We start from the raw sequence: 57671 nt of genomic DNA, 5'->3' as shown, positions 1-57671 counted from the left end.
CTGCCATAATGGCAGCATGCGGTGCATAGTTTCCAGCAGCAATCATCGCAAGACCGAATGTGTAAGCCGCTTTGTTAATTGGGCCCCCCATATCAATCGCCATCATACCTGCCAAAATAATGCCCATTAAGACAAGGTTTCCAGTACCTAAAGTTTCAAGCCAGTGAGTTAATCCATCCATCACCATTTTTACCGGTGTGTTAACAATGTAATGCATGATGATGCCTGTGAAGAAAATACCAAACAATGGATACAGCAGAACCGGTTTAATCCCGTCGAGTGACTGCGGTACGAATGTGAATACTTTTTTAAGTAGCACAACGACATAACCTGCAAGGAAACCGGCAATTAGTCCGCCTAAGAATCCTGCACCTGCTGCCGACGCCATAAATCCACCGACCATACCTGGCGCAAAACCTGGACGATCTGCAATACTCATTGCAATAAATCCGGCTAAAACAGCAACGATTAAGGCAAGCGCATTATCTCCGCCAATTCCTTTTAATACAGCTGCAAATGAATTAAATGAAGGGTCCTTAGGATCTGCTGAGTTAATTCCCCAGAAAAATGAAATTGCAACAAGGATACCGCCCCCGACAACAAATGGAAGCATGTTGCTTACACCACTCATTAAGTGCTTGTAGAAACCACTTCTACCTTTGCCAGATGACTCATTTTCGTCTTTTGAAGAACTGCCGCCTGAGCCTTTATAAATCGGCGCATCTTGATTGACTGCTTTTTCAATTAATTCCTGAGGACGGCGGATTCCAGCTGTCACAGGTACTTCAATGACATGTTTGCCTTTAAAGCGTTCCATTTCAACTTGCTTGTCCGCTGCCACAATGATGGCTGGTGCTTCTTCGATTTCTTTTGCCGTAAGGGCGTGTTTAATACCGCCAGAGCCGTTTGTTTCGACTTTAATGTCAACGCCCATTTCTTTTGCTTTTTCTTTCAAAGCATCTGCTGCCATAAATGTATGCGCAATACCTGTCGGGCAAGCTGTTACCGCTAAAATCTTAGCTGGTTTACCTGATACAGCCGGCTCTTCTTGAACTTCCTCTTCTTCTTCTTCATCGTCCTTGTCATGCGTATTGATGATATCGATGATTTCATCTTCAGTAGCCGCTTCAAGAAGCTGCTTTCGGATTTCTTCACGCATGAGAAGTGTTGATAAACGAGAAAGTGCTTCTAAGTGCGTGTTGTTTGCGCCTTCAGTTGCTGCAATCATAAAGACAAGATGACTCGGCTGCGCGTCTAGTGATTCATAATCTACACCAGCTGTCGAGCGGCCAAATGCAATGGCAGGCTCTTTTACACTTGCTGTTTTAGCGTGAGGGATAGCAATTCCTTCGCCAATACCAGTAGAGCTCTGTTTTTCACGGTTGATCACTGCTTCTTTGTAGCCCTCTTTATCATTTAGCTTGCCTGCTGTATCTAAAACAGTGACTAGTTCTTCAATGACTGCTTCTTTCTGCTGGCTGTCTAATTGAAGCTTAATTGTCTGCTTTGTGAGTAGTTCTGTAATTTTCATGATGACTCCTCCTTTAAATGCGTGTGACTTTTACTTGTGGTAATAGTGTGTCGACAAGCTCTTTTGTTCCAAGCTCCTCAGAAAATGCTGTAGCGCTGCCTGATGTGACGCCAAGCTTAAATGATTCTTCAATCGAAAGGCCTTTCGAAACGCCGGCTAAAAATCCTGCAACGACTGAATCCCCTGCACCAACTGAATTAACAAGCGTACCCTTTGGAACATTGGACTGATAAACCCCTTCCTTACTGAATAAGAGAGCTCCATCTCCAGCCATTGATACGATGACATGCTCAGCACCTTGTTCTAACAGCTTCTTCCCATAAGGAATGGCTTCTTCCGCAGATGAGATGCTCGTCTCAAACATTTCACCTAGCTCATGATGGTTTGGCTTCATTAAGAACGGTTTCAAGCCTGCTGCTTTTTTTAGTGCTTCCCCGGAAATATCAAGGACAACTCTGACACCTTGCTTTTCGCACACCTCAGCAATACGTTCATACGTGTTATGAGGCAATGAAGAAGGAATACTACCAGCTAAGACAACGACATCTCCTTCAGTCAATGAAGAAAATTGAGACAGAAACGACTCAAATTGCGTTTCAGTAATAGATGGGCCGAGTCCGTTGATTTCGGTTTCTTCACCTGTTTTTAGTTTCACATTAATTCGTGTATCTTCTGACACCTCGTGAAAGGCTGTTTGTAATTGTTCGTTTTGTAAAAAGTCTTGAATATACTTTCCTGTAAATCCGCCTATAAATCCAAGCGCTTTTGATTCAACACCGTGACGTTTTAAAAGCCTTGAGACATTGATCCCTTTTCCACCTGGATATTTTTTGTCATAGGTTGAACGATTCAAACCGCCGACTGCGAAATCCTCCACGTGTACGATGTAATCAACTGATGGGTTTAAAGTAACTGTATAAATCATGTTTTCACTACCTTTATAACCGTTTTTTCATGGTAATTATCGAATGAATCCTCTTTTGCGTCGTTTGTGATAATGGTGGCTTCCTGTAAACTAGCAAAGGCTGAAAACGATATTTCGCCAAACTTAGAGGCATCTGATAAGATATAGGTTTTTTTCGCCTGCTTCATGGCTCTTTTTTTCATGAGCGCTTCCTCTGGATCAGGTGTTGTAAACCCCGCCTCGGGATGAATGCCGTTCGTCCCAACAAAGCTTTTGTCAAAACGGTAATTTTCCATCGCTGTCAAAGCTGCGGCTCCCACCATGGCTCCTGTTCGATGTTTCACTGATCCGCCTATCAGGTAAAAAGAAATGCCTTTTCTCATGAGTGCTTCAATGTGCATAACACCGTTTGTCACCACAACAATATCTTGATCGGGATCGATATATTCAATCATTTGCTGTGTGGTCGTACCAGCATCTAAATAAATACAATCGCCTTGTTTTAAAAGTGAAGCAGCTGCCTCTGCAACCAATGACTTTTCTTGAAGGTTTTTGGCAGATTTCTCAAATACATCTGGTTCAAGACGGATACTTGATATCTTGGCTGCTCCCCCATGGACTCTTTTAAGAAATCCTTTTTCTTCAAGGGCTGATAAATCTCTTCTAATTGTAGATTCAGAAGCATCCGTCATAATCGTTAAGTCCTGTATTTTGATGACATCATTTTCTTCTAAACAGTCGATAATGAGTTGATGTCTTTCCGGTGTCAACATGAAAACACCCCCTTTTGAAAACGTATTCATTTTGCGCGCACCTTTATTGTAATCGCTTTTTTCAACATTATCAATACAAAACAATCAAATACATTCAATAACTATCAAAATCTTTCACCATGGTCATCTTACCTTTATATGTACCATTTGTAAACTGAAAAATATGTGACATTAAGATGAAAGTCATGATCTTAGCATTTCTATCATTTTTCATTTCATTCAATGGAACTAAAAAAAGCTTTTATGCGATGTGCATAAAAGCTTTTGATGGTGGATTACAGGCGAATTCACACTGTTTGTATGCTTTTGTTCTTCTCCAAATTATTCATATCTAAGAGAATCAATAGGATCTAGTCTTGCTGCTTTATTCGCAGGAATTAACCCAAAAACAATCCCAATAAGCATACTAAACAGCACACCGCCACAGATGACTTGCCAAGATACTAAGGACGGCCAGCCGGCAACTAGTGATACTAGCGCGGCGCCACCTAAGCCAAGTGCGATCCCCATCAACCCGCCGATCAATGTTAAGACGACAGATTCAATTAAAAATTGAACGAGTATTTGAGCCCTTGTTGCTCCAATCGCCTTTCGGATACCGATTTCCCTTGTCCTCTCTGTCACAGAAACAAGCATGATATTCATCACACCGATACCGCCGACAAGCAAAGAAATCCCAGCTATTGAGCCAATGATTGTTGTCATAACAGATGTGATTTGACCAATGCCTTCTGCGATTTCTTCCATATTGATCATTTCATAAGCATCTTCTGTATGATGATTTTCATTTAATAATGCAGCCGCATTCTTTCCTACTTCCTTCATTTGATCAGCATGTGCGACTTGAATTGACAACTTATCATATTCATTGATCCCAAATGTGGAGGTTAGCATAGCAAACGGGACATATATTTCATTCATATCGAATGAAAACATCCCTTTCTGTTTTGCTAAAACACCGATGACTTCAACAGGCTGTCCGTTCATCCAAATCATTTCGCCCAATGCCTTCTGTCCATTAAATAATTCTTTTTGTAAGCCTTCAGAGATGAGAGCGGCTCTTCTGCCGCTTCTAAAGTCAACATCTCTTAAATTCTGTCCTTCTGCTATTTGTAATGAATGGACATTCGTATACCCTTCATTTATACCGTTAACTGTCGCATCCACTGTCGTATCTTGAAATCTCAGCTGCATTCCTTGTGCAGTCGAAGAGGCGACCTGATTCACCCCGTTGATTGTCTTAATGCTTTTTATGTCTTCCTCAGTAAATGTGGCGTCGAATAAAGCGTTTGGATTTGCATTTAACTCTTCGTCAGAAGGCGTATATGTCATATCAATGGTATTGTTTGGACCTGAAATCGACCCTTTTAACATTTGCTCGCCGCCTTGACCGATAGCCACGACCGCAATGACCGATCCAACACCAATAATAATCCCAAGCATCGTTAAAATAGAACGTAATTTATGAGCTAAAACAGAATTCATCGCTATTTTGATATTTTCAAAGAGTTTCATTCATAGCGTCCCCTTGTGTCAATCTATCTTGAACGAGCCGTCCATCTCTTACAACGACCGTCCGATTTGTATACGCAGCCATTTCTTCTTCATGGGTGACAAGCACAATCGTTGTCCCCTCCTCATTCAGCTTAGTAAACTGTTCCATGATTGAGAAGCTTGTTTTTGAGTCAAGAGCGCCTGTTGGTTCATCTGCTAAGATAAGCTGCGGCTTATTGACAATTGCACGAGCAATTGCCACCCTTTGCTTTTGCCCTCCCGACAACTCACTTGGCATATGTTTCATTCGGTCTGCCAAACCAACCTTTTCAAGTGCCATTTCTGCGCGTTCTTTTCTTTCCTTTTGACTGATACCAGCGTAAATCATCGGAAGCTCAACATTACGCCTCGCATTTAACCTCGGCAGCAGGTGAAATTGCTGAAAGACAAATCCAATGAATTGATTTCGAATCACTGCAAGCACTTGATCCTTTGCAGCTGACAGCTCTCTTCCTTGAAAATGATATTGTCCTGTGGTTGGTCGGTCTAAACAGCCAATGATATTCATTAACGTCGATTTTCCAGAGCCGGACGGGCCCATAATGGACATATACTCGCCTTTTTCAATGACAAGATCGATCTCACTTAATACATCAAATGTTTCTTGGGCGACCTCATAGCTTTTTATCACGTTTGAAAGCTGAATCATTCAGCATTCACTTCCATTCCGTCATACATGTCATCTGATGGATGAGCAATGATTTGATCCTCTGCCTTGACACCTTTTGTCACTTCAAGGTCATTACCTGACGTTTCCCCTAGCACCACTTTTACTTTTTTAAGTACATTCTTTTTGACAACATAAACGTATTGTCCATCATCCTCTTTTTTTACAGCTGATTCAGGAATCGTTTGGGCTTGACGCTTATCTGTTTCAATTTCCATGACCATTTTAAAACCAGGTTTCGCTTCAGGTTTTTTTCCCTTTATTTCGATTTCAACAGGATATTGTACCGTTTGATCACCCGCAGTTGTTTCGGATGCTGCCTGAGCAGGTACAGCCCCCACTTTTTTCACGACCCCTTGCCAGCTCTTTCCTCGAATGACATCAGATGTAACCTTTACTTTTTGTTTCTTTTTCACTTTTATGGCGTCATACTCAGAAATCAATCCTCGCACAATCATTTTTTTCTCATTGCCAATATGAATGATCGGCTGTCTTTCTTCCGGCTTTCCTGCCCCTTCTTCTTGCTCAATGGAAATCACTGTACCGTCAATTTTACTATGTACGGTTAAATCTTCTATTTGTGCTTTTACTTTTTCTTGGCTGATCTCTGCTTGTTTTTGTTCTAATTCAGCCGCTTTCAGCTCTAATTCGAGCTGGTCTCGCTCGTTTTTAGGATGGGCGACTGAGTCGCCTGCTTGTTTTTCATCTAATTCGCTCAGTCTATTTTGTAATTGTTCGCGTTTTAGCGTACTTGATTCAGCCGCAAGAGCTTGCTGCTGCTCCTCAAGCTCCAGCTCCCTATTTTCATATGTAAGAAGCGGCGTTCCAGCCTTTACCTTTTCTCCTTCTTTCACAGAAATCCCCTTCAAGTGTCCTTTTTCCTCTTCTGCATAAATGAACTGCTCTTCAGAGAATGAAAGTGTCCCTGGCGTCATTACCGTAGTGGTGATTTCTTTTTGCGTGGGTTTTACTGTTTTAATAGCTGCTGTCGAAGCAGGCTTTGATTGATTTTTCGCAATGTTAAAGCCAATAAATAGACCGATGACAATAATAAAAATGGATCCGATGATGATTTTCTTTCTCATAAAGACATTCTACCCCCAGCTTACTGATATGTTGATTGCGGTTCCTACATATTGAAGAATGAAAGAAATGACATAAAAGACTCCTATCATGATCCAAGATATTCTTGGAGATATATGACCGACTTTGATCAATAAAAAGCCTGTTAAAACAAGATTCCAGATCACAAAGAGATCAATATTAGCAAACACACCGTGCCATGGACCAGAAGTTTGAATGAGTGCATTTAATGAGGTGATTGTGATGTTTTTTGGCACATGGAACAGGATGACGGACAGATGAGAAATAATCGTACCAATGATCGTAACTGGTGTAATAAACAGGACCGCTGAAAACAGCTGCTGAAACGATGCATCACCCTTTGCTAAAAATACGATGAACTTATATATAGCAGCATTAATCACAAGCCCGAGAATTAGACCAATTAGCGTCACCACATAAACGACCGATACCGGCAAGCTTATATCTGCCCACATTCCTTCATTCACTAGCTCTGACAAATAAGTCACAATCACTGTTAAAAGAAGCACACAGGATAAAGGCCACCAAACCACCGGGTTTTCCCATACTCTTTTCAGGTGCTCTGAAGGTCTTGTGCTCACTCCAATGATCGTGGGCTTTTGCATATTTTCTTTCATCAAATGTCTCCTCTCTATGTCATGCAAGTATGCAAACGCACATGTTCTCTCTTGTTCTTTCTATTTTATCAAAAGATTGCCAATAAGTGATGGATGATTTGATTTTCTTATTTTCATTGAGGAAAAAATTTATCTATTATTCTATTATCACGAATGACATCCTCCAAATGACACCATGACCAGACCATATTCATATCAAAAAATAGAGGTTTTACTGACCTAAAAACATTTTATCAAAAAACCACATGTCTTTCGGAATAAATATCCTTTTCCTTTGAATTCGGATGGTCTTAGTTAGACACAACAATTTTTTGTTAAAATAATCCTAGTAATTTCGACAAATCCCGGCTTTATAGGACTATGATTGGTTTCTTTTATAGAACAAATGAGCCTTTAGTATCAATACTTTCATATTAAAAAATGAAAAATATAAGGTTTTTACTTGATCAAAAGTTATTTTTTCATATAATGTAAAATAGAGGTAGGTTAAATGATAGTGGAAATGGAGTCAAGTGAATGTTAAGAGAAAAATTGAAAACACAATTGATTTTACTTTATGAAAAGGAACAAGAAGCATGGCAATACTTTCGAAAGGAAAGAGAACTAATTTATCATGAGCTCAAATTACTTGATATGAAAGAAAGCAGACCCTCTAATGACAAAATATACTACGCTGCTAGATGCGTAGATATTATTAAAGAGAAAAAGGGAAGCATTGTGAGTACAAAAGAATTAAAAGAACAGCTTCAAGCCCAGACAGATTTCAATGTGAGACGAATTAGCGAATTGTATGATCTGATCCAGCAGCTCGACCCTCACATTTCTAAAGCACGAAGGGGATGTTTTATTTACGAAGATCACACCCAAATACCTCTACAATCTTTTCACACATAAAAAATTGGTTACAGCCGCTGGCCATAACCAAATCCTCTAATATCTATTATCCACCGCTTACAGGAGGAATGAATGCAACAGTGTCCCCGCTACGCACTTCAGCGTTTTCCCTCGTATATAGTTCGTTGACTGCAACCATCACGTTTTGTGCAGCATCAACACCATATACCTCCTGTAATTCTAATTTAATCTCATCAACCGTTGTTTGATCTTTTTGAATGATGATTTGTTGTTTACCGGCCTTCTCAGCAAGGCCGGCGAACAATAATACACTAATCAAGCTGATCACCTTCTTTCTTTGCAAGTTGAAGATCGCTAGGTTTCCCCTCTGGATATGAAACCGTTTCAAGCTGATCACCTATCCAGGCTTCCCCGTCTTCCCAATATTCTTTTTTCCAAATTGGAACGATTTCCTTAATTCGCTCAATGGCATATTCGTTCGCTTCGTATGCAGCCTTCCTATGAGGAGATGAAACGGCTATCACAACAGCAATATCCGTTATATCAAGTGTCCCGATCCGGTGCACAATGGCTGCTTCAGTTTCAGGCCACCGTTTCTTGATTTCTTGTCCAATTTGACTTAGCATGCTTTCAGCCATTGGTATGTATGCTTCATAAGTTAAACGCAATGTTTTTTTGCCGTTTGTCCACTCTCTGACCGTCCCGATAAACGTCGTAATGGCCCCTGCCTTTCGCCTTGTCACATGCTGAATCAATTCGTTTACATCAATCGGCGTTTTTGTTATTTTAAAAAATTCACTCAAGCAGAGACGCCTCCCTTCAATAAGTTAAAACCAAATGTGACTGCGCCCTTTTCAAAGGCTGAAAACACTGGAAACGAGTAATTTTCGATTAATTGAAACTCTTGAGAAAAATAAATAGCTGCTTGTATATTGGAAAGAGTTGAAAGATCAATGAGCTCCTCTTCATTCTTTACACAAACGATTTTACGATAAGGTGCCTGTTTATACCCTTCTATCAGGACAGCGTCTAATGGAAGATGCTGACACATGTTGAGCAACTGCTCTAACGTGATGTGCTGCATTGAAAAGTGAAATTCACCCTCTCCTTCCACGCCAGCGGCAAATGCACCTGCCCCGACATATCGATCGGTGTCTTTTTCTTTCAAAAGACGATCTGGTTTACCGCCATGTCCATGGTGTTTAAAGCAGCCTAGCTTCAGCCCGTCTAGTACAGCCAGCTGACAGAGCTTTTCAATCAACATAGTCTTGCCACTGTTTTGATAACCGACCACCTGTAATATGCTTAATGTGTCATCCAGCATGGGGAACCCTCTCCTTCGTGCTGAAACAGCAGAACATGGACCTGATCACCGGCCTTAAAACCTCTTGTTCCTCCGGGCAGCACGATGAAACAGTTAGCATCTGCAATAGAGGTCACGGCACTTGATTTATCAAGACCTGTTGGGGTCACACTGAGCTGACTGCCCGTGAATTGTAGTGCCGCTCTGACAAATCGAGTGAACGGATTGGCTTTTGGAAAATCGTGTGTCAGCTTCGCCTCAGCAAAAGCAGGAAACGGCTGCTTCTTCAAAGACCATTTATAGATCATCGGTTTCACAAATAATTCAAAGCCAACAAAACAGGCAGCGGGATTTCCTGACAGCCCAAACAGCAGTTGACCATTTGGCATTGCAGCAACCGTCGTCACACTTCCGGGTCTCATGGCCACTTTATTAAACAGCACCTCAGCTCCCAGCTTTTCATAAATCGCAGGGAGAAAGTCAAAATCACCTACTGACACACCGCCTGTTGTGATTAAGAAATCTACCTTGCTTAAGGCTGCTTTGACTGCATGATAGCTTTTGTCAAAATCATCAGACACACCGCCTAAATCAAGCGGCTCTCCCCCGGCCTCAAGTATCTGGGCATAAACCATACTAAGATTACTGTTTCTAATCTTACCGTCCACCATCGCATCACTCACTTGAAGAAGCTCTGTACCTGTTGAGATGATGCCGATCACTGGCTTTTTGACAACTGGCACTACACCATATCCAAATGTCGCCAATAGGGCCGTAACGCCCGGAGTTACTTTGGTTCCTTTTTTGACCATCACATTTCCTTCAAGTACTTCTTCTCCTTGACGAGAAATATTGTCCCCTTTTTTCAGCGGTCTTTTAAGTGACATGTATGATTTGCCGTCTTTTTCGAAGGTCTTAGTCAGCTCAAGCATGATGACGACATTTGCTCCATCCGGGATTTTTGCTCCTGTCATGATACGGATGGCTTGAAAGGGACCGATGGTTTTTGCTGAGACCATTCCTGCACCAATATGGTCAATGACCTCAAATTCAACCGGATGCTCGCTTGACGCTTCTTTTGTATCTTCTGCCCGAAGTGCAAAACCATCATACGGGGAACGATCAAATGCAGGAACATCATGATCTGCTAAAATATCTTCTGCAATGAACCTTTCAAGACTATTTTTTAAAGGCACCCATTCTGCTTCTCCATGCTTTTCATATTGATGGACTTTCTGAATGGCTTCTTCTACTGGAATTGGCTGACGTCTTTCCATCACACTTCACTCCTATATCCCTAGCAGTCTTGCTAGTAATGAATTGGCTGCTTTTTCATCATTCGTCCCATGGATTAATGCACGTCCACCTTTGAAAAAGACAATACGATAAGATTCATAGCGGACATGGATTAAGAAGTCATTCACTTCCACCTCACAAATAGATGACAGCCTCTCTTTCACATGCTGAAATGATAGATTTGCTAAATCTTTAGATACAACTTGAACTGTATCCCGTCCGCAAAGAATCGTCGTTTTTTTACGTTGCTCATGTAAATAAGGATAGGTTCTTTCTTCACCGCAGGATGGGCAGTTCTTCTGCTTAGTACGAGACAAATCCATTTTAAACGATGTCGCCTGCCAAAGATCAAATGTGACAAATTTCCGTTCGATTTGATCTTCATGTCCTGTTAAATATTTTAGCGCCTCTGTTTGCTGATAAGCAGAAACCATTTGAACTGCTGGAGAAATAATCCCCGCTGTATCACACGTCAAGCCGCCAACAGGCAGTTCTGTAAAGACACACGATAAACACGGCGTTTTATCCGGCAAAATGGTCATATACATCCCCTGGCTGCTCACACAAGCGCCATATATCCACGGCGTCTTCGTTTCCTGCGATAAATCATTCATCACCATTCTCGTCTCAAAATTATCCGTCGCATCAATGACAATATCTGCGCTCTGAAATAACGGTCTTAACAGCCTCGCGCCTGCATCTTCAATCAGGGCGTGTATGATCACTTCATGATTGATCTCTTGGAGACGTTTTTTTGCCGCAGCTGCTTTTGGCACATGTGCCTTTGCATCATGTTCTGTGTACAGCTGCTGCCGCTGTAAATTTGAAAACTCTACATAATCACGATCAACAATCGTCAACGTGCCGATCCCAGACCGGACAAGCCCTTCAGCGGAGGCAGTGCCAAGTGCACCGGCTCCAACGATCAGAACATGACTGTCAGCAAGCGCACGCTGACCCTTTTCCCCAACCGGAGGGAACAAGATTTGTCTTGAATATCGGTCATTCAATGCTGTTCTCTCCTCACCATTTTTATGTATCATATCATACCGTTTTCAGGTAAATCGCTTCTTTTATTGATATTTCGAAATTCATTTGGTGTTACGTTCAGTTCCTCCTCTGGAACGATGCGCACCTTAAGCCTTTGAAGTAACTCTTTGATGGCTAATTGATTCTCTTTTAAACACGCATCAATGGACGGCAGACAGCGGCGGTGATAAAGCGCAAATAAAGGCTGTAATCTGCCCTGAACAAGCGGGATGATAGCATCTACGTGCTCGCTGCAATAGGTCGATAATGCTTCGGCGGTCTCCCTCCGTATGAAGGGCATGTCACATGCCATCACCAAATACCATGCTGCTTCTTGCTTTTGCATCGCCGTATACATGCCGGCAAGCGGCCCGCATCCGCGCACCTGTTCATCATCTAACCACACACTTCGTTCACCTCTTTCTTTAAAAAAGGGCAGAAGTGATGGATGGCTGATGATGACCGTCTGTCCTTTCAAAAGCTGATTTTTCACATGCTCATATAGTGGTTTTCCTTGATACATATAACTTGCCTTTGGCTCTCCAAAACGTCTGGAAGCTCCTCCAGCTAAAATGACATTCACTACATCCATTCTCTCACCCTCCTTGGATATGGTTGTTCTAATCGCACTCATTTCGCATACTTTATTGGTAACATGAATAAGGAGGGTCTATCTATGAACAGGCGCCATGCTTCTCCCCTATTCCATGACCTATCTCAAGAGAATTTATACTTAAAAGCTGAAACAGCCAAATATCAACAAATGATCTCTGATTTACAGTCCTCATATACGTATTCTAAAAATAAGAAGTTAACTCAAGAATATCATGAGATGAAAAAGGATTACACGCTATTAAAACAACAATTGGATGAAATGACCATTGATCAAGACGATGCATCCTCAAAAATACAGGATCTCTCCTACAGCAAATCTGAATTATTACATAAAATAGTCCTTCTTCATGAAATGCTGCAAAAGGAAACCTTTCATAGAAGAAAAGAAACGGAAGAAAAACACCGGCTGCATTTAAAAGTGATCAAATATAAAGAAATCTCTCAACAATTAAATGAACGGATGCAAGATCAAGATCAACGGCTTGCAAAAGAGGAGAAAAAAGGAAATACTTTATCCGCTGTGATTGAGAAACTGCAGCAAACATTAAGTGATAAAAATGCAGAGCTTCATCTATTACAGGAAGGCGTTAGACACCTGCAGGAGCGTTTTTATGAAACACAAGAGAAATTACTGCAAATTGAAAAAGCAAAGGAAGCGATTTTTTATGAAACGCTCACAAGCTATCAAAAACAGTTAGCAGAAAGCGAGGAATGGATCGCATCTCATTTTGCTGATATTGACCAGTCAGCTCAAACAAATTCACAGCCACTCTCTCGAGACAGCGTCCTGCAAACAACGGAAGAAATTGAACCCATCTTGAAAAAGCTGAACGAACAAGTTCAAATACTCCAAGCACAAGTCGATGCGGTGCAGCGAAATGGAGAGGTCATGACAGTGAAGATCGATGGCTTCAAAAAACAGCGTGATCACTTGTCAAAGGAACGAAAAATTGTCTATACAGTTGATCAAAAAAAGTAATTCTCGCAATAAAAAACTGCTGGCTTTTACGTCAGCAGTTTCTTTTATTTATTCGTCTTCTGTTTGAATGTCGCCTTCTAAAATATACTGTCCGCGATATGGCTTTTTCACTTCAGGGTACATTTTAATTAAGCTTTGCATAAACGTTGTCATATTTGGAATTTCAAGACCGCTCTCTTTTTCAATCTCTTTTTGAAGCTCAGAGCTTTTAATCGCCGCATTATGACGCTTTAACGTTTTAATCGCAGCTTCACGAAGCTTAGCTGCCTTTGAACCAGGGCGGGCTGTGCCTCTTCTGCGTCTTGTAGATCCTTCAGGAATACCTACAGGTACACCGTTTAGCTGTCCTGTTCCTAAAGATGATGCAGGATTTGATTGTGATTGTGCCGGCGGCTGGTAGCTTCTCATTTCTTGTGCAGCCAGTTCAGCTAATACAGGCAGCGAATCCGTCTTTCTTTCTGTACGCACTTCTTTTTTTGTATCTGACACTAGACCTGTTCCTTGACGGTCTAATTCTCTTAATTTTGCATAAATCGCATCTCGCTCAATTTGATATTCACGGATGACCTTTACTTCTGCTTCGTTTAGTTGTTCCAATCGTAATCGTAACGCTTCCCTCTCATTAAACAATGGATTTCCCCCTCATCATATAAAAAATATTCTATAGTAAATATTAGATTAGAAAACTAATTTTATCAACTATTTTTTTATCATTTTACAGTTTGCTATCAGATAGGTATTTTCAACTAAAATTTTGCCAAAGAGGAGCAATCGGCATCCATTTCATTGCCACTAAAGGCTTTTGGCAAACTTTAAAATATTGTAAAAAATTTGAATAAACACTTATACTACTTGATTTACATCGTTATTTACCAAACTGAAATTTCTTTTGTGCAAAAACGTTCTGAATAGTAAAAAGTTAAAATCTTTACATTTTCATTTCAAAACAAAAATGTAAATAGGTCTTAATACCTTTTTATTTCAGGAATATTTTTTAATAAACTCCCTCAATTTCTCTTTTCTTAGGAAGGACACGTACATAAAAAGTCCATTCCGTGCAATAGGTCGCCTATTTTTGTCCATGAAAAAACCCCCATTTATGGGGGAAAGCCTATTCTGCAGCCTTTTCAGACTCAGAAAGCACTCGATTGACACGTTTCTCAAGCATTTTCATTCCGCTTCCGCCAGCTTGGAAGTGGCGCAGAGCACCTGTTTTATCAAATACATAATATGCTGGTACATATTCATTTTCAAAGGCTTCTGTTAAGTGATGATCACTGTCCACAAAAATTGGCTGCGTGATTTCATGCTCTTTCGCAACCTCTTTGATTTTATCTAGATCTAGGTCATCCTCTGAACGCGGCATATGAACGGCTACAACGTTTAGTTGATCCTTGTATTCATCACGGAATTGATTGACTTGAGGCATGGCCTCTTTACAAAGATGACAGCTGACTGACCAGAAATGAATCAATGTTGGTTTGTCACCAATTAGATCTTCTTTTGTTACTTCTCCATTTAACCATTCTTTTGCACCAGTTAGTTCTGGCATTGGTTGACGTAATTTCATTTTGAAGCGCCTCCATCCATTGTATGTGTCGAAACAAAAAGGTCTAACATCAGTTAGACCCTCCTGTTTCTTCAGCTATCAATTAAAGTGTTTTTTGACCAGGCTTCCAGTTAGCTGGGCAAAGTCCACCAGTTTGTAATGCTTGAAGAACACGTAATGTCTCATCTACATCACGACCGATATTGTTGTGGAATACTGTTTGATATTGAAGTTCGCCTTCTGGGTTGATAATGAATAGACCGCGAAGTGCAATACCTTCTTCTTCAATTAAAACGCCGTATTCTCTAGATACTGTGTGGTTTGTGTCAGCAGCTAGCGGATATTTCAATTCACCTAGACCATTTTCTTTACGGTCTGTGTTGATCCAAGCAAGATGCGTATGGATTGTATCTGTAGATACACCAATGATTTCTGCATCTAAATCTTCGAACTCATCATAACGATCGCTCATTGCTGTAATTTCAGTTGGGCAAACAAATGTGAAATCCATTGGATAGAAGAAAAGAACTGTCCATTTGTCATTCTTCATGTTTTCCTCTAAACTCACTTTACCAAATTCCTTGTTAGCAAGTACTGCTTCCATTTCAAAACGTGGAGCTTGTTTTCCTACAAAACGCTCTGCCATATGTAAATCCCTCCAAAAAATAATATCTTTATACAGACTTCTAAGCTGTATATAAAATGAGAATCAAAAGTTGAAATTCTCATTTAGTTAATAACTTCACAATTACAATTATAATACTTAAGCGGTTTTTAGTCAATATTAATTAATAATAAATTTAATTAACGATTTGTCACAATCTCTTGCTCCACTTAACAAAAGTTTAACATGTCTTGCATAAGGGAACAAATGATTAGCTTCTCTATTAGAGCATACATAGAAAGGTTTTGAAGAACATGAAAGCATTTGAACAAGTAGATTGGGTTTCCATTATCCTCAATAGCAGTATGATTTTGCTAAAACTAATCGTTATTTTTGCGATTTATTTTATCATCAGAGCCATCGGAAACAAGATGATTAGGCGTGCCTATTCCACATTCTCTGAAAAGCATGACGTCTCTTTATCAAGAGCTCAGACGCTGCAAAGTCTCACGTTAAATATTTTCGCCTACATATTGATTTTTATTCTAGTGGTCATGATCCTCGACTTATTTCATTATAACCCGACCGCTTTGCTAGCTGGCGCAGGCGTTGTGGGGCTTGCGATCGGTTTTGGCGCTCAAGGACTAGTGAGTGATATTGTGACAGGATTCTTTATATTATTAGAGAAACAATTCGATGTGGGAGAATATATAACAGTTGCTGGCTTTGATGGGATCGTAGAACAAATTGGACTTAGAACCACTCAGCTTCGAAGCTTTGACGGCACCCTTCATTTTATCCCAAATCGAAGTATATTGAACGTGAGCAACCATTCAAGAGGGACGATGCAGGCACTCGTTGATATCGAGTTATCTCCAGAAGAGAATGTGGATCAAATGATCACAGCCCTTCAAGCTGCGTGTGATGAGGTACGGGAAGAAATCCCTCAAATTATCGAAGGACCTCAAGTTGTCGGCGTGGAGGCGTTCGGCTCCTCTTCACTCGTACTGCGCATCATAGCTAAAACCGAAACAATGGAGCAGTGGCGGGTAGAACGAATCTTGCGCAAAAAAATGAAAGAAGTACTCGATATAGAAAAAGAGCAAAAAGAACCGGGATTATAATCTACCGGTTCTTTTTCTTGTTTGTTTTATTGAACACGCTGTTCTACTTCTTGACAAATTTCATCAGCCGTCATACCTGACGCAGTAATCACAGATGCTTTTGTCGTTGTGTCTGAAATGCCAAGAACATTTGAATCTAGCCCTGTGACCACATAGCAGTCACACTGATCCATTTGCTGCTCATTTTGAATGCGTACAACGTCATACCCTTTTTGCTTCAGTAGTTCTTCTACATCGGATAAAGATGGTTCTACACCAATTCTTGTCATAATCAAGAACACCTCCTGTTCATAAGGTGTACAGGAGGCAGCTTGATTATTCATTCACCTGCTTGCTTTTTGAAATAAGCTGTCATAACGTTTACAGCTGTTTCTATCGCTTTTTCATCAGGCATGAGTTTTGCATGATGCAGGCCATATTCTGAATCGACCCCTAACCAAAACATGAATCCAGGGTATTTTTTCAACATGTAGCCAAAGTCTTCTCCTGTCATGGCTTCTCTGCATTCAACCACATTCGCAAGCCCTTCTCCGGCAACATATGACATAAATTCCTCTGTCAGATCCTTTGAATTGTCCACTTCGTAATAAGATGAAGGGTATCGCACGGTTGCCTTGCATTCGTAGCCAATTTCAATCCCTTTTGCTAGTGCTTCAATTCGCTTTCTCACCTTATCCATAGACTCTGGTGAAAGTGTACGAATAGTGCCGTCAAGCTTTGCATGCTGGGCAATGATATTTTGAGCCGTTCCGCCGGTAATTGTGCCAATCGTAATGACCGCACTATCAAGAGGATCCACATTACGAGAAATAACCGATTGCAGCTGACCTACAAGTGCACTCGCAGCCACAACCATATCATTCGCTAAATGAGGGTAAGCAGCGTGTCCGCCTTTTCCTTCAAGATCAATCACAAGCTCACTCGTATTAGCAAATAACAGCCCTGTTTTTGTGGCTATCGTTCCGACAGGATATTCAGGTGCAATATGAAGCGCTGTAATAAAGTCTGGCGTCCACTTTTTCAGCACATCGCTTGTAAGCATCGGTTCAGCTCCGCCTGGACCTTCTTCTGCCGGCTGGAAAATAAATAATAGATCTTCTTTGATTGGCTCATGAACGAAATGATCAATGATTCCAAGTGCGATGGTCATATGAAGGTCATGTCCACATGCGTGCATGTTCCCTTCATGTACTGATTGAAATGGATACCCTGTCTCCTCAGGAATAGAGAGGCCGTCCATATCTGCACGATAAGCAAAAACGCGCTCAGGATTTGTTCCCTTTACTTTGACAAAAAGTCCAGTGCGCCACGTTTCCATCTCAACTCGATCTTTTGAATAAGCACCAAGATGCTTGATGAGATACGCTTGTGTTTTGAATTCCTTAAAACCAAGCTCAGGGATTTGGTGTAAATCTCTTCGAATGGATATTAATTGCTCACGATTTAACAAGTGAACTCGCTTCCTTTCCTCTATACGAATAAGACGTGGATATATATCATCCACGTCTATGTCTTCAACTGCGAATTATGTGAATTAAAGCTGACGCAGTTCTTGTTTGATTTCCGTTTTACCTTTTGTTTTTTCATCAATGTCTTTGATTTTCTTTGCAGGTGTACCTGCTACAACTGTGTAAGGCTCCACATCGTTCACAACGATCGCACCAGCTGCTACGACTGCACCTTTACCAATTGTCACACCTTCTAGAACTACAGCGTTCGCACCGATGACAACATCATCTTCTACAACAACTGGTTTAGCAGACGGCGGCTCAATGACACCTGCAAGAACAGACCCAGCACCGATATGACAGTTCTTACCTACTGTTGCACGGCCACCAAGCACCACGTTCATGTCAATCATCGTACCTTCACCGATCACAGAACCGATATTAATAGAAGCTCCCATCATGATGACTGCATTATCACCGATTTCTACTTGGTCACGAATGATAGCACCTGGCTCAATACGTGCTTTAATCTTCTTTAAATCTAACATCGGGATTGCAGAGTTGCGGCGGTCATTTTCCACGACAACATCTTCAATTTTGTCTTTGTTCGTTTCCAGCGCTTCTTGGATTTCGCTCCACTCACCGAAAACAACTCCAGTGTTTCCTGTGATGAACGTTTTTGCATGTTCACCAAATTTAATACCTTCTAAATCACCTTTGATGTAGACTTTCACAGGTGTTGATTTTGTACTATTTTGAATAAATGAAATAATTTCATTAGCGTCCATTTGTTTCATGTATGTATGTCCTCCTCTTAATTTATACTTCATTACTGTACCAAAGGAGAGTTTTAATGACAAGTGAAAGAGTTGACTCTTCAATGGAAAATAAAACAAGCGGGACCGATTACCCCGCTTCCTGCTGGTGAAGATGAACAAATTGTTTGCCAAAAGAAATCAATTTCTCTTCTTCTTCTCCTTCTGGATTCAGCTCAATCTTGACTGATGGCAAGACAATGTCACCGCCAAGTTCCTTCACTTTTTCTTCGATTAGGTCAACAGCTCCGCAAAAATGCTCATAAGATGTATCCCCAGAACCGAATACAGCAAATGCTTTTCCCGTTAAATCAAGCTCTTCCATTTCTTCATATAAATCAATAAAATCATCAGGAAGGTCACCATCTCCCCATGTGTACGCACCTAACATAATGTGCGTGTAATCATTGAGAAGCTCTGCATCAATATCCATCGCTTCATGCCGGTCCACGCTAGCTCCCGCTTCTGTTATTCCTTTTTCAATTAAATCTGCCATCGCTTCTGTATTCCCAGACATCGTGGCATACACCAATAAAACCTTTTCTGTCACTTTTTCTTCCTCCTTATCAATGAATCAATGCCGGCTCCTCATATGGCCTCACAAACTTGCTTTCATATAAACCAGCACAGAAAAAGTTTTCATTTTGATTGGCTACACGAAAACCGTGTCCTTTGATCGTATCAAACCATTTGAGCTCTTTTTGCTCAATATCAAGCTGATACACTTTAGAAAATCCGTGTTCGTCTTGTGAGGTGGTCACATATACAATGCCATTATCCTCTGACACATCCAAAAATGATTCCTCTCTAGCAAAGGCCTGTGATTGAATATCATGCAGCATATTTGTATGTAAATCTAAAATTTGAACAGACCCCTTTTTTCCTTTTTTTGATCCTAATGCGCAAACAAGAAGATGTTCCTGACAGAGCAGCATAGAAGCTGTCATCCGGTGCTCCTCTCTGTTTAGGAGGAAAACCTGCTCACTCTCCAAGTCATACATCCATATTCCTCCGTGAACCTCATGAATCTGTGTTCCAATATAAAGGTGATCACCTGCAGCACATAAAGAACGAATAACAGGCGGGTGGTTCACATGAGCAAATGGCTTCATAATTTCCCAGGAAATCCCGAAATCATTTGACACATAAATACTATGTTTTCCATGTGCACACACAAACCCGTCTTTGCGTCCTGTAATAGACCAAACGACTGCATTTGTTGGAAATGATGATAGCGCCCATGTATTGCCTTCATCTCCTGATCTAATCACTGTGCCATTTTCACCAACACCGAATAAATAAGGTCCGATATAGCTGATGGCATGAATTTTATGCTTGAGCTTAAAGAGCTGCTGCCACCCGCTCTCCACACTGTAGTGAAAAATACCTTCACGTTTTACAGCGACAAAGTATCCACCATTTTTAGAAGCAGCAACAGCTGTCGCTCCTTTATGAAACATGATTTTCAACTCGTTTCTCAGACAAAGTGGCCCAAGTTAAGAAGCTCATGGCAAATTCCTGACAGCACGCCACATCCTCATCTGTATCTGGCGCAAGCTCCATTTTCAATGTCTCAGGAAATACGGATGCCCCGGTTGATTTGAGCATGTTATGAAATGTATGGACAGCCTCACAAAACTTCGGGTAGCTGTAATCTCCAGATCCGAACACAGCTGCTTTGATGTCACTTAGTTCAAGCGTAGAGACCTCTTCATAAAAGTCCTCAGCTTCATAAGGTAAATCACCATCACCCCATGTATAAGAACCGATGAACACATAATCGTATGAAGAAAGGTCCTCTGCGCTTGTATCATCAAATTCCATCATCTTCGTATCGATCCCTTTTCCTTCTAGTGTTTGCTTTATGATCGCTGCCATATCTTCTGTATTACCAGACATACTCGCAAATGCAATTAGTGCTTTCATCTATCGGTCACCTCATCTAAATGATAATCATTTTCAATTATTATATGTACACTTTAAATGATAATGATTTTCAATTATTATATGTACACTTTAAATGATAATGATTTTCATTGTCAAATGATTTCATAAAAAAAGCACCTTCCTCTTCCAAGAAGGTACTTACACCGCATCACTTTCAAGCATTTCTTTGACCACACCGACAAATGCTTGCACCTGTTTTAATTGAAAAGAAGCTTCATAGCCTAGCAGCCATGTGTCACGTCCGATTTGCTCTCCATTCACGTCAACAAGCGGTGTTTTATGAACACTTTTTTCGTGGTCATATAAGGTGACTGAAGGCAAAATGGCGTAGCCGATGCCGTGGTAGGCCATTTGTTTACATGTCTCAATCTGGTCCACTAGAATCGTCTGCTTTGGAGACACTTTAAATTTTTGGTGCCACCAGTGCTGGATTTCCTGATAATACGTGCTGTCGCTTTTAAATTGAATAAACGGGCGTTCTGTCTCGATTAACTCGTCCACGTCTTTGATGACAGAATCGACTAAATATAAATGATCTGTCATCAAATATTCCTTTGTTCCCTTCCAATCAGGGTTTCCGCGAATAATCCCAATGTGCACGTGGTCCTCGTATAAGCTTTTGAGCATTTCACTACTCCAGCCGGTCACAAGTGATACCTTCGCATTTGGGTATTTTTCGACATACCGCTTTAACACTTTCGGCAGCCAGTGCTGTCCAATAATGGATGCAACCGCAAGCTTTAGTGTACCGTGAATTTCCCCTTCAAGTTCATCGATTCGTTCTCTCACTCGATCTTGCTCAACCGTCACCTCTTTTGCAAATTGAATGATCTGTTCACCTGCCGAAGTCACGGTGAGCCCTTTCTGAGAACGAAAAAAGATTTTGGTTCCCCACTCTTTTTCGATCGTCTGCAATCTTTGGGATAAAGCAGGCTGAGAGACAAAGAGCCGCTCCGAAGCCTTTCTCATATTCAATTCTTCACTAAGCACAACAAGCATATGTAACTCCTGAAGCTGCATGGGCGTCCCCTTTCTCTCTATAAGATTTTCTTATTCCATATGGTCATTATATAAATTATAGCTTATGAAGGCAAAAAAAATAAGCTGGGCTTCAGCTCATTTTTTCGCGGCATGAATCACTTCATTTAAGCGCTTTAATACAACACGTCGTGTAAATATTCCTTCAAAGACTTGCTCCTCATTTTCTACACAAACAAATCCATTATTCGTCACAGCGTGAACGCCTTTTAGCACAGGGTCCGTTGTTTTAAGTCTTGGAATATCAGTCAGCATGACCTCTTCTACCTTCAGTTGGTCCAGTTTTTCGAATTCAATTCGTTCTAAACCAAAGATCTTATCCATGATCATATTCGTTCCAATTAACCCATGCAGATGATAAGAAGGATCTAAAACCGGGATGGCTGTATATCCTGTTTTTGTTAGGACCAATAAGGCATGCTCAAGGTTATTTCCAATTTGAACATGTGCCACTTTATCTGCATCAATCATATGCTCGGCTATTGTTGACTCAAGCAATTGAGTTGGTTCTATCTCTATCATGTTTCTTCGACCCCTTTTCTCTCGATCATCAATCATACATTCCCCTTTACCATTAAGCATAAACTAAAACGAAATTTGTCGAAAGATTTTTTCTGCATAAAAAAGATACTCAGCTCCCGAGTATCTAATAGAATGTTAAATCAATATTAATTCTCAAACCTTACTCTGTCATACAATGTGATCAATTGCTTATACGTATTGTCATCGACATTTTTTGTTCCACATTCTATATCATTGATCTCACTGCTTAGTAATTCGACAGCATATTCCTGATTCAGCAATACGTTTAATAATAGCTTTTTCTCTTCTTCATTAAAACGATTTTCGATGACGCTCATCCAACATCAGGCCCCCTGTTTCATATATGCTTTTATATTGATTAGCAGGCTTTTGAATGTCTGCTTCCTCTCTATACAGCTAGAATAAGGAACTAGAATCGAATCGTCAACCGCACGTTTCGACAAGGTTTGGAGAAAAATGACGGAATTTATTTTGTGTATCGATTGGCATAGCAAAATGCTGCGTATGAGTCGGGTTTTATTTTAGCTTCAATTCCCATAGCTGTGATCATTCCGGTCATTTCCTGGATCAGCTCTTTCGTACTTCCTTTTTTGCCAATATCTAGATGGGCTTCAAAACGGAGGTCTGCCCCTTCCTCAGCAAACGGAAGAAGCAAATCCATCAGTTCTGTTAAAGGTCCCTCAAGGATGTCTGCACATACCTTTTGGCTAAACGCTGTCTCTAATGAAATTTTTTCTCTAAGACTTTGCACAGGCCTGCTGATCACTTGTTGTGTGAGGCAGCCCCAAGCCCCTTTGCCAATCCGGTGGAGATGAATTGCAGTCATAAATCTTGTGACATTTTGATTGACCTGAGAGTCCGTACCAATTGATAACACATAGGCGGATCTAGGGTCTTTTCGAATAAAGTCTTTCATTCTCATGACGACATCAGAAAACGCTAAATAATCTTCAGAAAGATTGTAGTAAAAAGAATCACTCACAGAAAGGAACTCCTTTTTAATGGTCTCTTATCCGAAATATGCGCTGATTGATCATCTTCCATTTGTACACCGCCAATAATGACACATGTATATTGCCGCAAATAAACGAAGGAATCCTTAGAAAAAACATTTCATACGATTCAGCTTAGGATTGTAGAAGCTCAAAAATCTCAATCGAAATCATATCAATGTTGTCAAATGGGAAAGTATTTGGCTTATCCCCTTGTTGAAAAACAGTCAATTCAAACGTTTGATTCTTTTCGAAATACTTAACACTACAGATTTTCTCACCGTTCACTTCGAAATAACGCTGTGCCGGTTCGTTTGCAGCTTCTGCTGTCTCTTGAAGACTTTGCAGCCTTGTAATGATACCCATTAATTGTGACATTCTAAAAAAAGACTCCTTTCAAAAAAACAACTCAAGATGAACCCGTATTGATTATACACAAGTCCTACAAAGCATCATACCATAAAGTGTTCTCAGATGATATTTTTCCTCTTGAATTCAAAAAAAGAAAAAGAATCTGTTTTTTTAGTTTGAGTCTTTTTTCTGATCTCATGCACCATGTTTTTTATAAACCCGCAGATCTCATCAGCCGTTTGGCAATTTCGTCAAAATCCTCTTTGGAAATGCCTGGGGCAAACTCTTCCGGTAATTCTCTATAATCTGGCACAGGTGCTCCTTGAGGCGTACCCTCAATCACTGTGAGCGGCTTTCCATCAATCGGATGGCTGCCTTTCCAAATCTTATTAATGTCCTTGTAATCCGTATCACTAAATGTGTACAGTTTTGTATGAACATTTTGGTCTTCAAATTTCCTCGCTGAATCAAAGTATTTGTTGTCGAGGTTTGGGATCGGCAGCATCTTTCCTACATCTACTCCTGTGGCTACCTCAAGCGCCTTTGCATATGCCACAACATGCACACCGCCTCGCACAAGTAAATAACCGATCATCTCTCTTGCTGTAGGATGATCTGTCATTTCATATACGCGCATTTTGTGCGTACGAGCTCCGCATTCAAGGAAGAAGTTATGAAGGAGGTCAAGAATCAGGTTGCCGCTTGAGAACACATTCTCCCCGGTCCAAGGTTTTGCCATGGAATCAAACGGATAGCCTGTTTGAGCCGTTTGAATAAAATGCTGTGTATTTCGTTTATCGACAGCCGCTTTCATCGGTGTCGTATCTGGATCTCCGCCATGGGTGGTCCCTGTAATCATAAGATTCACAGCTGTGGTCACAAGTTCTACATGACCGAATTCTTCAGCCGTAATACTGGATACGAGGTCATAAAACGGTTTGAGTTTTCGTTTTCCTCTAAAGTTAAAGGATTGAAACATGTAATTATTTAATGTGGACATTTCACCGAATTTTCCGCCGAGTAATTCTTGCACAGCAGCAGCACCATTTGCATCTGGGTGATCTGGTCTTGGCAAATCAATCAGCAGCCGCTTGTCGCGTTTGATCATGACGTTCCCTCCTACCGTCTAACTATCATCACTTAAGATGTATGGAAGGATTGGGATGTCCTATGCATGAGGGGAAGATGAAAAGCACAAAAAAAACTTGGCGGGGGTAGCGCCAAGTTTTTTGGATCTTGATCTGATAGAGGGGTTGGGGAACAGAGAGTAGCTTCTCTCTATAACTAAATGATAATGATTATCAGTTTCATTGTCAACCATTTTTTATTTCTTTTTTCTATTTAAAAAAACAGCCTAAACGGCTGCTTTTAAATTAATCCATCTTGCTCATATAAATAGGCATACGGAAGGTCTATAAACAAATACATGTCTCCCTCTAACGGATAAGAAAACGTACGTATCCTCTCACCGGTTTCTAAATCGCTGTAAATATCACTGAAAAATCCTTTCCCGCTCATTCTCATTTGGAGAATATTCGCTAGGAAATAAGGGCGCCAGCTCCAGTTTTTCTCGATATATTCAGGCTGAAACAGCCATTCTTTTTCTTTTTTAAACACATTTCCAGTGATTTGAAAGCCTTCTTCATTACACATATAAATCCGAAAGCTGCAATCCGTTAATTCTAATGCCAGCTTTTGTATAAGTTCATCATTTGTGCTGCATGATTTTTTTAAGGTCGTGACCGCTTGATGAATTCGCTTATAAAATGTTTCAGAATGTTCATAGACAGTTTGAAGTTTCTTTTTCTCATGGGCAATAAATTGCTGAAATTCTTCTCGAAGCTGATCTTTTCGTTTATTGCGGTCGATTAATTCCGCCGCAGGCTCGTGAAGATAGAACCCTTGAAAATATCTGCCGCCATTTCTCCAAGCATACTGCAGTTGGAAATTTGCTTCAATGTCTTCATAAATTAAAGCCGCCCCTATTTTTCTCGCAAGCAATGAAATGCTGTACAAGACATATTCATAGGAAGGAGAAGGAGCCGATGCCCTTAATGCGTGTAAATCTATTTTTAATAGATCGGGTGAGAGCAAGGCAATCCGGTCAAGATTGCTGCTTTCTTTTCCGATATTCGATATGGCGATTTTAATACCATATGTACGAAAATACGTTAACGTATGGTAAAGCTGTTCAATATCGCCGCTAAACGTATGCTCTGTAAATTCGATAACAAACCGATTAAGCTGAATGCCCCTTGCTTCATATTCCTTCAAAAGTTCTAAAAAGCTTTCACCATGATCAAGCATCAGGATATTGGCATCATGATTAATAAAAATGAGCAAATCATCATCTGCTGTTGTGAAAAGATCGAGTGCTTGCGTCAGTACTTTATGATCTACTTCCACTTTATATTCGTCAGGAATAGATGAATCCGTAAAGAAGGAGCCTAGGCTAACTGTTTCAGACTCAAGCTTCATTCTTCCTAAAATTTCATAGCCTATCACTTTTTGCTCTTCCGCACTGAATATGGCTTGATAGTGCGGGAAAACATCTTCAATATTCGTTAAAATATCCAATGGATCGACCATTTTCATCACCTGCTTCTCTCTTTGTGTGATTATAACACATCAAAAGCAGGTCTTACATCGTCATTCAAAATGGGGATTGGTTAAGCCATTGACCCCCATCCATTGTGATACAATCTCCATTTATATATGAAGCTTGCTCAGATAATAAAAAGCTCGCAAGCTCTGCAATTTCCTCTGGTGTACCCAGTCTGCCAAGAGGAACACTATCTAATGTTCTTTGCGCTGCCTCTTCCGATTCCCACAGTTTATCCGCACCGCCTGTTCTCTCGATTGGTCCTGGTGCGATGGCATTGACGCGAATTCGATATTGCTTTCCCCACTCCACTGCAAGCGTTCGAGTCAGAGATAAAACACCTGCCTTTGCTGCCGCTGAATGCGCCACACCTACACCAGCACCCCATGCATAGGTAGCCACCATATTGATCATACTTCCCCTTTTCTTTTGACGAATCCAGTAATTGCCCACTGCATGACTGCAAAAAAACGTTCCATTTAATACAATATCAATGACAGCCTTCCAGCCGTTAGGAGACAGTTTTTCTGCTGGAACCAAAAAGTTTCCTGCAGCATTGTTAATCAGAGCGTCCACATCACCAAATGTATCTACCGCAAACTTGACCATTTGATCGGCATCCTCTGGATTTCGCACATCCATTTGGAAGTAAGCGATCGAGCCGCCATTCTGCTTTATTTCATTTGCCGCCTTTTCTAACGTTTCTTCCGTTCTTCCAGTAATCACGACATTCCAGCCTCCGTGTGCCAAATGGGCAGCCATCGCCTTCCCCATTCCGCTTGATCCCCCTGTGACAATCACTGTTTGTTTCGTCATTTGTTCTCCCCCTCTGTGGTTTTGAATGACTATTCATTCATTATTTTCTATCATATCATGATTGACCCTAGATGCACCATATGGGAGATTCATCAAATATGATGCTATACTTAATTTTATTTATAAAGGAGTCTTATATGAAGCAACTTTCTCGGAGACAGTTTTTAAAAGGAGCAGCTGGCGCGAGCATTCTCGGTTTTTTAGCTACAACATGTGGATACGGATATGCCAGATACATCGAACCACGCATGATCGATACCGTGTCACTGACCATTCAGGATGCTCAACTTCCAGCTTCATTTGACCAGTTTAAAATCGCTCAATTTAGTGATGTTCATTTAAGTGATACATTTCCTGCGAAAGAATTAGAATCCGTCGTCCAGCAAATCAACGCTGAGTCTCCAGACCTCATTGTGTTCACAGGTGACCTCGTTGATTTTCAAGCATCGATTGAAGAGCATGAAAAAGCGAAAGCATATTTGACCAAGCTCCATGCCCCGTTTGGTAAGCTCGCGATATGCGGAAATCATGACTACGGACCATTTGGCGTTGATCTTTATGAGAAAACGATGAAAGCTTGCGGTTTTACAATATGTAAAAATGCTGTGTTTCAATTAGAAAAAGAAGGGGCGCATATTCAGATTGCTACATTGGATGACCTGATGATGAGTGTGCCGGATTATGACCTGATTAAGCGGGAAGTATCCTCTGATTTATTTACGTTACTGCTCGTACATGAGCCTGATGCAGCATTGGAGTTAAATACAACTCCCATTAACTTGCAGCTTTCTGGACATACCCATGGCGGACAGGTGCAGCTTCCTTTTTATGGCCCCATTCTCACAGCACCTTACGGCCATACATATGTGGAAGGTTTATATGGAAGTTATCAGCACCGAATCTATGTCAACCGCGGACTTGGGACAACAAGACTGCCACTTCGATTTTTAGCCAAACCTGAATTAACCTTTTTCACCCTCTCCTCTCGCATTTAGACAGAAGCCAAACCGCTCCTTTTTGCATATGTATAATCAAAGATCTTTCTCATGACAAATGTTAGGAGAAACCTTCCTTCGCCTGATTCCGTCCATATATATATCTAGTGACGGACATCATGGCTTCTTTTATTTGAGTGAAAGGAGTGTCCTTTGGTGCTGCGATATACGGTGAAAAATGGAGAAACCCTTGCTTCTATAGCGCTTGATTTCCGAACAACAACAGATGCCTTAAAGGCTGCAAATCCGTCACTTCAAGGTCAAGAGCCTGTACAAAATGAGGTCATCATCATTCCTGGTCTGCCCGATCCTAATACGATCCCTTACCGCATCTCTGTTTCGATTTCAAGGAAACGTCTCGTATTGTTTTCTGGATCACAGCTTATTCGGTCGTATCCGATCGCAACAGGAAGAATTTTAAATATGACACCGACAGGTTCTTATTATATTGTCAACAGACAGCCAAACCCAGGAGGTCCCTTTGGCGCCTATTGGCTGAGCCTCTCGAAAATTCATTACGGCATCCACGGTACGAATAACCCGTCTTCAATTGGTAAAGCTGTGTCTAGAGGGTGCATTCGTATGTATAATCAGAATGTCATCGAACTTGCTTCAATCGTTCCAAACGGAACACCTGTGACCATTAGCCAGTAGGAGAAATCAATTGTATGAATGCTTAAAATTTTATATGATATAAAGTGGGATCTTCAGGTTAAGGAGCGTATTTATGGATATTTTTAAAAACAGAAATTTTGTTCGTCTCTTTTTTGCAGCACTTGCTTCGCAAATGGGGACAACAGTAGGCAATATGGCGTTTGCCTTTTATTTGCTCGATCATTTTAGTCATCAGCCCGCCTATGCCACATTAGCAGAGCTCATGTATTCACTTCCAACGATCTTTGTCTTTTTTATGGTTGGTGTAGTAGCAGATCGTTTTGATCGTAAAAAAGTCGCAGAGAATTGCGATTGGATACGAGCTGGGCTGACGATTGTTTTATTCATTGTGATTTATTTCAATTCACTTCCACTTATTTTCTTGATCTTGTTTATACGAAGTGCCATTACGAAGTTCTTCTATCCAGCTGAAGCCTCTCTCGTTCAGGCGATTTTAAATAAAGATCAATATGCCAAAGCCGCTGGCTTAAATCAAATGCTGTTTAGTTTATTCATGGTATTTGGTGTTGGAATCGGTGCTATTATGTATAAGACAATTGGACTTCACGGTGCCATTACCATTGATTTGATCAGTTTTATTGTTTCAGGCATCCTGATTCGTTCATGTAACATTCCAATTGAAGCACGTCAGCCAAATGGACAAGCAGGCTGGAGAGGCATGACCATTAAAACGTCTCTAAAAGATTTTAAAGAAGGAATTCTTTACATTATAAAAAATAAATTGTTGGCTTCTTTAATTTTTGGCTTCTTTGTTTTTGGTCTAGTCAATGGCGCATTTGCTGTACTTCCGATGTTTACAATGAAATATGGCCTTTCACCGGACCATTTTGAACTGCATACATCCTTCTTTACAATCGCGATCGGTGCAGGCCTGCTTGTTGGCAGCTTAATGGGCTCTGTTCTCGCTAAAAAAGTAAAGATGCAATATCTCATGTCGCTTCCAATTCTGGTTGCAGGCATTCTGATTTTTGTACTTGGTTCCACCCATACACTATGGTTGTTTTATGTCACATCATTTGTCATTGGTACATGCATTGGCCCAGTCAACATTGTCATTGGCGGCTGGCTGCCGAGAATCGTCCATCCTCGTCTGATGGGACGTGTGTCAGGATGGGTTGATCCGCTTACAATGTTTGCTCAATCCATGACATTAGGTTTGATTGCGGTACTATTTCCAAAACTCATTGCAAACGTTTCTTATATTTATTACGGAATGGGCGTTATTATTTTACTCGTTTTCCTTTTTTACTTCATTACACTGCCGAAGTTCAGCAGAGAAGCTGCCGACTTAGATGTGCAGCGTGAACTAAAAGGCCAGGGAGCGCAATAATTGAACAGGAAAAAGGGCTTTCTTTAAAAGGAAGTCCTTTTTTTCATAGCTGAAACGCCCTACGACGTTATTTACTCTGTTGATTGAAGCTATTTGAAGCAACAACAACCAATAGAGGAGTCAACATGCCCTTCAATCGATCCATTCTTCTCTTTTAACTTTTACCTCTTACATCCATTCTATCAATCCCTTTCATTATATAGCCTTTATTTCTTTTTTTTCAAAAAACAGGAACGTGTATAAAATTTCTTTACATCTTTGGAAGTTTTATAGTAGGATAGTCAGGTTGGAGGTGAGGGGTATGCTAAAAAGTTATTATTTTATTCATACAAAAGATGATCAAGGACAGTATGTTGTACATACAGAGGATTGTGCATTTTTAGGTGATGCTGCAAGCCGTAAATTGATTGGTCTGCACATGAGTGGCGAGAGCGCCATTGATGAAGCTAAACAAATGACGAATGAAACTGTTTTTAATGGTTGCTTCTATTGCGCTTATTCAAGTCATAAGAAATAGACCATGTTGTTAAACCATATGTTCGACATGTTGTCAGGCATATGGTAAAGTTTCAGAATGAATCCAAATTGAGAAACTACCCATTTATTTAAAATAGGTAGTTATCATGAACTAATAGTTCACTTCGTATATATTTCATTCAGTCAATTTTTCTGCCCTTCTTGCAATGAACGTCTCTTCTCCTTTGCCCACCAATGACACCGTCAGCAATGGATTCGCCAACATTATCGAAAAGATGCTACTTCAAGATATCCCTCATGCTGGTCAGCTAAGCCGCTCTGAATGCTGCAGATCCTTCAATTAAAGAAGTTTATAGAAGTTACCTCCTCATTATGTGAAAGTTCAACAAAGCCTCATCCTGCTTCAAAAAACGGAATTCAATACAGAATTTGCTTACCAATGCAGCTTCAACTATGCTTAAAAGAATGAATATACAACACCTTTAGCATATAGAAAATGAAATGCGCCGCATTCTTTCCACCTGAAACAGATAGAAGAAAAATCATAGTGAATAGATGCTGTGTCTTTGCTGATCATTCTGCCATTTTTATATTCAACCACGTTTTAGAACCTTCCTGAATGGCTATTGTAGATAAGAGGGCTAGGAATCCTATCGCTTTTACAATAACTCTATTTGCAATTTACTAATAAAAACGTATAATTTATACTAAGCACAGGAAGACGAAAGACAAAGGAGAGAAAAAATGGACGATTATGCTCATACTAAAGACATAGAACCTACAGCAGAAAACATCGCAAAAGCCATTTATACCGTTAACCGCCATGCTAAAACCGCACCAAATCCCAAGTTTCTTTATCTTTTGAAAAAACGTGCGCTGCAAAAACTATTGCAAGAAGGTAAAGGAAGAAAAGTGGGCCTACATTTCTCTAACAATCCCAAATATAGTCAACAACAGTCCGACGTGCTGATTGAAATTGGAGATTATTATTTTCACCTGCCACCAACCAAAGAAGACTTCGAATTTTTGCCACACTTAGGAAATTTAAATCAATCATATCGCAATCCGAAAGCGAATATGTCATTAAACCGAGCAAAGCAGCTACTTCAAACGTATGTCGGTTTAAAAGAAAAACCTACCGCCACAAAACAAAAATCACATTACACAAAGCCCGTCTTCAAACGACTCGGGGAAAGTTATTTTTAAACAAAAAACCACTCATGCCGAGTGGTTTTTTGTTTAGATAATAAAGTGATCGACTTTTTCAATCAGCTGATGAATTTCTGGTTTACTAATTTGATCATCTGCACCAATTGTTTCCCCTTTATGCCGCAAATCTTCAGTGATTAACGAAGAGAAGATGAGAATCGGAATGGAACTCGTTAAAGGATTTTCCTTCAACAGTTTCGTTAATCGGTGACCATCCATTTTTGGCATTTCAATATCCGTAATAATCATATCAATTTCTTCTGTCACACTGATTCCTTTGCTGACAAGGTCCATGACGTGATCATATGCCTGTTTGCCATCTTCAAAGGTCACAATGTTTTTATAGCCTGCTTCGGTTAATTCATTTGTTAATAAACGCATGAGAAGCGGAGAGTCTTCAACGACATAAAGCTTCTTCCCTGTTCTTCTCTCGTCTTTCTCACCGTCAAACATATGATACGTTTCTACTCCAGAAGCGGATTCAATATCATAAATGATTTTCTCGTAATCTGGAAGGAAAATCATTTTTTCATCAAGCTTAATGATGCCCGTTAAATGACGGTCCATCCCTTGATTGAGTGCAGTTGGCTTTTCAATTTCTTCCCAGCTGACGCGGTGAATTTGTGATACCGTTCCTGTATGGAACACAAATTTCCGTTGGTTGAATTCAGTCACAATATATTTCTCTTGTTCTGACTGATCTGACTCGACATTAAAAAAGGAAAATAGATTGATGACTGGTAAAATCTCGCCTCGTAAACTAATCATCCCTTCTACATCTTGATGAGAGTGCGGTACAACCGTCACCTCAACCGGCTGAATGATTTCTCTTACTTTCATGACGTTAATGCCGAATTGATTTGAACCAATTTCAAACTTCACAATTTCCAATTCATTGGTACCAGAGTCAAGTAAAATTTCTTGTTTGTTTAAAGCCACGGAAATCCCTCTATTCTTCAATATAAGATTGTACTTTTTATATCGGCAGCATAGGTAAAAAGTTGACGTTTCTTTACGCTTTCTCTCGTACGAATTGATGAATCACAAGTCCTATCGCTGCAAGAATGAGTAAAGACGCTAGTGCAAGGCGGCTTGCGAGATTTCCGTGCTCTGCAAACAGCAGAGTGACTGAGCCATAAATGATGGGTCCAATAATGGAAGACACCTTCCCTGAGAATGCAAAGAGACCAAAGAACTGTCCTCTCTTTTCCTTCGGTGTCAGCTCAATTATCAATATTCGTGATGCCCCCCAGCTTGCGCCGAGTGAAATTCCGAATAAACTGCCGGCCACCCAGAAAACCCATTCCGTTGTGGCTGTAACAGCCAGAATCAGGGCCACGATCAAAATCACATACACGACTGTAATCGAGCGCTTTGCCCCAATCGCCTTTGTGATATATCCAAATAGAAAGGAGCCAATGATACTTGAAATGGTCGACACCAGATAAAGCAGAATAAATTGCCCAGCGGTAAAACCAATGATGATTTTGGCATAAACAGCCATCATCGCAATCGCTGTCTGTAAGGCATCATTCATAAAAAAGAAAGCAATCATAAAGATAAAAGCCGGCTTGTATTGCTTCATCTCTTTAAACGTGCGAATAATTTCTTTATACCCGCTGAAAAATGACGCCTTTTTCTCTTGCTGCGGCAGCGGATGAGGGTCTTTTACAAAAAAGAGAAAGGGCAGGAAAAAGAGAAAGAATAAAAGCGCTGTCGGAATAAATGCTTCATGAAATTGGTCATTGCCAACAAGTAAATAAACTGAGAGACCGACAAGTGTCCCTAAATAACCAACGGCAATGCCAAACCCAGAAATAAGCGGTATTTCATCCTTTGTCCCAAGATCGGGCAGAATGGTGTCATAAAACACTAGGCTCGAGTGATAGAAAAATTTTGCGATCACAAACAAGGTGACCACTACTAATAAGGAGACAGGCAGCCCAAACCATTCGCTTGAGAAATCAATTCCAGCAAAGATCCCCATCAAAAACGTACAAGATATACATATTAAAGTAAACACTGTGATGTAGCGCTTCTTTTTTCCTGTACGATCGATCAGAACCCCGTATAATGGTGTAAACATGACGAGAAAAATGCTGGCTAGTGCGTTTGCATAAGAAATAAACGTACTGGCGATCTGATCCATTCTCGCACTGTCTCCAATCGTTTCCTGCAAGTAGAACGGGAAGAAAATGGTGATCATATTGGATGAAAATATCGTATTTGCAAAGTCATACAATGCCCAGGCCAAAACGGGTGCTGTCAAAAACAACCCGAAGCCTGCCCCTTTTTTCTGCATGGTCTTTTTTCCTGTTCTCAATCGTTTGTCTCCCTTCCCTGCCTGATTTTTCACTATCATTCTATTTTATGTCATGCTTCCCTCTTCCATACAAGCAATCTATACAAAAAGCACCCCTTACTATTGAGCAGAGGTGCTTTTTTTCTTTATTTCTTCACAACAATCGTACTTGCAATTAAATCGTGAAGCGCTTGTTTTTTCTCTGTGAAAAAGGCAATGATGTACCCAATACATAAGATTGGAGACAAAAAGACTTTTGCAAAAAAGCGGCCAGTTGCTCGTCCGAATGTTACTTTTTCGCCTGTTACTTTTGTCACTTTGATCCCAAGAGCCATCTTACCAAGAGTTCCTTGCAGTTTTGATGCTTCCATAATAGCGTAATAAAGCCATGTCAACACGATACCGATTAAGATCGATGCTACGTAGAAAAAAATAAGTCCCATAATGACAGCCCATTCTTCATCCGTCATGACGGTTGTGGAATAGTAATAGCTGTCATCCTCTAGCATAAATGCTGCCTCTGGGCTTGAGACAAAAAAGAGTGTGAACAAAATAAACATGATGAAGGCATAAGGAACACTGATAATGACGCCGTCCAAAAGGTGGGCAAGAAAGCGGTAGCCCACGCCTGCTAGCTCAGGATGCTTCTTTTCTTGAATGTGTGGTTCTGTTATGTTTGTTTCCATCCTATTTCTCCTTTATTATGTATGTTTTCTATAAATTTCTTATAATCATTCGTTATTATATCTTATGAATATAGTAAGATCAATGGAGCTGTATACTTTTACATATATTTTAGATCAGTTTGTTCTCAATTTTTTATGAGAATAAATAATGAAAATTTGTGAAAATCATGGCAATTCTAGTTCTTTTACCTCCTGATTTTTTAACATTTTGTGATATTTTCGTCTTGTTTCCATTCTGCTGTTGACAACCGCTCTTCACATGGTACAATAGTCAAGGATTTTTTAAAGAAAGGTGTTCATGATGGGAACTGTCGTACTATTAAAGAACAACGAAATGACTGTGATTGAAGATATTTGCGAAGCTGATTTTTTGGACATGAAGCATGATTTGTCAAATGATGACGCAGCTTATATCTCTTGGTATGAAGATTACGATACTGCTTATGGATATTGATTTCATTTCATAGATGAAGCGTAAAAAAAGGCGATACAACCTAAGTTGGTTGATCGCCTTTTTTACGTTTGTGATGTTCTTTCACTTTCAGGTTCTACATGAATAAAGATTTGTGCATGCGGAAATTCTTGCTGAATCTTCTCTTCAATTCGATCACATAATTGGTGAACATCTTCAATCGTTGTCTTACCATCTACAATTAAATGGAAATCAATATATTCCTCTGCACCGGATCGTCTTGTTCGAAAGTCATGATATTCGATGAACTCTTGACTGAATCCTTGAATGATTGCTTCTATCGATTGTTCTTCCTCGGGTGTTAGCCGGGCGTCTACAAGCGGCGGGAAGGCTTCTTTCATGAGTTTAAATGCTTCACGCATAATAAAGAGAGCGAGTATCATTCCAATGATCGGATCTAAGAAATACCAATCGGTTAATGCTACAAGCAATAAACTGAATGCGACCCCTAGTGACGTATACACATCTGTTAACAGGTGCAATGCATTCGATTTCATGGCAACAGAATGCACTCGCTCCGCCTCTTTGTTCACAACCTTCGATACGATAAAATTGATGAGCGCGCCTATCAGCATCACCACAATGCCAAGCACAGGCAGCTTGACTGGCTCTGGGTGCATTAATTTGTGAACACATTCGTATATGATCCAAATGCCAGCAACGAAAATCAGCAAGGTCTCAATCGTTCCTGAAATATTTTCGACTTTTCCATGTCCATAAGGATGTTTAGAATCTGCTGGCTTTCTTGAAATACGAACAGAGATAAATGCAATAAAAGATGCCATTAAATCGAGAAAAGAATGAATGGCTTCTGATAAAACCGCAACAGATCCAGTCAACAGCCCCACAATGATTTTTAAGATAACAACAAATGTGTTACTCATCACGGATAGAAACGCGATTTTCGATGTCTTCGCTGATTGTTCCATCTATCGTCCTCCTTTAGGAGATCGTATGTCTATGAAAGCAATTCCCATGACTTGATTCTCACGTTCTTTCAGTTTACACAGTTGTGACGTTTTCTAATCCTGTTCACCGCAGCCTGTATTTTCTCGTGAGGTTACGCTATAATAAATGTTGCTCTTTCTTCAATATATCACTCATGCTGAGATGAATAGGAGAATAGACTACAGATAATGATATCCAGTGCCTTTCGCGGGTGACATTTATGCAGTGAATGGTAAAATAGGATAAAAACATAAATTTTTAAGGTGATGAGAAATGGAGCATTTGCTGAATCCAAGAGTAAAGGATATTGAAATTTCAGGCATTCGAACATTTTCAAATCTCGTATCGTCATATGAGGATGTTGTTTCTTTGACGATAGGCCAGCCCGATTTTTATACGCCGCATCATGTCAAAACAGCTGCCAAAGTAGCCATTGACGAGAATTTCACCTCGTACACTCATAATGCTGGTTTCCTAGAGCTAAGACAAGCAATCCAGCACTACATCAAGAAGAAAGTCAATCTTGATTATGATGCAGAGTCAGAAATCATTGTGACAACAGGTGCAAGTCAAGCGATTGATGCTGCGTTTCGAACCATTTTGTCAGAGGGTGACGAAGTCATTTTACCTGGACCTGTCTACCCTGGCTATGAACCGATCATTCGAATGTGCGGCGGGAAGCCCGTACATATCGACACAACGAATGCTGGCTTTAAATTAAATGCCAAGCTGATTGAGGATGCATTAACGGAAAAGACAAAGTGTGTTGTACTTCCTTATCCTTCGAACCCAACTGGTGTCACACTTTCGGAAGAAGAATTGAAAGAGATTGCCCAGCTCCTTGAAGGAAAAGACATCTTTATTTTATCAGACGAAATCTATAGCGAGCTGACATTTGACCGGCCGCATCATTCAATTGCCTCTTTCTTAAAGGAACAGACCATTGTGATTAACGGACTGTCTAAATCTCATAGCATGACCGGTTGGAGAATTGGCTTTTTATTTGCTTCAGCTCCAATTGCTAAACATGTATTAAAAGTACATCAATATAACGTGTCTTGTGCCTCGGCTGTCTCACAAAAGGCGGCACTTGAAGCTGTGACAAATGGTGTGGATGATGCACTCATCATGAGAGAGCAATATAAGAAAAGACTCGATTATGTATATGATCGGCTCATTTCTATGGGGCTTCCGGTCATTAAGCCTTCTGGCGCTTTTTATATTTTTCCATCCATTGAATTGTTTGGGATGAGTTCCTTTGATTTTTGTATGGAGCTGTTAGAAAGTACAAGACTCGCTGTTGTACCAGGGTCTGCTTTCTCTCCGCTCGGCGAAGGGTATGTGCGTCTGTCCTATGCTTATTCACTTGAAACACTGAAAGAAGGACTTGACCGCCTAGAACAATTCGTCCTTGAAAAACGTTCCATTCATTTAACAGACTGAAACAACGGCTCTCTTGCCGTTGTTTTTATTTTGCAGGAAACATGATGTGAAATACGGTGCCCTTTTCGGGATGACTATCCACACGGATCGTCCCATTGTGATTTTCTAAAATATTAAATGTCACCATGAGGCCAAGTCCAGTGCCTTTTTCCTTTGTCGTTAAAAAGGGCTCGCCTATTCGCTTCATGACCGATTCAGGAATGCCAACCCCTTCATCACGAATGGTGACGAGAATCCCATCCCTTTCTGCTTTGGCCGTGATGTCTACCTTTCCTCCGTCCGGCATGGATTCGACGGCATTTTTGATTAAATTGATAAACACCTGCTTGAGCTGATTTTGATCCCCGTTCATCAGGAGATCCTCTTCTATTTCACTTGTGTTCATTAAAATGCCATTTAAGTTCGCTTGTGTTTCTAATAAAGCCGTGACTTCACTGATGATTTTTTTCAAATCAAGTGTCTGCATCGAAGCCGTTTGCTGCGGTTTTGCCAGCATGAGCAGCTCGCTTAAAATAATTTCTATCCGGCTCAGCTCGGAAAAAACAATCTCGAAATATTGATCCCGATCTTTTGTTTTCGGTTTAATGAGCTGTAAAAAGCCTTTGATGGCGGTCAATGGGTTCCTGATTTCATGTGCGATGCCAGCAGCCAATTGACCTGCGATCGATAATTTTTCAGACCGGAGCATGAGCTCTTCTGTCTGCTTGCGTTCGGATATATCTCTTAAAATAATTTGAACGGCTGTTTCTCCAAAAAACGTAGTTGGGATACACACCATTTCTGTATAAATCAGCTTGTGTTTAAACGTATGACAGCTCATCGTGACAATCTCGGAATCTGATGCTCTTTCAATAATACGCGACAAGCTCTTTTTGACTTTTTGCTGGTCACAGGAATGGATCTGGTGGAAAATATCCTTTCCTATTAATTTATCGTAATGCTCGGCTTCAAATAATTTAATGCCTGATTCATTCATAAACACCCATTTGTGATCGTGAATGACCGCAATCGTATCAATGGAGTTTTGGATGAGCAGCTGATACCGCTCCCGGCTTTTTTGCAGAACGGTTTGGAATTTCTTACGGGATGAGATGTCTACTAACAGCAAAAGCTCTGCCCGCTGATTTTGATAGATCGTTGGTGATGACTTCACTTCGATATGAATGCTGCTTCCATCTTTCCGCTTCCAAATCTGTTCAATCATTCCGACTGGAAGACCTTGTTGCAGCCTTGTAATTCGGCTTCTCACAATGTCATGGTACTCCTCAGCAATAAAGTCAAATGCAGTTTTGCCGATCATGTCATCTCTTGTACATACCCCCATTAATTGAAGCATCGCATCATTCGCATAAACAATTTCCCCTAAAATCGTAATACATAACGGATTTGGCAGCATGGCAATCAATTGTTCAGCTTCACTGACATGTTGGAAAGCCGGCAGACTGCCTAACGACTGTTCTGACACTTCTGATGTTGTTTGAAATGCTGCTTTTTGCGGTTCAGCGTCCAGCACCCTCATTTTTAGGATCATTTCTCTACTTAATTCACTGTCTAACTCATCACAAGCGACAAAATCAATACTAGCTTCAATCCATACAGCTGTTAGGTCACTTCTAAGCAGTCTAAAGTGGCAAATCTCTAGCATGTGCTGATTGTAGAAATAACTTTCGACGAGAAATTGATCTTCGGTATGAACAAAGTCTTTCAAAAAACACCCTAGTAAATCCTTTTGTTCATAGAGCAAAAGCTGCTTACAGTTAGAAGAAATGTAGAGAAAGCGGCCATTAGAAGAAAGAACGGCATGTAAATCGATATTCGAATAAAGCTGATTCGAATCTTTCATTTTTTGTTCCATCGTCGTCCGACCCTCCTTTTCATTTTTTAGGGTTGTCCTTAGATTGATGTATAAAAAAGATTCGCTAGAAAACCCGTATTTTCCTTCCGTCATCGAGGGAAACGTCCATCTTTTCAGCAAAAAAGAGCACATTCACTTGCTGTGCTCTCTGATGTTTACTGCTTTTCGTATTTCTTTTGTAATTCAACGTACTTATCAATAATCTTACTTGGGATGGTTTTAATGACAGGGTCTTTATCTGAGACATAAGGTGTCACGACACTAAAAGCCACCTTCGGATTGGACGATGGATAATATCCCCCAAAGGTTAAATTGTACGTGGGATTTCCCCACCAGCTGCGGTTGGCACCATAGTAAAAGGTTTGGGCCGTCCCTGTTTTTCCTGCGACATCATGCTGACCAAAGCGGCCAGCGGCAGTACCGCCAGTCGATGTGACCATTTTCAGCCCCATTTTGACGCGGTCAATATCTGCTTTCGAGTTGTTAATCGTGTTCAGCACCTTCGGCTCATATTTTTTCACGACTGGGCCTACTTCATCCTTCTTCGTTGGAAGGTGAACGCTTTTCACCACTCTTGGCTGAACGCGATTTCCTCCATTAGCGATCGTTGACATATACTGGGCAACTTGAAGCGGTGTATACGTGTCATACTGCCCAATTGCTTCATCAAGCAAGAGTCCGCCGACCGTCTTAGGATGTGTCTGCATCCCGCTTGATTCCTGCGGCAAATCGATCCCTGTTTTCACGCCAAGACCGAATTGCGCATAGTAGTTTCTCATTTTTTGCAGGTGCTCAGGTCTTGCCGGTAACGGCCCATCCTTTTGATAGGTGATGCCCGCCATTCTCATCGCTACTTGGAACATGTAGACGTTGGAACTTTTTTGGAGAGCCTGAAGGTCATTGACCCATCCAAGAACTTTGTAAGACTGTTTCGCCTTTCCATTACTTCCTGCAAAATAAAGCGGTGTATCCATATAGGATTGGTTGTGTGACATCCCGTCCTGATAACCGCCAAGTACTGTGGCTCCTTTGACAACAGAGCCCATTTCGTACTGGGTCGTAAATGTTCCGATGGCATAATCTGTGACGTCTCTGCCATCCATTTTCTTGCCAGACATTGCGAGAACATCCCCAGTGTTAGGGTCCATCATCACGACAAATGCGCGGTCCATCATATAGTTTCTCGCACTAGCGGATCTAAGCTCTGATTCGACGATCTTGTCGACTTCCTTTTGCAGCTCCATATCAAATGTCAGTGCAAGATCAAGTCCTCTTCGCCCCTCTGTCCGTTTGATTTCATCGAGCAGCTTCCCGCCAACCTGTGTATATTGAACAGTCGCTTTCTCTGGATTCAGAAAATCTTCGTATTGATACTCTAAATAGCTCTTCCCTACCCGGTCATTTCGCGAGTAGCCTCTTGCCATATAGTAATCTTCACGCTCTTTTATAATGCCTTGCTCTGGTGTGGTCACACCGCCAAGTACATTATAAAGGGTCTTTTCATACGGATATTTTCTTGTCCAATCATTGATGACATTTACACCATGCAGTTCATCCAGATGCTCTGACACAAGTGAAATCTCTTCATAGGTCAAACTCACGGATGACGTCTGCTTGGATTCTTTTGTTTCATCAAGCAAAGCCACTTTTTCGTCCCCTTTTTTCTCTTCGTTCGGGTCCATTGCTTTCACAATTTGAGGCTCAAAGGCATATCCGCCTGTAAATCTACGATAGATCGCTGCAACTGCTTTTTCCTCTGCATTTTTTTCGATCGCCTTGACCTCTTCCTTAGGCACACGCTCTACTTGAAGCGGATAGACATCCTTTGCTTTAAGATCCTTTTTCTCTGCTTTTGAAAGGAGCTTATCTGCTTTTTCCGGGTGGCTCGCCAGCCAAAAATCTCGAATGTCACGCTCTCTCAAAAAATCAGTATCCATTTTTATATAAGTCGCAAGTTTTCTTGCTACTTTAATCTTATCCTTCGCCTTCACACCGCTTTCTGATGTATAAACGATGGCAGGTACACTTTCGTTATCAACGACGACTCTTCCTCTCGCGTCATACATTTTTCCTCTTGGGGACGGGTATGATGCTGTTTTGACCTCTGTTCGGTTTGCTTGCTTTTTATAATCCTCACCATTGACGATCTGCAGCACACCAAGCTTGATCACAAGTCCAGCAAATAAACTAAAGACAGCGAAGAAAAAGAGATTAATCCTCCAGGCGTTCCGGCGCTTGATTTTTTTCTGCTCGGCACCACCTTGATGCTGTTTCTCTCCCACTTATGTAGCTCCTCTCATCCTTTCAATCTTTTACAATTACCACTCATTATTGTAACACTTTTGTAATAGTTGTTACAGCGAAACAAGTGAAAAAAAGCTGTCAATCCCTATTATGCAAAAAAATATACTAACACTTTAAAATATTGGTATGTTTATGTCGTTTTCTTTAAATGGAAGAATTCCCTATCCTTTGATATGAGGCGGATTTTTTTATGACTTTAACAAAAATGACAAACAGGCATTGTCAATGGAGGATGCTGGTACGTTTATAACAAAAAGTCCATGTTATGATTTTCTGTGAGAAAACAAAACAAAGATTTTAGGAGGAGTTACAATATGAAGAAGAAATCATTCTTTTTTTCAGCGCTAACGGCTGCTGCACTCATCACGTTCACTGGAGGACATTCAGCTGATGCGAAGGAGCTTAACCTGAAACAAGTGATACATGTACAGCATCAAACCATTGATCTTCATACATTAGCTGCAAAATTACATATCTCTTCAGATGTAAACAAGCTAAGCAAGTCGAATCAAAAAGAGATCGAAGCTCTTTTAAACAAGCTGATCAAAAGCGGTCAACCTGTTACTGGCACAAAAGTGGTGAAAGAAGTAAACAAAGCAAAAAATGAACAAAAACAAGAATCAGTGAAAAAACCAACTGCTTCTAAACCAAGTACGCCAGCTAAACAAAACACAAACAACAATAACAACACAAAAGCTGACCAAAAAGACACAACGGCAGCAAAAGCAGACAGCAGCTTGAATGCATTTGAAAAAGAAGTCGTTGAGCTTACAAATAAAGAGCGTGCAAAACAAGGGTTAAAAGCACTTTCTGTTGATTCAAAACTAAGCAAATCTGCTCGCGCAAAATCTCAAGATATGAAAGATAAAAACTATTTCTCTCATACAAGCCCAACTTACGGATCTCCATTTGATCAAATGAAGCAATTCGGTATCACTTACAAAACAGCAGGTGAAAACATTGCCCAAGGTCAAAGATCTCCTCAAGAAGTTGTGACTGCATGGATGAACAGTGAAGGCCACAGAGCCAATATCTTAAACAAAAACTATACACATATCGGTGTTGGTTATGTGAAATCTGGCAACTACTGGACGCAGCAATTCATCGGAAAATAAGATATCTAAAAAACCTGTCCCTAAGTGGGACAGGCCAGATTGTTGACAAAGGGCTAAAATGATCTTCATTTTAGCCTTTTGTCTTCTTTTCAGCGTGATAGAAAACCTTTGCAGTCTAGGAAGGACGAGTACCGGAGCGGAGCGAATTTGACATTCGTGAGCACCGGCACGCAGGACTGACACCGAATGCGAGGGTTTGTCTACACGCTGACCTGTCTCTAAGTGGGACAGGTCTTTTTATTTTACCCATAATTTATATATACTCTGTGTGCCGCTGTTTTCTTCGCCCTGTTCGCTCAGCTTTTCATAAAGTGACTTTGCAAGCGCGAGTCCTGGCATTTCTTCTCCCATCAGTTCTGCTTCCTCAAGTGCAATGCCCATATCCTTGATAAAATGCTTCACGTAGAACCCTGGCTCGAAATCACCTTTCAGCATTCTTGGTGCAAGGTTTGACAAGGACCAGCTTCCTGCCGCGCCCGTTGTAATGCTTTTGAGCACATGCTCTGGATCAAGTCCTGATTTTTCGGCATAGGCCATGGCCTCTGCAACGCCTACCATACCTGCTGCGATCGCAATTTGGTTACACATTTTGGTATGCTGACCGCTTCCTGCAGGTCCTTGATATTGAATGTTTTCGCCCATTTGCTCAAATAAGGGCAGGCACGCTTCATAGGCTGATTTTTCTCCGCCAATCATAATCGCAAGCGTTCCATTTTTTGCCCCTACGTCTCCGCCAGAAACTGGTGCATCTAATGCAAACAACCCTTTTTCTTTTGCTTTCATTTCAATTTCTTTTGCCAGCTGAGGCTTCGATGTAGTCATATCAATCAGATAGGTACCAGGCGCAGCATGTGCCACAAGCCCTTCTTCACCTAAATAGATTTCTTCTACATCTGATGGATATCCTACCATTGTGATGACAGCATCTGCATGTTCTGCAATCTCCTTCACTGCCGGCTTCCATGATGCGCCTTTTTGAATGAGTGCATCTGCTTTCGCTTTTGTTCTTGTATAAACGAGAACTTCATATCCGGCATCCATTAAATGTCCTGCCATACTGCGTCCCATTACACCGATTCCAATAAAACCAACTGTTTGGATTTGTGTCATCACTTGTTCCTCCTTAAAGAGACTTTGTCAGTCCACCATCAATGATGAGTGTTTGACCTGTCATATATGTATTGGCTTCAGATAAAAGAAAAGCTGCATATGCTGCAAATTCCTCTGGCTGTCCGTAACGGCCAAGCGGAATCGCACGTTCGGCCTGTGCTTTGATTTCTTCAACCGTTAAGTGCTCTGCCTGTGCGCGGTGCTTGTCCAGCTGTTTGACGCGGTCTGTTTCAATTTTCCCTGGGGCTAACGTATTGATTAAAATGCCATCCTTTGCAAACTCCTGAGCGGCTGTTTTTGTCCAGCCGGCAATAGCCGGTCTAAAAGTATTTGACAGCATCAAGCCTGGGATCGGTTCTTTCACTGACATAGACGCAATGTTTAACACGCGTGCGCCGTGTTTTTTCAAATAAGGCAAGGCCTCTTTTAATAATCGAATATAACTGAGTAAATGAAGCTGAAATGATTCCATCCAGTCTTCATCTGTTAAGGTTTCAAGCGTCCCTGTTTTAGGCCCGCCTGTATTGTTCACAAGAATGTCTAGACACTTCTCATCTCCAGCTGCCGCTTGAACTAGCGCCTTGATTTGCTGCGCGTCAGACACATCACATACTTGATAAGTCAGCTTTCCTTTTACAAGCGGAGATAATTCTTTGACTGTTTCTTTCAGCGTGTGCTCATGCCTTCCTGAAAGCATCACATCTGCTCCCTCTTTTGCTAGAGCAAAGGCAATGGCTTTTCCAATACCTTGACTGCTTGCAGCGACCAAGGCTTTTTTTCCAGATAGATTGACATCCATGTCAACACCTCCTCTAGCTTTATTTTATCATACAAAAAGAACCTTGCTCACGTCGCAAGGTTCCTTTCCGCTTGATTACAGCTTAAACCGATCAACCGCCTGACGTAATGCCTGGCTTGATTCGTTCAGCATTTCAGTCGAAGTTTTCGTTCTTTCTAAAGCTTGGACTTGTTCATCTGTAGACGCATGCACTTCCTCAGCTGAAGCCGCAGATTCTTCTGAGATCGCAGCAATGCTTTGAATGGAGTCATTCATTTTCTGCTGTTCGTCTGTCATTTCATTGATCTGTGTATGAATGCTGTCAATTGAGCCGACAAGTGCCTGCATTTCCATTGTGATGCTGCTCAGTGCCTCGCCTGTTGCATTAATGGCTTCACCTTGTTCCTCATTCATCTTACTTGCTGCCGTCATCGCTTCAGCCGCCTTTTTCGATTCATCTTGAATGAGTTTGACGGTTTCACTAATGTGTTTGGTTGATTGCGCAGATTGTTCAGCAAGCTTTCTGACTTCTTCTGCAACAACAGCAAATCCTCGTCCGCTTTCTCCGGCTCTCGCTGCTTCAATGCTTGCATTCAGAGCAAGTAAATTCGTTTGATCAGAGATTTCAGAGATGGCGGTCACAACGTTTTCAATATTTTTCGTTTTATGTTCAAGGTCAAGCAGCATTTGCTCCACTTTCTTCGATTCCTCGTTCGCTTGTGTTGATTTTTGAACGAGCATACCTAGTGCATCGAGCCCTCTATAGCCTGCATCTTCAGATGATTTTGAGTTGGCTTGCATTTGCGTGGCAAGCTCACCCATATGACGTACTTTTTCATATAAATGCTCTGATTTCTCATTAATCGTTTCTGCTTCTGAAGCCTGCTTAGACGCACCTGTTGCCACCTCTTGAATGGCCGTTGCAATCTGTTCGCTCGACAGTAAGGTTTCATTTGAAATTTGCGTGACTTCATCCGTAGATGTCACTACTTGGTCTGAAGCCCCTTTTACTTTTTCAATTAACTCTCTGATCCCCTCGGTCATTTGATTAAAGCTCTTCGTGAGGAAACCAATCTCATCTTGAGATTTCGTTTCAAGTGAGCTGGTTAAATCACCTTCAGACACCTTACGCACATGCTCGATCAGACGCTTGATTGGCGTTGTGATGCTTCTTGCTAATAAGAAACTGAGAATGATCGCAAGAACAATGGCAATGACTGAAATCATGATGCTTGTCTGATTCATTTGTTCTGTGATCCAAAGCAGTTTCTTTTTCTCAAAGCTGACACCTATTGTCCAATCGGCCTCTTTGATTTTAGATATGACCGTCAGTTCTTTGTTATCATCAAGACCGGAATTGTCGATCGCTTTTTTTACAGAAGCGACTTTTGATATGTTTTTTCCTTGCTCAGTTGGATGTGCCAAAATCGTTCCTTTGCCATCTACTAAGAAAGCGTTTCCCATATAAGGAATCTTTTGTTCCTTTATATACGATTGAATGGAAGACAGCTTCAAATCAAGTCCTGCGACTCCAACAACCTTTCCATTTCGCACAATTGCCTTGGTGGCTGAGACAACCATTTCATTCGTTGCTTTATCAATATACGGATCTGTCCAGATGACTTCATCAGTCTTTTCAGCCGAATTGATAAACCAATCTCGCTTAGTTGGATCATATCCTTCACCAAAATCAGACTCTGGGAAGGCAAACATTTTACCGTCACTTGTTCCTATATAGGCAAGTGAGATGAGTTCATCCTGCTCCTGCAAGACTTTTAGTTCATCGTTTTCAAAGGCTAATGTTTGTTTTGTTTGCTTTTGTGCAAAATCTTCAGTCAGTGTACTTGTTGCCAGTTTGTTAATTGTACCCCCGTAATTATCAAGCTTTTGTGCAATAATATCTCTCATGCTTTCTGCTGTTGCCGCTGTGGTGGTTTTTGCATCCCGTTCAATGAGTGGTGTTAATACTATGTTGGAACCCACTTGAACGGCCACGACGGTTAAAATTAAAATAACTGAGATGAAAACAGCTATTCTCACTTGAAGTTTCTTAAACATCTCATCACCCCTACATCCTACTTTCGCATCTTATTTTGTATATCGGCAAAATTGGTACCGCATTCAATAGTTGTAAGAAAATTTAAATAGAAAAAACAAGCCATAAAGGCTTGCTTTAAGTAAAATATTCAATTTTTGCAGACGGAAAGTACTGATCGATATATGATTCTAACGTCTGTCTTAGTTCTTGTTCCTCATCTTTTTGGTAGATATATTTCCCAATTCCATATCTACCCCACTTGTATCTTCTTTTTTCTTCATCCAATTCTAATTTTGATTTCGGATAGTTTTTTTGGATCACACGCTTCGCTGGTTTTGTAAAACGATGCTGAATCATTTCAAAGGTGATATCGTGCCTGACATCTTCAGTTAGGGCTGCATCGAGCTTTTCAAAAAGAACTTTATATCCTTCCTGCCAGCCTTCGTGAATGTAAATTGGGGCAATAATAAAGCCAAGAGGATAGCCTGCTTTTGCGACCTTGACAGCTGCTTCAATCCGCTGATCTAACGGTGATGTTCCGGGTTCGAAATATTTAATGACATAATCCGCATTGATACTAAAGCGGAATCTTGTTCGGCCGTTGTGCTTTGCATCAAGTAAATGATCGACATGATGAAATTTGGTGACAAAGCGAAGCTTACCAAGATCAGTCTGGCCGAAGTATTCAATCGCTGCCTTTAGTGTATGTGTCAAATGGTCAATTCCTACAATATCTGAAGTACAAGAAGCTTCAAATCTCGTGATTTCAGGCGCACGCTCGTTCATGTACTGCTCCGCCTGATCTAATATTTCTTCAACATTCACATATGTTCGAATGTACGGCTTACTTCCCATTGTCGTTTGCAGATAGCAATAATGGCAATGCCCCATACATCCTGTCGCAAATGGGATCGCATACTCTGCAGATGGTTTAGACGTATCAAACTTCAACGTTTTCCTCACACCAATGACAAGCGTTGATTTCGCATTACGATACTTTTGCAAGTCATTTTTACCCGGAATATTTCTTACTTGGTTATGTGAAGTCGTTTCTCTTATTTCAATACCCATACCCTCGAACTTTTCCTTCAGCTCTCGTCCTAACGGGTACTCTAACGCCCTTGGTTCAATGTAAACAAGCTGGGGCACAAAAGGTTTGATCATATTTAGCACATCCTTACCTTATAGGTTTTCATACGGTTACTTTAACCGCGCAGGATGGCTTTTATCCTTTCTAAAATCTCCCTTATTCAAACAAATCTTGATAAAGAGCTTCTGCTTCTTCATATGTCGGAAAGACCGCATCATCTGGAGCTAAAGGATGATACGTTTCAAGTAAAAATAGGGCAAGCTCCTCTTCGTTATATGGATGTGAAACAATTTCTGCTTCTTTGATTTGTGCTACGTTTGCTGCATGTGGATTTCGATAAATCACATATACTTGATCACCCGGTTTATAGTCTGAGAAAGGCAATCTGGTCACCTCCATTTTTCTTATAGGATGCCCTTCTCTCTGCCGGATATGACCCAATATGATAAAATTCGACAAAAAAACCAGACAGGGTTACTGTCTGGTTTGAATTCACTTAGTGATGTTGAAACGTTTTCTTCACGAAATCAACCACTTCTTCTGTTGTGCTAAGTGATAAAATATGCTCTTTAAATGATGCAGCTTCTTCCTTAGAAAGCTTGCTTAGCTGTGTTCTTGCTGGAAGAATAGATGTTGCACTCATTGAGAATTCATCTAATCCTAATCCAAGTAGAAGTGGGATTGCGATTTCATCTCCTGCCATCTCACCGCACATGCCAACCCATTTACCTTCTTTATGCGCTGCTTCAATAACAAGCGTAATCAAACGTAAAATCGCTGGATTGTAAGGCTGGTAAAGATAAGACACTCGTTCGTTCATTCGATCAGCAGCCATTGTGTATTGAATCAAATCATTTGTTCCAATACTGAAGAAATCAACTTCTTTTGCGAATTGGTCTGCGATGACAGCGGTTGATGGAATTTCTACCATTATACCGATTTCAATGGAATCGGATACGTCTGTACCAGCGGCAACCAATGCTTCTTTTTCTTCAAGTAAAATGGCTTTTGCTTCTCTAAACTCTGATAATGTCGCGATCATAGGGAACATGATTTTCAAGTTTCCATATGTACTTGCACGAAGTAAGGCGCGTAGTTGTGTTCTGAAAATCTCCTGTTCTTCGAGGCAAAGGCGGATCGCTCTAAAGCCAAGGAACGGGTTCATTTCTTTTGGAAGCTGCAAGTAAGGGAGTTCTTTATCGCCACCAATATCAAGTGTGCGGACAACAACCGCTTTACCTTCCATCTTCTCTAACACTGTTTTATAAGCATTGAACTGTTCTTCTTCTGTTGGAAGCTGATCTCTGCCCATGTATAAAAATTCTGTACGGTACAATCCGACTGCTTCGCCGCCATTTTCAAGTACACCTTTTACATCCTCAGGTGTTCCGATATTTGCAGCTAGCTCTACGTGAACGCCGTCTTTTGTGACCGTTGGCTGATCAACAAGTTTCGCCCATTCCGCTTTTTGAGCTAAGTAGTCTTCATGCTTTTTTTGATACGCTTTCACTTCATCTTCAGAAGGCTGAATGATGACGTCTCCGCTAATACCATCGACAATGATCAGATCATTGTTTTTCACCGTTTTTGTTGCTTCTTTTGTTCCAACAACTGCTGGAATCTCCATAGATCTTGCCATGATCGCTGAGTGAGAAGTACGGCCGCCGATATCTGTCGCAAAACCTTTGACGAATTGTCTGTTCAGCTGAGCAGTATCAGAAGGTGTTAAATCTTCAGCGATGATGATGACTTCTTCAGAAATCATGCTTGGATTTGGAATGTCAACGCCTAGCAAATGTCCAGTTACACGTTTTGTTACGTCGCGAATATCCGCTGCACGTTCCTTCATGTATTCATTGTCCATTGCTTCGAACATGGTGACAAACATTGTCGCTGTTTCTTTTAAAGCAAATTCAGCATTTACTTTATCAGAGTTGATTTTATCCTTTACTGGGTTTAGCAGCTCTGGATCACTTAACACAAGAAGGTGTGCAGAAAAGATATCTGCTTTGTCTTGGCCAAGCTCTTTTAGCGCATGTTCTTTAATTGCTTCAAGTTCTTGTTTAGAAACATGAATTGCTTCTTCAAAACGCTTCACTTCTGTCTCTGGATCGTTGATGTCTTTTTGGTGAACTGTTAAATCTGGTTCTTCCAGACGGTATGCTTTTGCAATCGCAACGCCTGCTGAAGCACCGATTCCTTTCAGTTGTTGCATTACTCGCCTAGGCCTTCACTTTTCATTGTGTCTTTAAGCGCAGCAAGTGCATCATTTTCATCAGAACCAGAAGCAGAGATTGTGATTGTAGCACCTTTCGCAATTCCTAGAGACATTACACCCATAATAGATTTCAGGTTCACTGTTTTACCATTATATTCTAAGTTGATATCAGCATCATATTTACTAGCAGTTTGTACAAGAACTGTTGCAGGACGTGCGTGAATTCCAGAATCTGCAGTTACTTTGAATGTTTGTTGAGCCATTTTTATCAATCTCCTTTTTATACAATTAATACATCCACAATATTATATCATACTGCCGAGCTTGTCATCTAACAAGAACGGCAGTTATGAAAATTATTTTGAAATTTTCATGATGTTTTCTTGACCAGCTTTGATTTCACCGGATTCTTGAAGGTCAATAAATTGTCCTTCACCTAAGTTGGTAAATACAATTGGTGTCATCAAAGATGGTACTTCAGACTTAATTTTATCAATATCAACCTCTAAGAGTTTTTGACCGATTTCTACTTGATCTCCCTCTTGTACAAATGCTTCAAATCCTTCTCCTTTAAGGCTGACCGTATCAATACCGAAATGGATTAAAATTTCAAGTCCACCGTCAGATTGCAGGCCAATTGCGTGTTTCGTTGGGAATACATTTAAGATCTTCCCTTTCACCGGTGAAACCACCGTTCCATCTGTTGGCAAGATGGCGAAACCGTCACCCATCATTTTCCCTGAGAATACTTGATCTGGTACATCTGTAATCGGATGAAGCTCCCCTGTAATTGGTGAAGCAAAAATTTCTTCACCTAGCTCGTTTTGAAGCGGTTTTGCAATGACTTCTTCGACCTGCTGGCTGACTTCTTCTTTTGCAGAAGGGTCTTTCGCTGGACGAGGCGTGCGGCCTGCAATGATGTCCTGCATTTGTGTTTTTAAATTATCAGAGCGTGGTCCAAAGATGGCCTGGATGTTGTTTCCTACTTCGAGAACTCCTGAAGCACCAAGCTTTTTCAAGCGGTCCTTGTCCACTTTCTTCTGATCATTGACAGTGACACGTAAACGCGTAATACAAGCATCAAGGTGTTTAATGTTTTCTTGGTCACCCATTGCTTCAAGAATTTCATAAGGTAAGTCATTACCCTTTTCAGACTTAGCACTATCTGCACCGTCAGCTGCTTCATCCTCGCGGCCTGGCGTTTTCAGATTAAATTTGCGAATGGCGAATCTAAATCCGAAGTAATAAATAGCAGCAAGTACGAGACCAACTGGAATCACAAGCCACCAAGCGGTTCTGTTTGGCAAGATACCGAATAAGAAGAAGTCGATTAATCCCCCTGAGAAGGTCATACCGATTTTCACGTTTAGAATATCCATAATCATAAAGGATAATCCAGCAAATACACAGTGGATTGCAAATAACACTGGTGCAACAAACAAGAATGAGAATTCAAGCGGTTCAGTAATCCCTGTTAGGAAAGAAGTCAGGGCTGCTGATCCCATAATTCCAGCGACAAGCTTTTTATTCTTTGGTTTTGCTTCATGGTAAATCGCAAGTGCTGCTGCTGGCAGACCAAACATCATGAACGGATATTTCCCTGTCATGAATGTACCAGCTGTCAGCTGAACACCATCTTTGATCTGTGCCATGAAGATACGCTGATCACCACGGACAAGCTCACCTGATAAGCTCTTATAACTAAAGAACTCATACCAGAATGGCGAGTAGAAAATGTGGTGCAGACCAAACGGAATTAATGAGCGTTCAATCACACCGAATACAAAGGCAGCAAGCGGCTCATTCGCTGCGAGCAGTCCTGTTGAAAACGAGTTCAGTGCACCTTGAATTGGCGGCCAAATGACTAGCATCAAAAGCCCTAAAATAAGTGCTGAAATAGATGTAACGATTGGAACAAAACGTTTACCAGCAAAGAAACCGAGATATTGCGGGAGCTCAATTTTGTAAAATTTATTATACATATAAGCTGCTAATACCCCGACAATAATCCCGCCGAAGACGCCGGTAGACAAGGTCGGAATGCCGAGCATATTAATATACGCTGGATGGCTTTCCTTAAAGAACTTAGCCAATTTGATGGAATCGGATGGAATCGATCCATTGGCCATTAATACGGCACTCATTGTCACGTTCATGACAAGATAACCGATAATTGCGGCAATCCCTGCCACACCGTCTCCATTAGCAAGACCGATGGCAACCCCTACAGCAAATAAGAGCGGAAGATTCGAGAAGACAATGTTCCCCGCATTTTCCATGACACTTGCAACAAGCTGAATTGTATCATTGCTTAAAAATTGAGCCACATCAATCAGCTGCGGATTTTGCATCGCATTCCCAAGTGCTAGTAAAATACCAGCAGCAGGAAGGATCGCAACTGGAAGCATAAGTGCTCGTCCAATTTTTTGCAACACACCAAAAAGTGATTTAAACACTGGTTGAACCTCCTTTTGTTTTCACTTACAACATACATGTGGGACGCTCCCTGACGTACATTTCATAATTAACCGTTTACATTTCACCTTCAAACACAAAAAAAGGCATGGTGATATAAGGTTGCGCAAATAACAGGATCTTATCCTGTATTTACCTTAAGTCACTCATGCCTGATCGAATCAGTTACACGTTTCAAGGAAACTATGAAATTTTATTTGTCAATCTGTACAGATGAAGTGTCAGGTAGACAGCCTCCGCATCCTGTACAGGCTTTTTCAATGCATGTTGTAATATTTTGATCATTTTCCAAGCAGTATTGTAGCATAAAGGATATTCATTTTTCAATAGATGAAGCAATTTTTCTGGCTCCTCTAATGATTCTTCCCGTTTAATGCGCTCAATCGAAAATGTAATATGGCGCAATAAGCGTAAATAATGAATACTTTCTCGATCTACTTTCATATGAAATGAATCTTCTATGACTTGGACCATCTGCGTAATAAGCTGCGAATGACGGTTCACCTCAGATAAGGGCCGATTCGTCAAAGCCGAGTGAATATGGAGCGCAATAAAACCAATCTCTCCTTCTGGCAGCTTTGTTTCGACATCTGAACGCTCGTTAATCAGCTCAACGACTTCCTTTGCGACCTCGTATTCTTTCGGATACAGCGATTTAGTCTCAAGCATAAAGGGATTGGTGATATCATATCCTTGCTGCACCCGCTTAAAACTAAAGGCAATATGGTCAGTCAGGGCAATATGAATATGCTCATTCAAACGGTGCCCCATTTTTTCTCGTATATGATAAATGACGTCATTGGCAAGCTCGATCATGTTCTCATCAATGTGGTGAAGCAGCTGTTTATATTCTGTTTGTTCCTTTGTATTTTTAAGTACAAACATTTTTTCAAATGTGTCTTGATCGAGAACATCACCCGATTTTTTCCCGAAGCCGATTCCTTTCCCAATTAGAACCACTTCGCCCCAAGAAGGGTGTCTTGCGATGATGACATTATTATTTAACGCTTTATCAACGGTGAAGGATTCCATGAACATCCCCACCTCCTTCTTATTCAATCCCTCTTATCGTACAAAACAGATGAAACGTGCGTCAACGATTGTTTTTGAAAACGGTAGTTGAACGCTCGATCAGGCGAAATGGCAGCATTCTTTTTTCTGGTGCCTCTCCCTTTACGGCCCGGTCGAACAAGTCAAACGCTTCCTGACCCATTCGTTTAAGTGGAATATCAATGCTGGAAATCCCCAAAGCCTCACTCAATTGATCATTTTGAAAGCCGAGTATGGCTGGAGATTCTCCTGCTTTTATATCATGACGCTGCGCCTCTAATAAAAAGCCTGCTGATACGTCGTCATTTGTGATGAATAATGCTGTGGGGCGATTCTTCATCTCCTGCCACTCTGTGAATAATTGTTTTCCATCAAAAAGTGTGAGCTTCCCTTCGATGATCCATTCTTCATCAATCTCCTGCCCGAGCGATTTCATCATATCTTGATAAGCTTGAAGTCGTGACTGGCTGTTTGCGCCTTCTATTCTGGCTAGTACAATCGCGATTCGCTGATGCCCGCATGCTGCTAAATGATGCAGCCCTTCTTTAAATGCTTGATCATGTGCGATCGACACCGTTGAGCAGTCTTCAAAAGGCGCCGGATGGCAAAAAATAATAGGCCCGGATTCCTGCCACCTTAAAATGTCTCGATCACTTAACGCATTTGAGCAAAAGATTAACCCATCCACGCGGCGCTCTTTTAAACTCATCAATGCTTCTTTTTCTTTTAAAGGATCATACCCTGTTTGAAATAAAGCAAAATGCTTACCGCGCGCCTGTGCTTTCTCGGCAATCCCTGTGACAAGTCTGCTGAAATAAGAATGATCAATCGTTGGAAGAACGATGCCAAGCATATTTGAATAGCCCTTTGCTAAATGTACAGCCTGAATGTTTCTCGTATATTTGAGCTCTTTCATCGCATGTAGCACTCGTTCTCGTTTTTCTTCTTTGACATAAGGATGATCATTCAACACACGTGATACAGTTGTCACAGATACGCCCGCTCTTTTCGCAATCTCCCTTATGTTTGGCATTTTTTCTCCTACTTTCTCTTGATATGGTAAGCGTTTCATACTTTAAGATGTATGTGAGCTGAACAAATCACTGGATGGAAAGGGGAATTCAAGATGGGTATCATCATATGGATTATATTATGTATGACTGTTTTGTTTTCTGCTCGTTTTGCACTACATCCTTTAGGAAAAGAACATAAAATCAAACCGTTTGAATCAATTGATGATTTTTTTGTTGATAAGGATCGAAAAGAGTGACAAAAAATCACGATGACACTTCCAAGACATGGACGTTCATCGTGATTTTTTTATTACTTGATGATCGTCAGCTCTTTCGGATAATTGGTTAAAGTGACTGGACCATCTGCTGTGATCAGTACATCATCTTCAATTCTGACGCCGCCGACTCCTGGGACGTAGATCCCCGGTTCGATCGTATACACCATGCCTTCTTGGAGAAAATCATCATTTGCCTGGCTCATAGAAGGAAACTCATGAACAGACACCCCTAGACCATGCCCAAGGCGGTGAGGGAAATAGTCCCCATATCCAGCTTCTGTGATCAGCCCGCGTGCTTTTAAGTCCAGGTCTCCAATTCTCACGCCCGGCTTACTCATTTCAAGTGCCGCCATTTCTGCGTTCAGGACGGTTTGATAGATGTCCTTTTGCTTGTCAGAAGCTTCCTGATAGATGAATGTTCTTGTAATGTCTGAGCAATAGCCATCAACAATGACACCAAGGTCAAATAACACAAAATCGCCTTTTTTTAAGGCTGTCTGCCCTGGATTTCCGTGAGGCTCTCCTGATTTTTCGCCAAAGAGAACCATCGTCGAAAAGGACATGCCTTGAATGCCTTTTTTCTTTAGCTCATATTCAATGACAGCGAGCACTTCTGTTTCGGTGATTCCTTCTTTTAAGGCGTCCACCCCAATTTTTACACCTTCATCTGCCAATTGAGCGGCTTTTTTCAGTGTAGCAATTTCAGATTCATCTTTAATCAGTCTTAGCTGATTGAGCTCTTCTTCTGCCCGGACAAAAGTTTCTGCCCCAGTGGCAGCTTGAAGCTGCTCTGCTCTTTGAAGCGGAATCGACTCTTTTTCAATTGCAAGTCGAGTCGCTCTTACACCGCGTTTTTCTACTGCTGACTGAATGAAATCAAATGGATTCTCATGGTCTTCATAACCAATGATATCGCCTGACCATCCAGCATTTTTCGCCTGCTCGACTTCCATTTTAGGCAAAACAAAAAATGGATCTGCCTCTTGAAACACAAACAGCCCCATTACTCTTTCATGCGGCTCTGTGAAGTATCCAGATAGATAAAACACATTTTCCTTTGTATGTATAAATGCACCTTGAATGTCTTTTTCCTTTAGCCAAGAAGACAAGCTCTTCATTCGGTTCATCGTGATCCTCCTCACACGTTTTTCTACTGATCTATTGTATCAGTTTTTGCTATATTTCGCACAAAAGCGCACTGGCAGAAGCCAAGTGCGCTATGATGATTCGCTTAAGATGCCCGAAGAAGACGCAGTCCATTTAAAATGACCAAAATCGTACTTCCTTCATGCCCGATGACGCCAAAAGGCAAATCAAGCACTTGTAAGAAATTCGCACAAATTAACAAACAAATCACCGTTAATGAGAAAATAATATTTTGCTTAATGATTCGATTCATCTTTCTTGAAAGACGGATCATCTTTGTTAAGTTATTTAAATTGTTCTTCATTAAGATCAGATCTGCTGTTTCTAAGGCCACGTCTGTGCCTCCGCCCATCGCAACCCCTACATCTGCTGTGGCGAGTGCCGGTGCATCATTGATTCCGTCTCCTACCATGATGATGGAATTACCTTGTTTTTTAAGTTGATTGACCTCATGTACCTTTTCATCTGGAAGGCACTCAGCGACAACCGTTTGGATGCCGGCTTCCTGCGCAATGGCTTCAGCCGTTTTTTGCTGATCTCCTGTCAGCATAACGGTTTGGATGCCTAAATCATTCAGCTCTTGAATCATTTTTTTAGCTTCAGGTCTAATTTGATCCTTAAGACCAAGGCAACCAACGACTTCTTGATCCTTTTGAACATACACCACTGTGTATCCTTTTTCAGAAAGATAATCTTCCTTCTCTTCGATCTCGCGGTCCATTGAAGCCTTGCCGGCAAAGTCTTTCTTCCCAATCCGCCACGTTTCTCCATTCAATTGTGCCTTTACACCAAAACCAGAGGTTTCTTCAATGGTGACATGAGCTGATCTTTCTATGTGGTGCTCTTTTGCCATATCAGAGATCGCTTTCGCTAACGGATGGTTTGATTGACTTTCAATTTGATAAAGCGCCTGATAAAAAGCAGCTTCCTCTTGTCCTTTAGCTATCACAACTTGATCTACAGCCGGCTTTCCGCTTGTAATCGTCCCCGTTTTATCAAAAGCAATCATGCTGCTTGTGCCTAGCTTTTCTAAAAAGACGCTTCCTTTGACAAGCATTCCGTTTCTTGCGCCGTTTGAAATCAGTGACAAAGCAGCTGGCATAATGGATGCAACAAGCGCACAAGGTGATGCAACAACCATAAATACCATGGCCCGGTAGAAGGTTTCACTCATGCTCCAGCCTAGTACAAAATGAGGTAGAACCATTAAAATCGCGACGGTGATCAGTACACCTTTTACATACGCACCTTCGAATTTTTCAATAAATGCCTGGCTTGGCGACACACTTTCTTGAGCCGATTCGACAAGCTTAATAATTTTATGGAAAAGCGTTTCTTCATTATGTTTGGTGACTTCTACCGTTAAGGAACCATTTAAGTTCACTGTTCCTGCAAACACGTCTTCGCCCTGCCCTTTTTCTTGTGGTACAGACTCGCCCGTGAGCGCAGATTCATCTACACTTGTTCTCCCGCTTAAAATCACACCATCTGCTGCAATACGTTCCCCAGCTTTGATCATGATACGGTCACCTGGTGTTAAAGATGAAGCAGCGATTTGAATGGTCGTGCCATCTTCTTCAATTATAGTCGCTTCATCTGGTGCGATGC

Annotated in this window: 60 protein-coding genes (2 of these 60 cut by a window edge); 12 read left to right on the top strand and 48 right to left on the bottom strand. The window is 41.0% G+C overall.

Features of this window, described 5'->3' with window-relative positions; all coding sequences use genetic code 11:
* From MHH26_RS04715 to MHH26_RS04685, 7 genes are all read right to left on the bottom strand, one after another.
* Positions 1–1531: the 5' portion of a PTS fructose transporter subunit IIABC gene (locus MHH26_RS04715; protein WP_307499557.1), read on the bottom strand. The gene continues 365 nt to the left of window position 1, outside the view; only the first 1531 of its 1896 coding nucleotides appear in the window; the start codon lies at positions 1529–1531; its stop codon lies off the left edge, out of view.
* 13 nt (positions 1532–1544) lie between these two features.
* Positions 1545–2456, bottom strand: coding sequence for a 1-phosphofructokinase (gene pfkB / locus MHH26_RS04710; protein WP_307499556.1), 912 nt, complete (start codon positions 2454–2456; stop codon positions 1545–1547).
* A complete protein-coding gene (locus tag MHH26_RS04705; RefSeq protein ID WP_034662703.1) occupies positions 2453–3208 on the bottom strand; it encodes a DeoR/GlpR family DNA-binding transcription regulator in 756 nt (251 codons plus the stop codon). Before MHH26_RS04705 ends, pfkB begins: the two co-directional genes overlap by 4 nt.
* A gap of 321 nt (positions 3209–3529) precedes the next feature.
* Entirely contained in the window at positions 3530–4723 is a 1194-nt protein-coding gene (locus tag MHH26_RS04700; protein WP_307499553.1) for an ABC transporter permease, read from the bottom strand.
* Complete coding sequence (locus tag MHH26_RS04695) at positions 4710–5411, bottom strand: ABC transporter ATP-binding protein (protein ID WP_340972600.1); 702 nt, start codon at positions 5409–5411, stop codon at positions 4710–4712. Before MHH26_RS04695 ends, MHH26_RS04700 begins: the two co-directional genes overlap by 14 nt.
* A complete protein-coding gene (locus tag MHH26_RS04690; protein WP_340972597.1) occupies positions 5408–6514 on the bottom strand; it encodes an efflux RND transporter periplasmic adaptor subunit in 1107 nt (368 codons plus the stop codon). Before MHH26_RS04690 ends, MHH26_RS04695 begins: the two co-directional genes overlap by 4 nt.
* 9 nt (positions 6515–6523) lie before the next feature.
* Positions 6524–7150 (bottom strand): YIP1 family protein, encoded by a 627-nt coding sequence (locus MHH26_RS04685; RefSeq protein WP_340972595.1) that lies wholly within the window; start codon positions 7148–7150, stop codon positions 6524–6526.
* A 516-nt stretch (positions 7151–7666) separates the two neighbouring features.
* Here MHH26_RS04685 and MHH26_RS04680 point away from each other — a divergent pair.
* Complete coding sequence (locus MHH26_RS04680) at positions 7667–8044, top strand: Rok-like winged helix domain-containing protein (RefSeq protein ID WP_003211488.1); 378 nt, start codon at positions 7667–7669, stop codon at positions 8042–8044.
* A 46-nt stretch (positions 8045–8090) separates the two neighbouring features.
* Here MHH26_RS04680 and moaD read toward each other — a convergent pair whose 3' ends face one another.
* The 6 genes from moaD to MHH26_RS04650 are packed head-to-tail and all read right to left on the bottom strand — an operon-like array spanning position 8091 to position 12225.
* The gene (gene moaD / locus MHH26_RS04675; RefSeq protein ID WP_060596152.1) at positions 8091–8324 is read right to left on the bottom strand and encodes a molybdopterin converting factor subunit 1; all 234 of its coding nucleotides are present in this window, start codon (positions 8322–8324) and stop codon (positions 8091–8093) included.
* The gene (locus MHH26_RS04670) at positions 8317–8808 is read right to left on the bottom strand and encodes a molybdenum cofactor biosynthesis protein MoaE (RefSeq protein WP_106041755.1); all 492 of its coding nucleotides are present in this window, start codon (positions 8806–8808) and stop codon (positions 8317–8319) included. The genes moaD and MHH26_RS04670 overlap by 8 nt, the downstream gene beginning before the upstream one ends.
* The gene (gene mobB, locus MHH26_RS04665) at positions 8805–9329 is read right to left on the bottom strand and encodes a molybdopterin-guanine dinucleotide biosynthesis protein B (RefSeq protein WP_095285097.1); all 525 of its coding nucleotides are present in this window, start codon (positions 9327–9329) and stop codon (positions 8805–8807) included. Before mobB ends, MHH26_RS04670 begins: the two co-directional genes overlap by 4 nt.
* Positions 9311–10588, bottom strand: coding sequence for a molybdopterin molybdotransferase MoeA (locus MHH26_RS04660; protein WP_060596150.1), 1278 nt, complete (start codon positions 10586–10588; stop codon positions 9311–9313). The genes mobB and MHH26_RS04660 overlap by 19 nt, the downstream gene beginning before the upstream one ends.
* 9 nt (positions 10589–10597) lie before the next feature.
* Positions 10598–11614: a thiazole biosynthesis adenylyltransferase ThiF gene (locus MHH26_RS04655; RefSeq protein WP_106030779.1), complete on the bottom strand. Its 1017-nt coding sequence runs from the start codon at positions 11612–11614 to the stop codon at positions 10598–10600.
* A 29-nt stretch (positions 11615–11643) separates the two neighbouring features.
* Positions 11644–12225 carry a molybdenum cofactor guanylyltransferase gene (locus MHH26_RS04650; protein WP_106038788.1) on the bottom strand — a complete coding sequence of 194 codons (582 nt, stop codon included), beginning with the start codon at positions 12223–12225 and terminating at the stop codon, positions 11644–11646.
* An 84-nt stretch (positions 12226–12309) separates the two neighbouring features.
* Here MHH26_RS04650 and MHH26_RS04645 point away from each other — a divergent pair, with 84 nt between their 5' ends.
* The gene (locus MHH26_RS04645; protein WP_340972586.1) at positions 12310–13227 is read left to right on the top strand and encodes a sigmaE regulated sporulation protein; all 918 of its coding nucleotides are present in this window, start codon (positions 12310–12312) and stop codon (positions 13225–13227) included.
* A gap of 48 nt (positions 13228–13275) precedes the next feature.
* Here the strand turns inward: MHH26_RS04645 and MHH26_RS04640 are convergent, their stop codons facing one another.
* From MHH26_RS04640 to ahpA, 3 genes are all read right to left on the bottom strand, one after another.
* The gene (locus MHH26_RS04640) at positions 13276–13857 is read right to left on the bottom strand and encodes a Rok-like winged helix domain-containing protein (RefSeq protein WP_034662739.1); all 582 of its coding nucleotides are present in this window, start codon (positions 13855–13857) and stop codon (positions 13276–13278) included.
* 481 nt (positions 13858–14338) lie between these two features.
* Positions 14339–14797: a TlpA family protein disulfide reductase gene (locus MHH26_RS04635; protein WP_034662741.1), complete on the bottom strand. Its 459-nt coding sequence runs from the start codon at positions 14795–14797 to the stop codon at positions 14339–14341.
* Between the two features lie 82 nt (positions 14798–14879).
* Positions 14880–15422, bottom strand: coding sequence for a biofilm-specific peroxidase AhpA (gene ahpA / locus MHH26_RS04630; protein ID WP_034662744.1), 543 nt, complete (start codon positions 15420–15422; stop codon positions 14880–14882).
* Between the two features lie 272 nt (positions 15423–15694).
* Between ahpA and MHH26_RS04625 the strand changes: the two genes are divergently transcribed.
* Positions 15695–16504: a mechanosensitive ion channel family protein gene (locus MHH26_RS04625; RefSeq protein ID WP_034662747.1), complete on the top strand. Its 810-nt coding sequence runs from the start codon at positions 15695–15697 to the stop codon at positions 16502–16504.
* Between the two features lie 26 nt (positions 16505–16530).
* On the opposite strand, the gene MHH26_RS04620 is transcribed toward MHH26_RS04625, so the two are convergent.
* The 14 genes from MHH26_RS04620 to fadH form a co-directional block, all read right to left on the bottom strand.
* On the bottom strand, positions 16531–16773 hold the full coding sequence (locus MHH26_RS04620) for a YkuS family protein (protein WP_003211408.1): 243 nt from the start codon (positions 16771–16773) through the stop codon (positions 16531–16533).
* A gap of 50 nt (positions 16774–16823) precedes the next feature.
* Entirely contained in the window at positions 16824–17954 is a 1131-nt protein-coding gene (locus tag MHH26_RS04615) for an N-acetyldiaminopimelate deacetylase (RefSeq protein WP_034662750.1), read from the bottom strand.
* A gap of 84 nt (positions 17955–18038) precedes the next feature.
* On the bottom strand, positions 18039–18749 hold the full coding sequence (gene dapD, locus MHH26_RS04610) for a 2,3,4,5-tetrahydropyridine-2,6-dicarboxylate N-acetyltransferase (RefSeq protein ID WP_334748871.1): 711 nt from the start codon (positions 18747–18749) through the stop codon (positions 18039–18041).
* Positions 18750–18858: 109 nt separating this feature from the next.
* On the bottom strand, positions 18859–19317 hold the full coding sequence (locus MHH26_RS04605) for a flavodoxin (protein ID WP_034662756.1): 459 nt from the start codon (positions 19315–19317) through the stop codon (positions 18859–18861).
* A gap of 16 nt (positions 19318–19333) precedes the next feature.
* The gene (locus tag MHH26_RS04600) at positions 19334–20227 is read right to left on the bottom strand and encodes a WD40/YVTN/BNR-like repeat-containing protein (protein WP_034662759.1); all 894 of its coding nucleotides are present in this window, start codon (positions 20225–20227) and stop codon (positions 19334–19336) included.
* Positions 20217–20693: a flavodoxin gene (locus MHH26_RS04595; RefSeq protein WP_340972580.1), complete on the bottom strand. Its 477-nt coding sequence runs from the start codon at positions 20691–20693 to the stop codon at positions 20217–20219. Before MHH26_RS04595 ends, MHH26_RS04600 begins: the two co-directional genes overlap by 11 nt.
* 159 nt (positions 20694–20852) lie before the next feature.
* Positions 20853–21734, bottom strand: coding sequence for a LysR family transcriptional regulator (locus MHH26_RS04590; protein ID WP_003211236.1), 882 nt, complete (start codon positions 21732–21734; stop codon positions 20853–20855).
* A gap of 96 nt (positions 21735–21830) precedes the next feature.
* Positions 21831–22274: a cyclic-di-AMP-binding protein CbpB gene (gene cbpB, locus MHH26_RS04585; protein WP_034663872.1), complete on the bottom strand. Its 444-nt coding sequence runs from the start codon at positions 22272–22274 to the stop codon at positions 21831–21833.
* 146 nt (positions 22275–22420) lie between these two features.
* Positions 22421–22612 (bottom strand): antirepressor AbbA, encoded by a 192-nt coding sequence (abbA, locus tag MHH26_RS04580; protein WP_003210802.1) that lies wholly within the window; start codon positions 22610–22612, stop codon positions 22421–22423.
* Between the two features lie 149 nt (positions 22613–22761).
* Positions 22762–23277 (bottom strand): ribonuclease H-like YkuK family protein, encoded by a 516-nt coding sequence (locus MHH26_RS04575; protein WP_034662766.1) that lies wholly within the window; start codon positions 23275–23277, stop codon positions 22762–22764.
* A gap of 145 nt (positions 23278–23422) precedes the next feature.
* Positions 23423–23665 carry a YkuJ family protein gene (locus MHH26_RS04570; RefSeq protein WP_003212254.1) on the bottom strand — a complete coding sequence of 81 codons (243 nt, stop codon included), beginning with the start codon at positions 23663–23665 and terminating at the stop codon, positions 23423–23425.
* A 184-nt stretch (positions 23666–23849) separates the two neighbouring features.
* Complete coding sequence (locus tag MHH26_RS04565; RefSeq protein WP_003210823.1) at positions 23850–24746, bottom strand: manganese catalase family protein; 897 nt, start codon at positions 24744–24746, stop codon at positions 23850–23852.
* Between the two features lie 260 nt (positions 24747–25006).
* Positions 25007–26227 (bottom strand): EAL domain-containing protein, encoded by a 1221-nt coding sequence (locus tag MHH26_RS04560; RefSeq protein ID WP_095285090.1) that lies wholly within the window; start codon positions 26225–26227, stop codon positions 25007–25009.
* Between the two features lie 64 nt (positions 26228–26291).
* Entirely contained in the window at positions 26292–27056 is a 765-nt protein-coding gene (gene fadH / locus MHH26_RS04555) for a 2,4-dienoyl-CoA reductase (protein ID WP_034662771.1), read from the bottom strand.
* A 137-nt stretch (positions 27057–27193) separates the two neighbouring features.
* On the opposite strand from fadH, the gene MHH26_RS04550 reads away from it, so the two are divergent.
* The 5 genes from MHH26_RS04550 (at position 27194) to MHH26_RS04525 (ending at position 31739) form a co-directional block, all read left to right on the top strand.
* Entirely contained in the window at positions 27194–28051 is an 858-nt protein-coding gene (locus MHH26_RS04550; protein ID WP_334748855.1) for a metallophosphoesterase, read from the top strand.
* A 156-nt stretch (positions 28052–28207) separates the two neighbouring features.
* On the top strand, positions 28208–28705 hold the full coding sequence (locus MHH26_RS04545) for a L,D-transpeptidase family protein (protein ID WP_282068340.1): 498 nt from the start codon (positions 28208–28210) through the stop codon (positions 28703–28705).
* Positions 28706–28778: 73 nt separating this feature from the next.
* Positions 28779–30056 carry an MFS transporter gene (locus tag MHH26_RS04540; RefSeq protein ID WP_307499545.1) on the top strand — a complete coding sequence of 426 codons (1278 nt, stop codon included), beginning with the start codon at positions 28779–28781 and terminating at the stop codon, positions 30054–30056.
* A 301-nt stretch (positions 30057–30357) separates the two neighbouring features.
* Positions 30358–30573, top strand: coding sequence for a hypothetical protein (locus MHH26_RS04535; RefSeq protein ID WP_307499544.1), 216 nt, complete (start codon positions 30358–30360; stop codon positions 30571–30573).
* Positions 30574–31277: 704 nt separating this feature from the next.
* Complete coding sequence (locus MHH26_RS04525; RefSeq protein ID WP_012009774.1) at positions 31278–31739, top strand: YkyB family protein; 462 nt, start codon at positions 31278–31280, stop codon at positions 31737–31739.
* Positions 31740–31772: 33 nt separating this feature from the next.
* Here MHH26_RS04525 and MHH26_RS04520 read toward each other — a convergent pair whose 3' ends face one another.
* The 3 genes from MHH26_RS04520 to MHH26_RS04510 all read right to left on the bottom strand — a co-directional run bounded on the left by MHH26_RS04520 (position 31773) and on the right by MHH26_RS04510 (position 34730).
* Positions 31773–32681, bottom strand: coding sequence for a chemotaxis protein (locus MHH26_RS04520; RefSeq protein ID WP_034662787.1), 909 nt, complete (start codon positions 32679–32681; stop codon positions 31773–31775).
* A gap of 73 nt (positions 32682–32754) precedes the next feature.
* Positions 32755–34065 carry an MFS transporter gene (locus tag MHH26_RS04515; protein WP_334748851.1) on the bottom strand — a complete coding sequence of 437 codons (1311 nt, stop codon included), beginning with the start codon at positions 34063–34065 and terminating at the stop codon, positions 32755–32757.
* A 125-nt stretch (positions 34066–34190) separates the two neighbouring features.
* Positions 34191–34730 carry an RDD family protein gene (locus MHH26_RS04510; protein ID WP_060596139.1) on the bottom strand — a complete coding sequence of 180 codons (540 nt, stop codon included), beginning with the start codon at positions 34728–34730 and terminating at the stop codon, positions 34191–34193.
* Between the two features lie 301 nt (positions 34731–35031).
* On the opposite strand from MHH26_RS04510, the gene MHH26_RS04505 reads away from it, so the two are divergent.
* Entirely contained in the window at positions 35032–35184 is a 153-nt protein-coding gene (locus MHH26_RS04505; protein WP_162839369.1) for a hypothetical protein, read from the top strand.
* Between the two features lie 62 nt (positions 35185–35246).
* Here MHH26_RS04505 and MHH26_RS04500 read toward each other — a convergent pair whose 3' ends face one another.
* On the bottom strand, positions 35247–36131 hold the full coding sequence (locus MHH26_RS04500; protein ID WP_034662794.1) for a cation diffusion facilitator family transporter: 885 nt from the start codon (positions 36129–36131) through the stop codon (positions 35247–35249).
* Between the two features lie 292 nt (positions 36132–36423).
* Here MHH26_RS04500 and MHH26_RS04495 point away from each other — a divergent pair, with 292 nt between their 5' ends.
* Complete coding sequence (locus MHH26_RS04495) at positions 36424–37593, top strand: aminotransferase A (RefSeq protein ID WP_340972565.1); 1170 nt, start codon at positions 36424–36426, stop codon at positions 37591–37593.
* A gap of 25 nt (positions 37594–37618) precedes the next feature.
* Here MHH26_RS04495 and MHH26_RS04490 read toward each other — a convergent pair whose 3' ends face one another.
* Positions 37619–39448, bottom strand: coding sequence for a PAS domain-containing protein (locus tag MHH26_RS04490; RefSeq protein WP_340972562.1), 1830 nt, complete (start codon positions 39446–39448; stop codon positions 37619–37621).
* A gap of 155 nt (positions 39449–39603) precedes the next feature.
* Complete coding sequence (locus MHH26_RS04485; protein WP_340972559.1) at positions 39604–41730, bottom strand: peptidoglycan D,D-transpeptidase FtsI family protein; 2127 nt, start codon at positions 41728–41730, stop codon at positions 39604–39606.
* Positions 41731–42066: 336 nt separating this feature from the next.
* Between MHH26_RS04485 and MHH26_RS04480 the strand changes: the two genes are divergently transcribed.
* On the top strand, positions 42067–42867 hold the full coding sequence (locus tag MHH26_RS04480; RefSeq protein WP_034662807.1) for a CAP domain-containing protein: 801 nt from the start codon (positions 42067–42069) through the stop codon (positions 42865–42867).
* Between the two features lie 237 nt (positions 42868–43104).
* On the opposite strand, the gene MHH26_RS04475 is transcribed toward MHH26_RS04480, so the two are convergent.
* From MHH26_RS04475 to MHH26_RS04430, 10 genes are all read right to left on the bottom strand, one after another.
* Entirely contained in the window at positions 43105–43977 is an 873-nt protein-coding gene (locus MHH26_RS04475) for an NAD(P)-dependent oxidoreductase (protein WP_307499539.1), read from the bottom strand.
* A gap of 13 nt (positions 43978–43990) precedes the next feature.
* On the bottom strand, positions 43991–44776 hold the full coding sequence (locus MHH26_RS04470; RefSeq protein WP_307499538.1) for an SDR family oxidoreductase: 786 nt from the start codon (positions 44774–44776) through the stop codon (positions 43991–43993).
* 75 nt (positions 44777–44851) lie between these two features.
* Positions 44852–46813: a methyl-accepting chemotaxis protein gene (locus tag MHH26_RS04465; RefSeq protein WP_340972556.1), complete on the bottom strand. Its 1962-nt coding sequence runs from the start codon at positions 46811–46813 to the stop codon at positions 44852–44854.
* A 115-nt stretch (positions 46814–46928) separates the two neighbouring features.
* Positions 46929–47957 (bottom strand): spore photoproduct lyase, encoded by a 1029-nt coding sequence (gene splB / locus MHH26_RS04460; protein WP_060596131.1) that lies wholly within the window; start codon positions 47955–47957, stop codon positions 46929–46931.
* An 82-nt stretch (positions 47958–48039) separates the two neighbouring features.
* A complete protein-coding gene (locus MHH26_RS04455; RefSeq protein ID WP_044331928.1) occupies positions 48040–48282 on the bottom strand; it encodes a transcriptional regulator SplA domain-containing protein in 243 nt (80 codons plus the stop codon).
* A 97-nt stretch (positions 48283–48379) separates the two neighbouring features.
* The gene (ptsP, locus tag MHH26_RS04450; protein ID WP_106038798.1) at positions 48380–50098 is read right to left on the bottom strand and encodes a phosphoenolpyruvate--protein phosphotransferase; all 1719 of its coding nucleotides are present in this window, start codon (positions 50096–50098) and stop codon (positions 48380–48382) included.
* Positions 50098–50364 (bottom strand): phosphocarrier protein HPr, encoded by a 267-nt coding sequence (locus MHH26_RS04445; RefSeq protein WP_003211078.1) that lies wholly within the window; start codon positions 50362–50364, stop codon positions 50098–50100. The genes ptsP and MHH26_RS04445 overlap by 1 nt, the downstream gene beginning before the upstream one ends.
* A 93-nt stretch (positions 50365–50457) precedes the next feature.
* Positions 50458–52557: a glucose-specific PTS transporter subunit IIBC gene (ptsG, locus tag MHH26_RS04440; RefSeq protein WP_060596129.1), complete on the bottom strand. Its 2100-nt coding sequence runs from the start codon at positions 52555–52557 to the stop codon at positions 50458–50460.
* A gap of 202 nt (positions 52558–52759) precedes the next feature.
* Positions 52760–53614 carry a glucose PTS transporter transcription antiterminator GlcT gene (gene glcT, locus MHH26_RS04435; protein ID WP_034662832.1) on the bottom strand — a complete coding sequence of 285 codons (855 nt, stop codon included), beginning with the start codon at positions 53612–53614 and terminating at the stop codon, positions 52760–52762.
* Between the two features lie 55 nt (positions 53615–53669).
* Complete coding sequence (locus tag MHH26_RS04430; protein ID WP_340972551.1) at positions 53670–54659, bottom strand: LacI family DNA-binding transcriptional regulator; 990 nt, start codon at positions 54657–54659, stop codon at positions 53670–53672.
* A gap of 93 nt (positions 54660–54752) precedes the next feature.
* Between MHH26_RS04430 and MHH26_RS04425 the strand changes: the two genes are divergently transcribed.
* Positions 54753–54896, top strand: a complete 144-nt coding sequence (locus MHH26_RS04425; protein ID WP_162839370.1) for a hypothetical protein — start codon at positions 54753–54755, stop codon at positions 54894–54896.
* Between the two features lie 53 nt (positions 54897–54949).
* Here the strand turns inward: MHH26_RS04425 and MHH26_RS04420 are convergent, their stop codons facing one another.
* Complete coding sequence (locus MHH26_RS04420; protein ID WP_340972549.1) at positions 54950–56044, bottom strand: M24 family metallopeptidase; 1095 nt, start codon at positions 56042–56044, stop codon at positions 54950–54952.
* 104 nt (positions 56045–56148) lie between these two features.
* Positions 56149–57671: the 3' portion of a heavy metal translocating P-type ATPase gene (locus MHH26_RS04415; protein ID WP_340972547.1), read on the bottom strand. The gene runs 397 nt beyond the window's last position; the window shows 1523 of its 1920 coding nt (coding positions 398–1920); its start codon lies beyond the right edge, outside the window — the gene reads right to left on this strand; the stop codon is at positions 56149–56151.

It is taken from the genome of Bacillus sp. FSL K6-2839 (genome assembly GCF_038003365.1).
Lineage (GTDB): Bacteria > Bacillota > Bacilli > Bacillales > Bacillaceae > Bacillus.
The sequence above is the reverse complement of the archived record's forward strand: the minus strand, read 5'-3'. Positions and strand labels throughout refer to the sequence as shown.

Excerpts from the sequence above, each read along its gene's own strand:
- MHH26_RS04560 (WP_095285090.1), bottom strand. The coding sequence starts at position 26,227 with ATGGTCGATCCATTGGATATTTTAACGAATATTGAAGATGTTTTCCCG.
- MHH26_RS04470 (WP_307499538.1), bottom strand. The coding sequence starts at position 44,776 with ATGGATGTCAATCTATCTGGAAAAAAAGCCTTGGTCGCTGCAAGCAGT.
- MHH26_RS04455 (WP_044331928.1), bottom strand. The coding sequence starts at position 48,282 with ATGGAGGTGACCAGATTGCCTTTCTCAGACTATAAACCGGGTGATCAA.
- pfkB (WP_307499556.1), bottom strand. The coding sequence starts at position 2,456 with ATGATTTATACAGTTACTTTAAACCCATCAGTTGATTACATCGTACAC.
- MHH26_RS04695 (WP_340972600.1), bottom strand. The coding sequence starts at position 5,411 with ATGATTCAGCTTTCAAACGTGATAAAAAGCTATGAGGTCGCCCAAGAA.
- MHH26_RS04690 (WP_340972597.1), bottom strand. The coding sequence starts at position 6,514 with ATGAGAAAGAAAATCATCATCGGATCCATTTTTATTATTGTCATCGGT.
- MHH26_RS04705 (WP_034662703.1), bottom strand. The coding sequence starts at position 3,208 with ATGTTGACACCGGAAAGACATCAACTCATTATCGACTGTTTAGAAGAA.
- MHH26_RS04550 (WP_334748855.1), top strand. The coding sequence starts at position 27,194 with ATGAAGCAACTTTCTCGGAGACAGTTTTTAAAAGGAGCAGCTGGCGCG.
- dapD (WP_334748871.1), bottom strand. The coding sequence starts at position 18,749 with ATGAAACAAATGGACGCTAATGAAATTATTTCATTTATTCAAAATAGT.
- mobB (WP_095285097.1), bottom strand. The coding sequence starts at position 9,329 with ATGCTGGATGACACATTAAGCATATTACAGGTGGTCGGTTATCAAAAC.
- ptsP (WP_106038798.1), bottom strand. The coding sequence starts at position 50,098 with ATGCAACAACTGAAAGGAATCGGTGCTTCAGCAGGCGTTGCGATTGCA.
- MHH26_RS04465 (WP_340972556.1), bottom strand. The coding sequence starts at position 46,813 with ATGTTTAAGAAACTTCAAGTGAGAATAGCTGTTTTCATCTCAGTTATT.
- MHH26_RS04490 (WP_340972562.1), bottom strand. The coding sequence starts at position 39,448 with ATGGAACAAAAAATGAAAGATTCGAATCAGCTTTATTCGAATATCGAT.
- MHH26_RS04480 (WP_034662807.1), top strand. The coding sequence starts at position 42,067 with ATGAAGAAGAAATCATTCTTTTTTTCAGCGCTAACGGCTGCTGCACTC.
- MHH26_RS04590 (WP_003211236.1), bottom strand. The coding sequence starts at position 21,734 with ATGCAGCTTCAGGAGTTACATATGCTTGTTGTGCTTAGTGAAGAATTG.
- splB (WP_060596131.1), bottom strand. The coding sequence starts at position 47,957 with ATGATCAAACCTTTTGTGCCCCAGCTTGTTTACATTGAACCAAGGGCG.
- ahpA (WP_034662744.1), bottom strand. The coding sequence starts at position 15,422 with ATGGCAGAGCGTTTTGTAGGAAAACAAGCTCCACGTTTTGAAATGGAA.
- MHH26_RS04570 (WP_003212254.1), bottom strand. The coding sequence starts at position 23,665 with ATGTCACAATTAATGGGTATCATTACAAGGCTGCAAAGTCTTCAAGAG.
- MHH26_RS04680 (WP_003211488.1), top strand. The coding sequence starts at position 7,667 with ATGTTAAGAGAAAAATTGAAAACACAATTGATTTTACTTTATGAAAAG.
- MHH26_RS04430 (WP_340972551.1), bottom strand. The coding sequence starts at position 54,659 with ATGCCAAACATAAGGGAGATTGCGAAAAGAGCGGGCGTATCTGTGACA.
- MHH26_RS04685 (WP_340972595.1), bottom strand. The coding sequence starts at position 7,150 with ATGAAAGAAAATATGCAAAAGCCCACGATCATTGGAGTGAGCACAAGA.
- MHH26_RS04505 (WP_162839369.1), top strand. The coding sequence starts at position 35,032 with ATGGGAACTGTCGTACTATTAAAGAACAACGAAATGACTGTGATTGAA.
- MHH26_RS04540 (WP_307499545.1), top strand. The coding sequence starts at position 28,779 with ATGGATATTTTTAAAAACAGAAATTTTGTTCGTCTCTTTTTTGCAGCA.
- MHH26_RS04620 (WP_003211408.1), bottom strand. The coding sequence starts at position 16,773 with ATGACAAGAATTGGTGTAGAACCATCTTTATCCGATGTAGAAGAACTA.
- MHH26_RS04535 (WP_307499544.1), top strand. The coding sequence starts at position 30,358 with ATGCTAAAAAGTTATTATTTTATTCATACAAAAGATGATCAAGGACAG.
- MHH26_RS04595 (WP_340972580.1), bottom strand. The coding sequence starts at position 20,693 with ATGAAAGCACTAATTGCATTTGCGAGTATGTCTGGTAATACAGAAGAT.
- MHH26_RS04700 (WP_307499553.1), bottom strand. The coding sequence starts at position 4,723 with ATGAAACTCTTTGAAAATATCAAAATAGCGATGAATTCTGTTTTAGCT.
- abbA (WP_003210802.1), bottom strand. The coding sequence starts at position 22,612 with ATGAGCGTCATCGAAAATCGTTTTAATGAAGAAGAGAAAAAGCTATTA.
- MHH26_RS04625 (WP_034662747.1), top strand. The coding sequence starts at position 15,695 with ATGAAAGCATTTGAACAAGTAGATTGGGTTTCCATTATCCTCAATAGC.
- MHH26_RS04635 (WP_034662741.1), bottom strand. The coding sequence starts at position 14,797 with ATGAAATTACGTCAACCAATGCCAGAACTAACTGGTGCAAAAGAATGG.
- MHH26_RS04650 (WP_106038788.1), bottom strand. The coding sequence starts at position 12,225 with ATGGATGTAGTGAATGTCATTTTAGCTGGAGGAGCTTCCAGACGTTTT.
- MHH26_RS04600 (WP_034662759.1), bottom strand. The coding sequence starts at position 20,227 with ATGTTTCATAAAGGAGCGACAGCTGTTGCTGCTTCTAAAAATGGTGGA.
- cbpB (WP_034663872.1), bottom strand. The coding sequence starts at position 22,274 with ATGATAGAGATAGAACCAACTCAATTGCTTGAGTCAACAATAGCCGAG.
- MHH26_RS04445 (WP_003211078.1), bottom strand. The coding sequence starts at position 50,364 with ATGGCTCAACAAACATTCAAAGTAACTGCAGATTCTGGAATTCACGCA.
- MHH26_RS04475 (WP_307499539.1), bottom strand. The coding sequence starts at position 43,977 with ATGACACAAATCCAAACAGTTGGTTTTATTGGAATCGGTGTAATGGGA.
- glcT (WP_034662832.1), bottom strand. The coding sequence starts at position 53,614 with ATGTTCATGGAATCCTTCACCGTTGATAAAGCGTTAAATAATAATGTC.
- MHH26_RS04425 (WP_162839370.1), top strand. The coding sequence starts at position 54,753 with ATGGGTATCATCATATGGATTATATTATGTATGACTGTTTTGTTTTCT.
- MHH26_RS04525 (WP_012009774.1), top strand. The coding sequence starts at position 31,278 with ATGGACGATTATGCTCATACTAAAGACATAGAACCTACAGCAGAAAAC.
- MHH26_RS04420 (WP_340972549.1), bottom strand. The coding sequence starts at position 56,044 with ATGAACCGAATGAAGAGCTTGTCTTCTTGGCTAAAGGAAAAAGACATT.
- MHH26_RS04565 (WP_003210823.1), bottom strand. The coding sequence starts at position 24,746 with ATGATCAAACGCGACAAGCGGCTGCTGATTGATTTGCCAAGACCAGAT.
- MHH26_RS04500 (WP_034662794.1), bottom strand. The coding sequence starts at position 36,131 with ATGGAACAATCAGCGAAGACATCGAAAATCGCGTTTCTATCCGTGATG.
- fadH (WP_034662771.1), bottom strand. The coding sequence starts at position 27,056 with ATGACGAAACAAACAGTGATTGTCACAGGGGGATCAAGCGGAATGGGG.
- MHH26_RS04495 (WP_340972565.1), top strand. The coding sequence starts at position 36,424 with ATGGAGCATTTGCTGAATCCAAGAGTAAAGGATATTGAAATTTCAGGC.
- MHH26_RS04510 (WP_060596139.1), bottom strand. The coding sequence starts at position 34,730 with ATGGAAACAAACATAACAGAACCACACATTCAAGAAAAGAAGCATCCT.
- MHH26_RS04645 (WP_340972586.1), top strand. The coding sequence starts at position 12,310 with ATGAACAGGCGCCATGCTTCTCCCCTATTCCATGACCTATCTCAAGAG.